This window comes from Pseudomonas sp. GCM10022186 (genome assembly GCF_042656385.1).
In the GTDB taxonomy this organism is placed as follows: domain Bacteria; phylum Pseudomonadota; class Gammaproteobacteria; order Pseudomonadales; family Pseudomonadaceae; genus Metapseudomonas.
The window spans coordinates 196,857-252,612 of sequence record NZ_JBHSOU010000063.1 but is presented as its reverse complement, the minus strand read 5'-3'; the positions used below and the strand labels follow the sequence as shown (position 1 = coordinate 252,612).

52 protein-coding genes and 1 pseudogene (2 of these 53 only partly in view) are annotated in these 55,756 nt (G+C 66.2%); 33 read left to right on the top strand and 20 right to left on the bottom strand.

All coding sequences use genetic code 11. The features are described from left to right. The 8 genes from prfB to ACFPU0_RS22215 form a co-directional block, all read left to right on the top strand. Positions 1 to 472 (top strand): peptide chain release factor 2 gene (gene prfB, locus ACFPU0_RS22250; RefSeq protein WP_377695460.1); it begins 624 nt to the left of the window's first position. Within the gene, positions 1 to 472 belong to an annotated coding region that runs on past the window's edge; the region does not span the whole gene. A gap of 134 nt (positions 473 to 606) precedes the next feature. After that, complete coding sequence (gene lysS / locus ACFPU0_RS22245) at positions 607 to 2,109, top strand: lysine--tRNA ligase (protein ID WP_377695459.1); 1,503 nt, start codon at positions 607 to 609, stop codon at positions 2,107 to 2,109. A 196-nt stretch (positions 2,110 to 2,305) separates the two neighbouring features. Then, positions 2,306 to 3,019: a TetR/AcrR family transcriptional regulator gene (locus tag ACFPU0_RS22240; RefSeq protein ID WP_377695458.1), complete on the top strand. Its 714-nt coding sequence runs from the start codon at positions 2,306 to 2,308 to the stop codon at positions 3,017 to 3,019. 59 nt (positions 3,020 to 3,078) lie between these two features. After that, on the top strand, positions 3,079 to 3,633 hold the full coding sequence (locus ACFPU0_RS22235) for a hypothetical protein (RefSeq protein ID WP_377695457.1): 555 nt from the start codon (positions 3,079 to 3,081) through the stop codon (positions 3,631 to 3,633). Between the two features lie 7 nt (positions 3,634 to 3,640). After that, positions 3,641 to 4,930, top strand: coding sequence for a flavohemoglobin expression-modulating QEGLA motif protein (locus ACFPU0_RS22230; protein WP_377695455.1), 1,290 nt, complete (start codon positions 3,641 to 3,643; stop codon positions 4,928 to 4,930). Between the two features lie 112 nt (positions 4,931 to 5,042). Continuing rightward, a complete protein-coding gene (locus tag ACFPU0_RS22225) occupies positions 5,043 to 5,924 on the top strand; it encodes an alpha/beta hydrolase (RefSeq protein WP_377695454.1) in 882 nt (293 codons plus the stop codon). Beyond that, the gene (locus ACFPU0_RS22220; RefSeq protein WP_377695453.1) at positions 5,921 to 6,244 is read left to right on the top strand and encodes a hypothetical protein; all 324 of its coding nucleotides are present in this window, start codon (positions 5,921 to 5,923) and stop codon (positions 6,242 to 6,244) included. The genes ACFPU0_RS22225 and ACFPU0_RS22220 overlap by 4 nt, the downstream gene beginning before the upstream one ends. A 30-nt stretch (positions 6,245 to 6,274) precedes the next feature. Beyond that, a complete protein-coding gene (locus ACFPU0_RS22215; protein WP_377695452.1) occupies positions 6,275 to 6,775 on the top strand; it encodes an O-acetyl-ADP-ribose deacetylase in 501 nt (166 codons plus the stop codon). A gap of 123 nt (positions 6,776 to 6,898) precedes the next feature. On the opposite strand, the gene ACFPU0_RS22210 is transcribed toward ACFPU0_RS22215, so the two are convergent. Continuing rightward, positions 6,899 to 9,079 (bottom strand): heavy metal translocating P-type ATPase, encoded by a 2,181-nt coding sequence (locus tag ACFPU0_RS22210; RefSeq protein WP_377695451.1) that lies wholly within the window; start codon positions 9,077 to 9,079, stop codon positions 6,899 to 6,901. 76 nt (positions 9,080 to 9,155) lie between these two features. On the opposite strand from ACFPU0_RS22210, the gene cadR reads away from it, so the two are divergent. Beyond that, complete coding sequence (gene cadR, locus ACFPU0_RS22205) at positions 9,156 to 9,623, top strand: Cd(II)/Pb(II)-responsive transcriptional regulator (RefSeq protein WP_377695450.1); 468 nt, start codon at positions 9,156 to 9,158, stop codon at positions 9,621 to 9,623. 18 nt (positions 9,624 to 9,641) lie between these two features. Here cadR and ACFPU0_RS22200 read toward each other — a convergent pair whose 3' ends face one another. Beyond that, positions 9,642 to 9,986: a pilin assembly protein gene (locus tag ACFPU0_RS22200; protein WP_377695449.1), complete on the bottom strand. Its 345-nt coding sequence runs from the start codon at positions 9,984 to 9,986 to the stop codon at positions 9,642 to 9,644. Positions 9,987 to 10,188: 202 nt separating this feature from the next. On the opposite strand from ACFPU0_RS22200, the gene ppc reads away from it, so the two are divergent. From ppc to ACFPU0_RS22160, 8 genes are all read left to right on the top strand, one after another. Beyond that, complete coding sequence (ppc, locus tag ACFPU0_RS22195; RefSeq protein ID WP_377695448.1) at positions 10,189 to 12,825, top strand: phosphoenolpyruvate carboxylase; 2,637 nt, start codon at positions 10,189 to 10,191, stop codon at positions 12,823 to 12,825. Between the two features lie 162 nt (positions 12,826 to 12,987). Beyond that, a complete protein-coding gene (gene adk / locus ACFPU0_RS22190) occupies positions 12,988 to 13,635 on the top strand; it encodes an adenylate kinase (protein ID WP_377695447.1) in 648 nt (215 codons plus the stop codon). Between the two features lie 86 nt (positions 13,636 to 13,721). After that, positions 13,722 to 14,402, top strand: a complete 681-nt coding sequence (gene tsaB, locus ACFPU0_RS22185; RefSeq protein WP_377695446.1) for a tRNA (adenosine(37)-N6)-threonylcarbamoyltransferase complex dimerization subunit type 1 TsaB — start codon at positions 13,722 to 13,724, stop codon at positions 14,400 to 14,402. Between the two features lie 103 nt (positions 14,403 to 14,505). Further along, positions 14,506 to 14,847 carry a hypothetical protein gene (locus ACFPU0_RS22180; RefSeq protein WP_377695445.1) on the top strand — a complete coding sequence of 114 codons (342 nt, stop codon included), beginning with the start codon at positions 14,506 to 14,508 and terminating at the stop codon, positions 14,845 to 14,847. Continuing rightward, entirely contained in the window at positions 14,847 to 15,701 is an 855-nt protein-coding gene (locus tag ACFPU0_RS22175; RefSeq protein WP_377695444.1) for a DUF72 domain-containing protein, read from the top strand. Before ACFPU0_RS22180 ends, ACFPU0_RS22175 begins: the two co-directional genes overlap by 1 nt. Positions 15,702 to 15,747: 46 nt before the next feature. Beyond that, on the top strand, positions 15,748 to 16,575 hold the full coding sequence (locus ACFPU0_RS22170; RefSeq protein ID WP_377695443.1) for an isocitrate lyase/PEP mutase family protein: 828 nt from the start codon (positions 15,748 to 15,750) through the stop codon (positions 16,573 to 16,575). Between the two features lie 8 nt (positions 16,576 to 16,583). Continuing rightward, on the top strand, positions 16,584 to 17,273 hold the full coding sequence (locus ACFPU0_RS22165; RefSeq protein ID WP_377695441.1) for an extensin family protein: 690 nt from the start codon (positions 16,584 to 16,586) through the stop codon (positions 17,271 to 17,273). A gap of 69 nt (positions 17,274 to 17,342) precedes the next feature. Then, a complete protein-coding gene (locus ACFPU0_RS22160; protein WP_377695440.1) occupies positions 17,343 to 18,122 on the top strand; it encodes a class I SAM-dependent methyltransferase in 780 nt (259 codons plus the stop codon). A gap of 74 nt (positions 18,123 to 18,196) precedes the next feature. On the opposite strand, the gene ACFPU0_RS22155 is transcribed toward ACFPU0_RS22160, so the two are convergent. Continuing rightward, positions 18,197 to 18,832 carry a TetR/AcrR family transcriptional regulator gene (locus ACFPU0_RS22155; RefSeq protein WP_377695439.1) on the bottom strand — a complete coding sequence of 212 codons (636 nt, stop codon included), beginning with the start codon at positions 18,830 to 18,832 and terminating at the stop codon, positions 18,197 to 18,199. A 92-nt stretch (positions 18,833 to 18,924) separates the two neighbouring features. Here ACFPU0_RS22155 and ACFPU0_RS22150 point away from each other — a divergent pair, with 92 nt between their 5' ends. The 3 genes from ACFPU0_RS22150 to ACFPU0_RS22140 all read left to right on the top strand — a co-directional run bounded on the left by ACFPU0_RS22150 (position 18,925) and on the right by ACFPU0_RS22140 (position 24,473). Next, positions 18,925 to 20,028: an efflux RND transporter periplasmic adaptor subunit gene (locus ACFPU0_RS22150; RefSeq protein WP_377695438.1), complete on the top strand. Its 1,104-nt coding sequence runs from the start codon at positions 18,925 to 18,927 to the stop codon at positions 20,026 to 20,028. A 6-nt stretch (positions 20,029 to 20,034) separates the two neighbouring features. Then, a complete protein-coding gene (locus ACFPU0_RS22145; RefSeq protein ID WP_377695437.1) occupies positions 20,035 to 23,151 on the top strand; it encodes an efflux RND transporter permease subunit in 3,117 nt (1,038 codons plus the stop codon). A 152-nt stretch (positions 23,152 to 23,303) separates the two neighbouring features. Beyond that, entirely contained in the window at positions 23,304 to 24,473 is a 1,170-nt protein-coding gene (locus tag ACFPU0_RS22140) for an aromatic ring-hydroxylating oxygenase subunit alpha (RefSeq protein WP_377695436.1), read from the top strand. 141 nt (positions 24,474 to 24,614) lie between these two features. Here the strand turns inward: ACFPU0_RS22140 and ACFPU0_RS22135 are convergent, their stop codons facing one another. The 5 genes and pseudogenes from ACFPU0_RS22135 to plsB all read right to left on the bottom strand — a co-directional run bounded on the left by ACFPU0_RS22135 (position 24,615) and on the right by plsB (position 29,813). Beyond that, complete coding sequence (locus ACFPU0_RS22135) at positions 24,615 to 25,292, bottom strand: DUF4197 domain-containing protein (RefSeq protein ID WP_377695435.1); 678 nt, start codon at positions 25,290 to 25,292, stop codon at positions 24,615 to 24,617. Positions 25,293 to 25,321: 29 nt separating this feature from the next. Continuing rightward, positions 25,322 to 25,489 (bottom strand): annotated as a pseudogene (locus tag ACFPU0_RS22130) (YbaY family lipoprotein); the annotation flags it as partial. 34 nt (positions 25,490 to 25,523) lie between these two features. Further along, positions 25,524 to 26,873 (bottom strand): hypothetical protein, encoded by a 1,350-nt coding sequence (locus ACFPU0_RS22125; RefSeq protein ID WP_377695434.1) that lies wholly within the window; start codon positions 26,871 to 26,873, stop codon positions 25,524 to 25,526. Next, positions 26,870 to 27,136 carry a hypothetical protein gene (locus ACFPU0_RS22120; protein WP_377695433.1) on the bottom strand — a complete coding sequence of 89 codons (267 nt, stop codon included), beginning with the start codon at positions 27,134 to 27,136 and terminating at the stop codon, positions 26,870 to 26,872. The genes ACFPU0_RS22125 and ACFPU0_RS22120 overlap by 4 nt, the downstream gene beginning before the upstream one ends. Before the next feature lie 178 nt (positions 27,137 to 27,314). After that, entirely contained in the window at positions 27,315 to 29,813 is a 2,499-nt protein-coding gene (plsB, locus tag ACFPU0_RS22115) for a glycerol-3-phosphate 1-O-acyltransferase PlsB (protein WP_377695432.1), read from the bottom strand. A gap of 230 nt (positions 29,814 to 30,043) precedes the next feature. On the opposite strand from plsB, the gene ACFPU0_RS22110 reads away from it, so the two are divergent. From ACFPU0_RS22110 to ACFPU0_RS22090, 5 genes are all read left to right on the top strand, one after another. After that, positions 30,044 to 30,967, top strand: coding sequence for an ABC transporter ATP-binding protein (locus tag ACFPU0_RS22110; protein WP_377695431.1), 924 nt, complete (start codon positions 30,044 to 30,046; stop codon positions 30,965 to 30,967). Further along, positions 30,964 to 31,698, top strand: a complete 735-nt coding sequence (locus ACFPU0_RS22105) for an ABC transporter permease subunit (protein ID WP_377695430.1) — start codon at positions 30,964 to 30,966, stop codon at positions 31,696 to 31,698. The genes ACFPU0_RS22110 and ACFPU0_RS22105 overlap by 4 nt, the downstream gene beginning before the upstream one ends. A 2-nt stretch (positions 31,699 to 31,700) precedes the next feature. Beyond that, on the top strand, positions 31,701 to 33,536 hold the full coding sequence (locus tag ACFPU0_RS22100) for a GldG family protein (protein WP_377695429.1): 1,836 nt from the start codon (positions 31,701 to 31,703) through the stop codon (positions 33,534 to 33,536). A gap of 10 nt (positions 33,537 to 33,546) precedes the next feature. Continuing rightward, positions 33,547 to 34,536 (top strand): DUF4340 domain-containing protein, encoded by a 990-nt coding sequence (locus tag ACFPU0_RS22095; RefSeq protein ID WP_377695428.1) that lies wholly within the window; start codon positions 33,547 to 33,549, stop codon positions 34,534 to 34,536. 329 nt (positions 34,537 to 34,865) lie between these two features. Beyond that, positions 34,866 to 35,075 (top strand): cold-shock protein, encoded by a 210-nt coding sequence (locus ACFPU0_RS22090; RefSeq protein WP_016494409.1) that lies wholly within the window; start codon positions 34,866 to 34,868, stop codon positions 35,073 to 35,075. Positions 35,076 to 35,164: 89 nt separating this feature from the next. Here the strand turns inward: ACFPU0_RS22090 and ACFPU0_RS22085 are convergent, their stop codons facing one another. From ACFPU0_RS22085 to ACFPU0_RS22065, 5 genes are all read right to left on the bottom strand, one after another. Next, positions 35,165 to 35,536 (bottom strand): hypothetical protein, encoded by a 372-nt coding sequence (locus tag ACFPU0_RS22085; RefSeq protein WP_377695427.1) that lies wholly within the window; start codon positions 35,534 to 35,536, stop codon positions 35,165 to 35,167. A gap of 12 nt (positions 35,537 to 35,548) precedes the next feature. Then, the gene (locus ACFPU0_RS22080; protein WP_377695426.1) at positions 35,549 to 36,355 is read right to left on the bottom strand and encodes a putative RNA methyltransferase; all 807 of its coding nucleotides are present in this window, start codon (positions 36,353 to 36,355) and stop codon (positions 35,549 to 35,551) included. Then, complete coding sequence (gene dapE / locus ACFPU0_RS22075; protein ID WP_377695425.1) at positions 36,352 to 37,494, bottom strand: succinyl-diaminopimelate desuccinylase; 1,143 nt, start codon at positions 37,492 to 37,494, stop codon at positions 36,352 to 36,354. The genes ACFPU0_RS22080 and dapE overlap by 4 nt, the downstream gene beginning before the upstream one ends. A gap of 102 nt (positions 37,495 to 37,596) precedes the next feature. Beyond that, on the bottom strand, positions 37,597 to 40,191 hold the full coding sequence (locus ACFPU0_RS22070) for a glycosyltransferase (RefSeq protein ID WP_377695424.1): 2,595 nt from the start codon (positions 40,189 to 40,191) through the stop codon (positions 37,597 to 37,599). Between the two features lie 208 nt (positions 40,192 to 40,399). After that, the gene (locus tag ACFPU0_RS22065; protein WP_377695423.1) at positions 40,400 to 41,551 is read right to left on the bottom strand and encodes an iron-containing alcohol dehydrogenase; all 1,152 of its coding nucleotides are present in this window, start codon (positions 41,549 to 41,551) and stop codon (positions 40,400 to 40,402) included. A gap of 152 nt (positions 41,552 to 41,703) precedes the next feature. On the opposite strand from ACFPU0_RS22065, the gene tcdA reads away from it, so the two are divergent. Then, the gene (gene tcdA / locus ACFPU0_RS22060) at positions 41,704 to 42,507 is read left to right on the top strand and encodes a tRNA cyclic N6-threonylcarbamoyladenosine(37) synthase TcdA (RefSeq protein ID WP_377695422.1); all 804 of its coding nucleotides are present in this window, start codon (positions 41,704 to 41,706) and stop codon (positions 42,505 to 42,507) included. Positions 42,508 to 42,697: 190 nt separating this feature from the next. Here the strand turns inward: tcdA and ACFPU0_RS22055 are convergent, their stop codons facing one another. The 7 genes from ACFPU0_RS22055 to map all read right to left on the bottom strand — a co-directional run bounded on the left by ACFPU0_RS22055 (position 42,698) and on the right by map (position 50,641). After that, the gene (locus ACFPU0_RS22055; RefSeq protein ID WP_377695421.1) at positions 42,698 to 43,105 is read right to left on the bottom strand and encodes a SufE family protein; all 408 of its coding nucleotides are present in this window, start codon (positions 43,103 to 43,105) and stop codon (positions 42,698 to 42,700) included. Then, positions 43,102 to 44,304, bottom strand: coding sequence for an aminotransferase class V-fold PLP-dependent enzyme (locus ACFPU0_RS22050; protein WP_377695420.1), 1,203 nt, complete (start codon positions 44,302 to 44,304; stop codon positions 43,102 to 43,104). The genes ACFPU0_RS22055 and ACFPU0_RS22050 overlap by 4 nt, the downstream gene beginning before the upstream one ends. A gap of 86 nt (positions 44,305 to 44,390) precedes the next feature. Next, positions 44,391 to 45,425, bottom strand: coding sequence for a 2,3,4,5-tetrahydropyridine-2,6-dicarboxylate N-succinyltransferase (gene dapD / locus ACFPU0_RS22045; protein WP_377695419.1), 1,035 nt, complete (start codon positions 45,423 to 45,425; stop codon positions 44,391 to 44,393). A 60-nt stretch (positions 45,426 to 45,485) separates the two neighbouring features. After that, complete coding sequence (locus ACFPU0_RS22040; RefSeq protein WP_377695418.1) at positions 45,486 to 45,833, bottom strand: ArsC family reductase; 348 nt, start codon at positions 45,831 to 45,833, stop codon at positions 45,486 to 45,488. A gap of 20 nt (positions 45,834 to 45,853) precedes the next feature. Then, the gene (dapC, locus tag ACFPU0_RS22035) at positions 45,854 to 47,050 is read right to left on the bottom strand and encodes a succinyldiaminopimelate transaminase (RefSeq protein WP_377695417.1); all 1,197 of its coding nucleotides are present in this window, start codon (positions 47,048 to 47,050) and stop codon (positions 45,854 to 45,856) included. A gap of 76 nt (positions 47,051 to 47,126) precedes the next feature. Next, the gene (locus ACFPU0_RS22030) at positions 47,127 to 49,829 is read right to left on the bottom strand and encodes a [protein-PII] uridylyltransferase (protein WP_377695415.1); all 2,703 of its coding nucleotides are present in this window, start codon (positions 49,827 to 49,829) and stop codon (positions 47,127 to 47,129) included. Between the two features lie 29 nt (positions 49,830 to 49,858). Continuing rightward, positions 49,859 to 50,641 carry a type I methionyl aminopeptidase gene (gene map, locus ACFPU0_RS22025; protein WP_377695414.1) on the bottom strand — a complete coding sequence of 261 codons (783 nt, stop codon included), beginning with the start codon at positions 50,639 to 50,641 and terminating at the stop codon, positions 49,859 to 49,861. A 268-nt stretch (positions 50,642 to 50,909) separates the two neighbouring features. On the opposite strand from map, the gene rpsB reads away from it, so the two are divergent. The 7 genes from rpsB to ispC all read left to right on the top strand — a co-directional run. Further along, positions 50,910 to 51,650 carry a 30S ribosomal protein S2 gene (gene rpsB / locus ACFPU0_RS22020; protein WP_280287062.1) on the top strand — a complete coding sequence of 247 codons (741 nt, stop codon included), beginning with the start codon at positions 50,910 to 50,912 and terminating at the stop codon, positions 51,648 to 51,650. A gap of 126 nt (positions 51,651 to 51,776) precedes the next feature. Then, positions 51,777 to 52,646 carry a translation elongation factor Ts gene (tsf, locus tag ACFPU0_RS22015; RefSeq protein WP_377695412.1) on the top strand — a complete coding sequence of 290 codons (870 nt, stop codon included), beginning with the start codon at positions 51,777 to 51,779 and terminating at the stop codon, positions 52,644 to 52,646. Between the two features lie 201 nt (positions 52,647 to 52,847). After that, positions 52,848 to 53,591 carry a UMP kinase gene (gene pyrH, locus ACFPU0_RS22010; protein WP_271408919.1) on the top strand — a complete coding sequence of 248 codons (744 nt, stop codon included), beginning with the start codon at positions 52,848 to 52,850 and terminating at the stop codon, positions 53,589 to 53,591. Continuing rightward, on the top strand, positions 53,588 to 54,145 hold the full coding sequence (frr, locus tag ACFPU0_RS22005) for a ribosome recycling factor (RefSeq protein WP_377695411.1): 558 nt from the start codon (positions 53,588 to 53,590) through the stop codon (positions 54,143 to 54,145). Before pyrH ends, frr begins: the two co-directional genes overlap by 4 nt. Positions 54,146 to 54,159: 14 nt before the next feature. Then, complete coding sequence (gene uppS, locus ACFPU0_RS22000) at positions 54,160 to 54,921, top strand: polyprenyl diphosphate synthase (protein WP_377695409.1); 762 nt, start codon at positions 54,160 to 54,162, stop codon at positions 54,919 to 54,921. Beyond that, positions 54,915 to 55,730: a phosphatidate cytidylyltransferase gene (locus ACFPU0_RS21995; RefSeq protein ID WP_377695408.1), complete on the top strand. Its 816-nt coding sequence runs from the start codon at positions 54,915 to 54,917 to the stop codon at positions 55,728 to 55,730. The genes uppS and ACFPU0_RS21995 overlap by 7 nt, the downstream gene beginning before the upstream one ends. Then, a protein-coding gene (gene ispC, locus ACFPU0_RS21990; protein WP_377695407.1) for a 1-deoxy-D-xylulose-5-phosphate reductoisomerase crosses the window boundary here: on the top strand, positions 55,727 to 55,756 show its 5' portion. The gene runs 1,161 nt beyond the window's last position; 30 of the gene's 1,191 nt are visible here — the first part of the coding sequence; its start codon is at positions 55,727 to 55,729; the stop codon falls past the right edge of the window. The genes ACFPU0_RS21995 and ispC overlap by 4 nt, the downstream gene beginning before the upstream one ends.

Here is a 55,756-nt window from a genome sequence, read left to right as displayed (position 1 = left end):
CGGCAACCGTCGCCACACCTCCTTCACCGCGGTATTCGCCTCGCCCGAGATCGACGACAACATCGAGATCGAGATCAACCCGGCGGACCTGCGCATCGACACCTACCGCTCCTCCGGCGCCGGTGGCCAGCACGTGAACACCACCGACTCCGCGGTGCGTATCACCCACGTGCCGACCAACACCGTGGTGGCGTGCCAGAACGAACGTTCCCAGCACGCCAACAAGGACACCGCCATGAAGATGCTGCGGGCCAAGTTGTACGAGCAGGAGATGCAGAAGCGCAATGCCGCGTCCCAGGCCCTGGAAGACTCCAAGTCCGACATCGGCTGGGGCCACCAGATCCGCTCCTACGTCCTCGACCAGTCGCGGATCAAGGACCTGCGCACCGGCGTCGAGCGCAGCGACTGCGACAAGGTGCTGGACGGCGACCTGGACGAATACCTCGAAGCCAGCCTGAAACAGGGGCTTTGACCCTGCTTCCCCCTCTCCCTCCGGGAGAGGGCCGGGGACGAGGGATTGCCCCTCCCCCCAGAACCGCCCCAAGGGGCTGGATTACCGAATCAGAAAGAGTGCCCACCGGCATTTGCGAGATGGAAAGAACTGCCATGAGCGACCAAGAACTCGACCTTCACGAACTGCAACAGGAAGAAAACAAGCTGATCGCCCAGCGCAAGGAAAAGCTTGCCGCCGTGCGTGAGCAGGGCAACGCCTTCCCGAATGACTTCCGCCGCGAGAACTACTGCGCGGACCTGCAGAAGCAGTACGTCGACAAGTCCAAGGAAGAGCTGGAAGCCGCGGCCATCCCGGTCAAGGTAGCCGGTCGCATCATGCTCAACCGTGGCGCCTTCATGGTGATCCAGGACATGACCGGGCGCATCCAGGTCTACGTCAACCGCAAGACCCTGTCCGCCGAGACCCTGGAGTCCGTCAAGCACTACGACCTGGGCGACATCATCTCCGCCGAGGGCACCCTGGCCCGTTCCGGCAAGGGCGACCTCTACGTCGAGATGACCCAGGTCCGCCTGCTGACCAAGTCCCTGCGCCCGCTGCCGGACAAGCACCACGGCCTGACCGACACCGAACAGCGCTACCGCCAGCGTTACGTCGACCTGATCGTCAACGAGGAAACCCGCAACACCTTCCGCGTGCGCACCCAGATCATCAGCCACATCCGCAAGTTCCTCGCCGAGCGCGACTTCCTCGAAGTGGAAACGCCGATGCTGCAGACCATCCCTGGCGGCGCCGCGGCCAAGCCCTTCCAGACCCACCACAATGCGCTGGACATGGCCATGTTCCTGCGCATCGCGCCGGAGCTGTACCTCAAGCGCCTGGTGGTCGGCGGCTTCGAGAAAGTCTTCGAGATCAACCGCAACTTCCGTAACGAAGGCGTTTCGACCCGGCACAACCCCGAGTTCACCATGCTCGAGTTCTACCAGGCCTACGCCGACTACGAAGACAACATGGACCTCACCGAGGAGCTGTTCCGCGAGCTGGCGCAGCTGGTCCTGGGTACCACCGACGTACCCTACGGCGACAAGCTGTTCCACTTCGGCGAGCCCTTCGCACGCCTGTCGGTGTTCGAGTCCATCCTCAAGTTCAACCCCGACATCTCCGAGGCCGACCTCAAGGACATCGACAAGGCCCGTGAGATCGCCAAGAAGGCCGGCGCCAAGGTGCTCGGCTTCGAGGGCCTGGGCAAGCTGCAGGTGATGATTTTCGAGGAACTGGTGGAGCACAAGCTGGAACAGCCGACCTTCATCACCAAGTACCCCTTCGAGGTTTCGCCGCTGGCGCGCCGCAACGACGAAGACCCGAGCGTCACCGATCGCTTCGAGCTGTTCATCGGCGGCCGCGAGATCGCCAACGCTTACTCCGAGCTGAACGACGCCGAAGACCAGGCCGAACGCTTCATGCAGCAGGTCAAGGACAAGGATGCCGGCGACGACGAGGCCATGCATTTCGACGCCGACTTCGTCCGCGCCCTGGAGTACGGCATGCCGCCCACCGCCGGCGAAGGCATCGGCATCGACCGCCTCGTGATGCTGCTCACCAATTCGCCGTCTATCCGTGACGTCATCCTGTTCCCGCACATGCGGCCCGAGGCTTGACGCCCGAGTGAGAAACAACCGCCTTCGGGCGGTTTTTTCTTGGCCGGCGCCCGGCGATTGAACCTTTGCCGGGCGTTACCACTCCAGGTAGACGCCTTTCAGGGACGAAGGCGTCTTTTCTCACCTGCTCCTGCATTGATTAGCCGGATAAATGGTCAACACTTTCACCTTGAGTGAGTTCGGAGGGTTTCCTGTCTTGAACCAGTCGTCCCGCAGTGACAGTGCCGCCCGCGTGGCCAGCGCGGTTGCCGAAAGCGTGAAGTACCAGGGCCGCAAGGCCAGCCGCCAGGGCAGCGAGCAGCGCCGCCAGGCGATCCTCGATGCCGCCATGCGCATCATCATCCGCGACGGCGTGCGCGCCGTGCGCCACCGTGCGGTGGCCGCGGAGGCCCAGGTGCCGCTGTCGGCCACCACCTATTACTTCAAGGACATCAACGACCTCATCACCGACACCTTCGCCCAGTTCGTCGAGCGCAGCTCGGCGGTGATGGCGGCCTTCTGGGCCAGCGTGGAGGATGATCTCCAGGCCATGGCCGCGGTGCTCGCCCGCGACGGCGATTCGCGCCGGGCGATGACCGACCAGATCGTCGAACTGGCCATCCAGTACGTGCGCAGCCAGCTGGAAGAGAACCGCGACCAATTGCTGGCGGAACACGCGTTCCGCCAGGAAGCGCTGCTCAACGCCGGCCTGCGTAACCTTGCCGACGCACATCGCCGGATACTCTCGCAGGGCGCGGAGCATTTCTTCCAGGTACTGGGCTCGGCCGAGCCTGCCGAAGACGCCAAGGTGTTGACGTCTGTCATTCTGCGGATGGAATATCAGGGCCTGCTCGACGGCGTGGAAAACCTCGACATCGACGAGATGCGAGCCGTCCTGAAACGCTACCTGTACCTGGTGATGGGACTGTAAGCGCGTAGATCCAACCCCGCCGGCACGGCGGGGTTTTTCGTTATCACAAGGAGAGCGAGATGAACGTCTGGCGTGCCGTGGTTGCCCTGTCCTTCCTGCTGTTGGGCGGCTGCCTGGTCACCTTCAAGGACCCGATCCCGGCCAGGGAGCCGGCGCCCATTCCCCTTCTGGGGGACTGGACCCGCAAGGACGAATGGGGCGAGCGGCAGTATCTGGAGATCAGCCGCGCCGGCTCCAACCTTTACAAGGCACGCAGCTTCGAGGGCAGCAAGGACAATCTGGAAGGCATGGAGGAGTTCGGCTTCACCGTCGCCCACCATGGCCGCCGCTGGTACCTGTCCGCCGGCGTGCCGAAGCGGCTCGGCAACAATTTCGCCATCGCCGGATTCGAGCTGACCACGGACAACGAACTGGTGGTCTACAACCTGGACATCGAGCGCATCGAACAGGAAGTGCAGGGCGGCAAGTTCCAGGGCAGCGTGGTGGACACGCCGGAAGGCGACGGTGTGCTCATCACCAGCCCGCTGGATGCCGTGTTCGCCTGGCTGGACGATCCGGCCAACTCCGACGTCTTCGTCGAAGTGGCGCGCTACCAGCGCGCCGCCGTGGAGTGAGCCGCCGATGACCCGCCGCAAGCTGCCCGACGACTACCAGAAGACCATCCGCGCGCTGTCCGACCGCATCGTCCAGGCGCAGACGCCGATTCGTGTGCTGGACGCGGTGAAGTGGGACGACAGCGTCCGCCAGGGCTTCCTCAAGCACAAGGGCAAGTCCATGCCTCCGGTGGACCGCGCCTACTACGAGAGCCGCCCGCTGGCCTTCGACTCGGTGGAAAAGAAGCTGGAGTTCCAGAACATCGAGCGCGACATCACCCGCCACCTGGGCCAGTTCAACCCGGTGGGGCAGATCATGCGGCGCATGTGCAAGGAGTACCGCATGGTGATCCGCATGCTCGAAGCGCGCGGCACCGCGGATTTCGGCCTGATCTCCCAGGAGCTCTACGGCGCCGCGTCCGACGCGTTCCACGCCGGCGACCCGACCCTGGCCGACCTCGGCCTGATGCTCTCCGACTTCCTGAACAACATCGCCCACCGCGGCGATCTCAAGGACGAGGCAAAGACCCTTACCGCCAAGGACGCGGTAGACCTGCTGCAGAGCCGGCTTGGCTCGGTGTTCGGCGATGACACCATCCGCGTGATCGAGTCCGACGGCATAGTCGCCGACGCCGCCGCCGGCGCCGACTACATCAAGATCCGCGCCGACGCCATGTTCAACGAGCGCGACGTGCGTGCCCTGGAGGTCCACGAGGGGCTGGTGCACGTGGGCACCACCCTGAATGGCCAGAACCAGCCGATCTGCACCTTCCTCGCCAAGGGCCCGCCGTCCTCCACCGTGACCCAGGAAGGCCTGGCGATCCTGATGGAGGTGATCGCCTTCGCCTCTTACCCGACCCGGCTGCGCAAGTTGACCAACCGCACCCGCGCCATCCACATGGCGGAGGAGGGCGCCGACTTCCTCGAGGTCTACCACTTCTACCGCGAGCAGGGTTACAGCATGGAGGAGAGTTACAGCAGCGCCAGCCGCGCCTTCCGTGGCTCGCTGCCGGGCGGGCTGCCCTTCACCAAGGACCTGTCCTACCTCAAGGGCTTCATCCTGATCTACAACTACATCCAGCTAGCCGTGCGCAAGGGCAAGCTGGAACAGATCCCCCTGCTGTTCTGTGGCAAGACCACCCTGGAAGACACCCGCACCCTGCGCCAGCTGGTGGACGAGGGCCTGGTGGTACCACCCAAGTACCTGCCACCGCAGTTCCGTGACCTCAACGCGCTGTCGGCCTGGATGTGCTTCTCCAACTTCCTCAACCACCTGAGCCTGGAACGCATCGAGGCGGATTACGCCAATATTCTCTGAAGGCTGAAGGCTGAAGGCTGAAGGCTGAAGGCTGAAGGTTCCCTGTGGGGGCGAATTCATTCGCTAACCGGCCCGAAGGGTCGGCCAACGGATCTCCGGGAAGGAATCCTCGATGCGCCACTGTCTGCTGATCTTCTTCGCACTGTTCCTGCAAGGTTGCAGCGCGCTGCTCTTCTACCCGGACCACCACCTGGCCATGACCCCGGAGCAGGTGAAGCTGGAGTACCGCGACATCGACCTGAGCGCGGCGGATGGCACGCGCCTGCACGCCTGGTGGCTGCCGGCCAAACCGGGCGTCGAGGTCAAGGGCACCGTGCTGCACCTGCACGGCAATGGCGGCAATGTCGCCAGCCACCTGGGAGGCAGCTGGTGGCTGCCCGCCCAGGGCTACCAGGTGCTGCTGCTGGACTATCGGGGCTACGGCCACTCCGAGGGTTCCCCCAGCCTGCCGGCGATCTACCAGGACATCGATGCCGCCTTCGCCTGGCTCGACCAGGCTCCGGACGTGCAAGGCAAGCCGCTGGTGCTGCTCGGCCAGAGCATCGGCGGCGCCCTGGCGGTGCACTACCTGGCCGGGCACCCCGGGCCCCGCCAGCGACTCAAGGCCCTGGTGCTGGACGGGGTGCCCGCCAGCTATCGCGATGTGGCGCAGTACAGCCTCGCCAATGCCTGGGTCACCTGGCCGCTGCAGGTGCCGCTGTCCTGGCTGGTGCCGGATGGTGACAGCGCCATCCGCTCCATCGGCGCGCTGAAAGGCCTGCCCATGCTGATCTACCACAGCATCGACGATCCGGTGGTGCCCTTTTCAAACGGGGTGCGCTTGTATCAAGCTGCGCCCCCGCCGCGGGTGTTCCAGCCGACCCGCGGTGGCCATGTGCAGACCTTCGCCGACCCCACCTGGCGGAAGGTGATGCTGCGCTACCTCGAAGACCCGACGGGCTATGTCGGGCTGCGCCGGCTGGCCGAAGTCCCGAATACAGAGAGTCCCCAATGAGCGAACGCAATCCCATCCCGCTGATCCTCACCGGCATCGGCAGCATCGTCGGCACCGTGATGGTGCTCTGGTACTACGGCTACCTGCACTTCGCGAAACCCGAGGACGCCCTGCTGCTGAACGAGTTCACCATGCTCAAGACCATGCCCGGCGAGGACTACAAGGTCTCCCTGGAGCCGGCCGCCCAGGTCGCCCAGTGCATCGACGGTGTGCTGGTGCTGTTCGACACCCAGCAGAAGGGTCTGACCGGCGTGCTGGTGAACGACAAGAAGAAAGCCGTGCGCTGCATGGGCCAGGAGACTCCGCAAGAGGTCAAATAAGGGGCTAGCCTCCCAGTGGAGGTGACCCACATGGACATTCGTATCTGGCAAGGCGACATCACCACCCTGGAGGTGGACGCCATCGTCAATGCCGCCAACTCTTCGCTGCTTGGCGGCGGGGGTGTGGACGGCGCCATCCACCGCGCCGCCGGCCCCGAACTCCTCGCCCACTGCCGCACCCTGGGCGGCTGCCCCACGGGCGAGGCGAAGATCACACCCGGCTTCCGCTTGCCGGCGCGCTTCGTGATCCACACCGTCGGGCCGGTCTGGCACGGCGGCACCCACCGCGAGCCCGAGCTGCTCGCCAGCTGCTACCGCAACAGCCTGGCCCTGGCCGAGGCGGAGGGGCTGGCGAGCATCGCCTTTCCGGCCATCAGCTGCGGGGTATATGGCTATCCGCTGGAAGAGGCGGCGAGGATCGCCGTGGCGGAGCTGAAGCGGCCACGGCCGGCGGGCAGCAGCCTGCGTGAGGCGCTGCTGGTGGCCTTCGGAGCGGATATGGTGAGGGTCTATCAGGACGTGCTGGGGTAGGCCGGTGCCGTTCGTAGGATGGGTCGGGCGGCGTTCCGCGAGCGGAGCGAAACCCATCATTGGATCGATGGGTTTCGCAGGCTCTACCCATCCTACGGTGAGGCCTCGTTGTAGGCGTCGCCATCAACGTGCCGTCCTCAACAATCGCAACCCATTGAACACCACCAGCAGACTGGCCCCCATGTCGGCGAATACCGCCATCCACAGGGTGCCCTGGCCCATCAGGGTCAGGGCCAGGAACACCGCCTTGATCCCCAGCGCCAGACTGATGTTCTGCATCAGCACGGAGTGGGTGCGGCGGGACAGGCGGATGAAGCGTGGCAGCTTGCGCAGATCGTCGTCCATCAGCGCCACGCCGGCGATCTCGATGGCGGTGTCGGTACCGGCCGCGCCCATGGCGAAGCCGATGTCGGCACGGGCCAGGGCCGGGGCGTCGTTGATGCCGTCGCCGACCATGCCCACCGTAACGCCGCCCGCCTGGCGCCGGCCGATCTCCGCCAGCTTGTCCTCCGGCAGCAGGTCGCCACGGGCGTCGTCCATGCCGACCTGGGCGGCGATGGCCTGCACCGTGTGAGGGTTGTCGCCGCTGAGCATCAGGGTCTTAACTCCCAGCTCGTGGAGTTGGCGGATCGCCTCGCGGCTGCTGTCGCGCACCGTATCGGCCACGGCGAACAGGGCCAGCACCGCGCTTTCGCCGCACAGGGCCACCACCGTCTTGCCCTGGGCCTCCAGGGCGTCCAGGCGGGCTTCCAGTTCCCTGGAGCAGATCCCGAGTTCCTCGATCAGCCGGTGGTTGCCCAGATGGTAGTTGCGGCCCTCGATCAGGCCGGTGACGCCGCGGCCGGGGAGGGCGGCCAGGCGATCCACGGCGTAGAGGGCGATGCCGTCGGCCTCGGCGGCACGGGCCACGGCCTGGGACACCGGATGGTCGGAGCGGGCGGCGAGGCTGGCGGCCAGGGCGCGGGGATCGCGATCGTCTTCCCGCAGCAGTTCGAAGTCGGTCTGCCGCGGGCGCCCCTCGGTGAGGGTGCCGGTCTTGTCCAGGGCCACCCAGGCCAGCTTGCGGCCCTGTTCGAGGAACACCCCGCCCTTGATCAGGATGCCGCCACGGGCCGCCGCCGCCAGGCCGCTGACGATGGTCACCGGGGTGGAAATCACCAGGGCGCAGGGACAGGCGATCACCAGCAGCACCAGGGCGCGGTACAGCCAGTCCAACCAGACGCCGTCCAGCAGCAGGGGCGGCAGCAGCGCGGTGAGTATGGCGATGAGGATCACCGCCGGCGTATAGATGCGGGAGAACTGGTCGACGAAGCGCTGGGTCGGGGCTCGCGAGCCCTGGGCGGCTTCCACCGCGTGGATGATGCGCGCCAGGGTGCTGTCGTCGGCGGCGCGGGTGGCGCGGTATTCCAGCTCGCCTTCGCCGTTGATGGTGCCGGCGAAAAGCGGGTCGCCCAGGTCCTTCTCCACCGGCAGGCTCTCGCCGGTGATGGGCGCCTGGTTGACGCTGGAGCGGCCGCTCAGCACTTCGCCGTCGAGGGCGATGCGCTCACCGGGACGCACCCGCAGGCGGGCACCGGGTTGCACTTCACGGGCCGGGCGCCCGCGCCACTGGCCGTCCTCGAACACAGTGGCCTGCTCGGGGGCCAGCTGCAGCAGGCCGCGTATGGCGTCCCGCGCCCGCTCCAGGGAGCGCGCCTCGATCAGTTCGGCGATGGCGAAGAGCACGCTGACCATGGCCGCTTCCGGCCATTGGCCGATCAGCAGGGCGCCGGTGACGGCGATGCTCATCAGCGCGTTGATGTTCAGGTTGCGGTTTTTCAGGGCGATCCAGCCCTTGCGGTAGGTGGGCAGGCCGGCGCCGAGGATGGCCAGGATCGCCAGGGCGGCCGCCAGCCACTCGGGGGCGAGTTCGAACCACTCGCAGACTTCCGCCGCCAGGGCCGCGAGACCGGCCAGGGCCAGCGGCCACCAGGGTTTCTTCACTTCGGCCGGCGCGCTGGCGCGGGCATCGTCGGCCAGGGGGACGGCCTGCATCCCCAGGCCTTCGATCAGGCGCTGCAGCGGCTCCAGGTCGTCGAAACGGTGGCGTACCCGCAAGAGGCGCTGCATCAGGTTGAATTCCAGCGCTTCGATGGCCGGGACCTTGCCCAGGGCATCGCGGATCAGGCGTTCCTCGGTGGGACAGTCCATGGCATCGATGCGCAGGCTGCTCCAGCGCAACTCGGCGGTGACGGCAACGCCCGTCAGGTCCGGTGCGGCGGAGCGGGGCGCGTGGTCATGGTCGTGGCAGCAATGGTCGCTCATGGGGTCAATTCCTGTTTGACTCAGCAATGGCCATTGCACACCCTGTAGCAACTACAGAGTCAAGCGGAGGCAGGCAATGAAGATCGGCGAACTGGCCACCCTTACCGGCTGCCCGGTGGAGACCATCCGTTATTACGAGCGCGAGGGCCTTCTCCCCGCGCCCTCCCGCAGCGCGGCCAACTATCGGCAGTACGATGTGGCCCATGTGGAGCAGCTGTCGTTCATCCGCCACTGCCGCTCCCTGGACATGACCCAGGAGGAAATCCGCGCCCTGCTGGCCCTGCGCGATCGCCCCGAGGCCGATTGCGGCACCGCCAACCTGTTGATCGAGGAGCACCTGCACCATGTGGAGGTTCGCATCGCCGAGCTGCAGTCCCTGCGCGACCAGCTCCAGGATCTGCGCGCACGCTGCAGCGGAGACGGCGCCAGCGAGGCCTGCGGCATCCTCCGCGAGCTGGAACAACCGGGGCCGCCGCCGGTGACCAGCGAGGAGTGCGCGCATGCCGGCCACCTGCACGTGCCCGGCGTGCATCGGCGGGGGTGAGACGGAACGCGGCTGCCCTTAGTGGTTGGTGCTGTCGCGCTGGTCGCTCAGCTGTTGCAGGTAACGGCGTGAAAGGGCCAGGAAGCGCGGCGTCGGCCCGATGTCCTCATAGAGCGGGTCGCCCTGCTCATCGGTGGCGACCACCTGGCTGCCCCTGACGTAGGGGAAGCTGGCCTCCAGCTCTTCCAGTGCGGCGCCCACCAGCTCTCCGATCAGTTCCTCGACGCTGCGCTTGGGGTACATCTCGGACAGGGCGGCAAGGCGGGCGGCGGACTCCAGGTCCAGGTGAATGCTGTACTCGCTGCGGGTCAGGCGACCCTTGGCGTTCTGCTCCCAATGGCGGACCAGTTCTCGGATCTTCATAGACACCTCATCCTCTTCCCACGTGGTTGTGGGTGGCCTTGAACTCCGGGCGATCTCTGCCGCCCGGGAGTCGTCATTCGTGATGGCGGCTAATCTTCAGACTAGCTTGCGAGTGCGTCTGGATACACCGTTCGTCGCGCCCTTGTATCTGTATGGCGCGCTGGGCAATCTGGAGGTCGGAAACCGTTACGGGGAAACGCAAATGGCCGAAATCGACGCGCGCCTGCGCGAGGATGTCCACCTGCTCGGGGAGCTGCTCGGCGACACCATCCGTGCCCAGCTGGGCGACGCTTTCCTCGACAAGATCGAGCGCATCCGCAAGGGCGCCAAGGCCGCGCGCAAGGGTTCCGCCCAGGGCGAGCGCCAGCTCATCGAGACCCTCGACGGCCTCACCGACGACGAACTGCTGCCGGTGGCCCGTGCCTTCAACCAGTTCCTCAACCTCGCCAACATCGCCGAGCAGTACCACCGTATCCGCCGTCGTGGCCCGGATGAGCCACGGCCTTTCGAGGACCGCGTCCTCGGGGACCTGCTGCAGCGCCTGCTGGCCGCCGGCCATGGCCCGGAGCAACTGGCCCGGCAGATGGGGCGCCTGGACATCGAGCTGGTGTTGACCGCCCACCCCACCGAAGTCGCGCGTCGCACCCTGATCCAGAAGTACGACGCCATGGCCGCCCAACTGGCCGCCCAGGACCATGGCGACCTCGGCGCGACCGAGCGCGAGCGGGTGCGTCAGCGCCTGTTGCGGTTGATCGCCGAAGCCTGGCACACCGAGGAAATCCGCCGCACTCGGCCGACTCCGGTGGACGAGGCAAAATGGGGATTCGCGGTGATCGAGCATTCCCTCTGGCACGCCCTGCCCAATGTGCTCAGGCATGTCGACCAGGTCCTGCACGCGGCGACCGGCCTGCGCCTGCCGCTGACCGCCGCGCCCCTGCGCTTCGCCTCCTGGATGGGCGGTGACCGTGACGGCAACCCCAATGTCACCGCCGCGGTCAGCCGCCAGGTGCTGCTGCTGGCCCGCTGGATGGCCGCCGACCTCTATCTGCGCGATGTCGATCAACTGGCCGCCGAGCTGTCCATGCAGCAGGCCAGCGACGAGTTGCGGGTGCGGGTGGGCGTCCATCCCGAGCCCTATCGCGCCGTGCTCAAGCAGCTGCGCGAACGCCTGCGCGCCACTCGTGCCTGGGCCGAGGCGGCCCTGGATGCCGAAGTGCCTCCCGGCCCCGGGGTGCTCCATGAAAACAGCCAGCTGCTGGAGCCTCTGGAGCTCTGTTACCACTCCCTGCACGCCTGCGGCATGGGCGTGATCGCCGATGGGGCGCTGCTCGACTGCCTGCGCCGCGCGGCTGCCTTCGGCCTGTTCCTGGTGCGCCTGGACATTCGCCAGGACGCCGCCCGCCACGCTGCAGCCCTGGGCGAGATCACCGACTACCTGGGCCTGGGCAACTACGCCGAGTGGGACGAAGACGACCGCCTGGCCTTCCTCCAGCGCGAACTGGACAACCGCCGCCCGCTGTTGCCGCCGATGTACCGGCCCTCGGCCGATACCGCCGAGGTGCTCGCCACCTGCCGGGTGGTGGCCAACGCGCCGGCGGCGTCCCTCGGTTCCTATGTGATTTCCATGGCCGGCTCACCCTCGGACGTGCTGGCGGTGCAACTCCTGCTCAAGGAAGCCGGGTTGCAACGGCCGATCCGTGTGGTGCCACTCTTTGAAACCCTGGCCGACCTGGACAACGCCGGCCCTGCCATCGACCGCCTGCTGGGGCTGCCGGGCTATCGCACCCGACTGCACGGGCCGCAGGAGGTGATGATCGGCTACTCGGACTCGGCCAAGGATGCCGGCACGGTTGCCGCGGCCTGGGCGCAGTACCGTGCCCAGGAGCAACTGGTGGAGATCTGCCGTGCGCACCAGGTCGAGCTGCTGCTGTTCCATGGCCGCGGTGGCACCGTCGGGCGCGGCGGCGGCCCGGCCCACGCGGCGATCCTGTCGCAACCGCCGGGTTCGGTGGCGGGGCGTTTCCGCACCACCGAGCAGGGCGAGATGATCCGCTTCAAGTTCGGCCTGCCCGGCATCGCCGAGCAGAACCTCAACACCTACCTGGCCGCCGTGCTGGAAGCCACCCTGCTGCCGCCGCCGGAGCCCGAGCCGGCGTGGCGCGCGGCCATGGACCGCCTGGCCGCCGACGGCGTGGCCGCCTACCGCGCAGTGGTGCGCGAGCATCCGCAGTTCGTCGAGTACTTCCGCCAGGCCACCCCGGAACAGGAACTGGGCCGGCTGCCCCTGGGCAGCCGCCCGGCCAAGCGCCGCGCGGGCGGGGTGGAAAGCCTGCGGGCGATCCCCTGGATCTTCGCCTGGACCCAGACCCGCCTGATGCTGCCGGCCTGGCTGGGCTGGGAGGCTGCCCTGGCCAATGCCCGGCAGCGCGGCGAAACGCCGCTGCTGGCGCGGATGCGCGAGCGCTGGCCGTTCTTCGCCACCCGCATCGACATGCTGGAAATGGTCCTGGCCAAGGCCGACGCCGATATCGCCGCGCTCTACGACGAGCGGCTGGTGCCGGAAGAGCTGAAATCCTTGGGTGCGCAGTTGCGCGACCTATTGTCGCAGGCATGTGCTTCGGTACTGGCCCTGACCGGCCAGTCCGAACTCCTGGCGCTGAGCCCGGAGACCCGCGAAGCCATCAGTGTGCGCAACACCTACCTGGACCCGCTGCACCTGCTTCAGACGGAGCTTCTGACCCGTTCCAGACGCTGCGAGCAGCATGCCGAAGGCCCGCTGGAACAGGCCCTGCTGGTGAGCGTGGCGGGCATCGCGGCCGGGCTGCGCAACACCGGTTGAGGGCGGTTTTCCTCCAACTTCCGGCGTCTTGTGCGCTATAGGGGCGCTGTGTATCTTGAACGTCCTTTTGGCCCGTCAGCGACGCCGAAAATCCTATTCCGAGATTGGCCCCACGAGGCGAATCCGACCGATCTGAAAACAAAATCTTCGAGGAGCACATCGATGCGCGTGATTCTGCTGGGGGCCCCTGGTGCCGGCAAAGGTACTCAAGCCGGCTTCATCACCAAGAAGTTCGGCATTCCGCAAATTTCCACCGGCGACATGCTGCGCGCAGCGGTCAAGGCCGGCACCGAGCTGGGCCTGAAGGCCAAGAGCGTGATGGATGCCGGTGGCCTGGTTTCCGACGAACTGATCATCAACCTGGTCAAGGAGCGCATCGCCCAGCCCGACTGCGCCAATGGTTTCCTCTTCGACGGTTTCCCGCGCACCATCCCTCAGGCTGAAGCCATGAAGGAAGCCGGCGTGACCATCGACCACGTGGTGGAAATCGCCGTGGACGACGAGGAAATCGTCAGCCGCATCGCCGGCCGCCGCGTGCACCCGGCTTCCGGCCGCGTCTACCACACCGAGCACAACCCGCCGAAGGTTGCCGGCAAGGACGACGAGACCGGCGAAGACCTGATCCAGCGCGACGACGACAAGGAAGAGACCGTGCGCAAGCGCCTGTCGGTCTACCACTCGCAGACCAAGCCGCTGGTGGACTTCTACCAGAAGCTCTCCGCCGCCGAAGGTACCCCGAAGTACAGCGCCATCGCCGGCGTCGGCTCGGTGGAAGAAATCACCGGCAAGGTGCTGGCCGCCCTCAGCTGAGTCGCAGCCCGTATCTGACCAACGGCCCGCTTGCGGGCCGTTGGCGTTTATAATGCCCGCCTTTTTTCTTGCGCCTGGACTACTCGATGACCACTCTGCTGGCCCTGGATACCGCCACCGAAGCCTGCTCCGTCGCCCTGCTGCATGACGGCAGGGTGCTCAGCCACTACGAGGTGATCCCGCGCCTGCACGCCCAGCGCCTGTTGCCGATGATCCAGACGCTGCTGGGGGAGGCCGGTGTGCCGCTGGCGGCGGTGGACGCCATCGCCTTCGGCCGCGGTCCGGGCGCCTTCACCGGCGTGCGTATCGCCATCGGTGTGGTCCAGGGCCTGGCCTTCGCCCTGGATCGCCCGGTACTGCCGGTATCCGACCTGGCGGTGCTGGCCCAGCGTGCCCACCGCGAACAGGGTGTCCACCAGGTGGCCTCCGCCATCGATGCACGCATGGACGAGGTCTACTGGGGCTGCTACCGGCTGGAAGCCGGCGAGATGCGCCTGGCCGGTGTGGAAGCCGTGCTGCCACCGGAGCGCGCGCAGTTGCCGCGCGACGCCAGTGGCGAATGGTATGGCGCCGGCACCGGCTGGGGCACCTTCGCCGCGCGGATTCCCGTCGTCGTCACTGGCCAGAGCCCGGGCCTGCTGCCCCATGCCGAGGACCTGCTGACCCTTGCCCGTTTCGCCTGGGCGCGGGGCGAAGGCCTGCCCGCCGATCAGGCGCAGCCGGTGTACCTGCGCGACAACGTCGCCACGCCCAAGGCACCACAGTAGAATTGCGCCGACCGCCCCATGCCCCGGATTGCCAAGGCGGGGCGGGGCGACTAGATTCCAGGGGCGATCATTTCGAAACGCCAGCATGGCCGAGCGGTAACCGATGCGCATCGATGGCTTCACCTCTTCCTACCCGCTGGAGCGCAGCCCTCGCCAGGGCAGCGCGGCTACGCCTTTTCGCGAGATCCAGCGCGAGGAAGAGGTCCGTCGTGAACAGCCAGCCACGCCGTCCTCGACCCAGGGTTACGAGCAGGCGGCCCAGGCCCGCCGCGTCCAGGCTGGCAACGCCCCGGGCGACAGCCTGCCAGTGCGCCCGCAGGACCTGATGCAGCAGCGCGCCATCAGCAATCGTGCCGCCCAGGCCATTGCCAGCTACAGCAGCACCGCCCGCTTCGCCGTCGAAACCGACGCCCCCGAAGTCCTCGGCCTCGACCTCTACGCCTGATGCTGCCCTATCACCTGGGCTGCCCGTCCTGGAACGAGCCGGCCTGGCGCGGCAGCTTCTACCCCGCCGACCTGCGTCCTGTGGACACCCTGGGCCATTACTGCCAGGTGTTCAACGCGGTGGAGGGCAACACCACCTTCTATGCGCGGCCATCAGCCGACACCCTGCAACGCTGGGCCCAGACCATGCCCGGGCAATTCCGCTTCTGCGCCAAGGTTCCGCGGGACATCAGCCACGAAGGCGACCTGCGCGACCAGTTCTCCGCCACCCAGGACTTCCTCCAACTGCTCGCACCCCTGGGGCCCCGCCTGGCGCCGCTCTGGCTGCAACTGCCAGCCGCGTTCGGGCCCTCCCGGCTGAGTGAGCTGGTGTCCTGGCTTGACGAGTTCAGCCACCAGAGCGTGGCGGTGGAGGTGCGTAGTCCGGCTTTCTTCGACAAGGGCGATGCCGAGCGGGCACTCAATCGCCTGCTTCATGGGCGCGGCGTCGAGCGTATCTGCCTGGACTCGCGGGCGCTGTTCAGCTGCCGTTCGCGGGACCCGGCGGTACTCCACGCGCAAGCGAAGAAGCCGCGGGTGCCGGTGCGGCCCACGGCTTTCAGCGCCAGTCCGCAGTTGCGCTTCATCGGCGGGCCTGACCTGGATGCCAACCAGCCCTTCCTCGAGCCCTGGCTGGACAAGGTGGCAGGCTGGATCGAGCAGGGCCTTTCACCCAACGTCTTCCTGCACACGCCGGACAACCACCTGGCCGCCGCCCAGGCCCTGCGCTTTCACGCCTGCCTGCGCGAACGCCTGCCGGGGCTGCCGGAACTGGCCGTACCGCAGCCGCCAGTCGAGCAGCTCGGCCTTCTCTGAGCCTTGGGCTAGGCTATCGTCTCCGTCCCGATTTCCGGAGCCTGCCATGACCACCCAAGCGCAACGCGGCGAAGCCTTCGCCGCCTTGCATCGCGCCCCCGGCCTGTTCGTCCTGCCCAACCCCTGGGATGCCGGCTCGGCGAAGATGCTCGCCCATCTGGGGTTCGCCGCCCTGGCCACCACCAGTGCCGGCCTGGCCTTCGCCCTGGGCCGGCGTGACGCGGAGGGCAATGTCAGCCGCGACGAGGCCCTCGCCAACGCCCGCGCCATAGTCGAAGCCACGCCCTTGCCGGTGGCTGCGGACCTGGAGAACGGCTATGGCGACCGCCCCGAGGATTGTGCGGCGACTATCCGTGCGGCAGCGGACGTCGGCCTGGTGGGCGGCTCCATCGAAGACGCCAGCGGTCGTGCGGAAGATCCCATCTATCCCCTGGAACTGGCGGTGGAGCGCATTCGCGCCGCGGTGGAAGCCGCGCGCGGACTCGGCTTCCCCTTCACCCTGGCGGCGCGGGCGGAGAACTACCTCCATGGCCGTCCCGACCTGGATGACACCCTGCGCCGCCTGGTGGCCTACGCCGAAGCGGGAGCCGATGTGCTCTATGCCCCTGGTCTGACCACCCGGGAGCAGATCCGCGAAGTGGTGCACGCCGTGGCGCCGCGGCCGGTGAACCTGCTGGTGGGTTCGCCGAGCCTGAAGCTGGGCCTGGATGAACTGGCCGAACTCGGGGTCAAGCGGGTCAGCGTCGGCTCCAACCTGGCGCGGGTGGCCTATGGGGCCTTCTTCCACGCGGCGGAGGAGTTGAAACAGGGCAACCTGGCGGCCATGGGACAGGCCATGCCTTTCGATCGCATCAACGACCTGTTCAGGTCCTGAGCACGGCGTTGCGGCGTTTCCTGCTTGGCCTGGCAGCGCTGAGCGCCCTGGTGGTGCCGCCCCTGGAAAGGAGCTGGAGGCTCGAGCTGCCGCCGCGCTGGAACCCCTGGGCACCGCTGGACGTGCGCGAGGCGCCGAATCTGCTGACCCGCTTCAAGCTGTCGCGCTTGCAGGCCGATCCCGAACTCTGCCGTCTGGCCCTGGGCAGTTCGCCGCTGAAGTACCAGGCGCTGCCGGACAGCGCGCCGGCCGCCGGCTGTCCTCTCTCGAACAGCGTGCGCATTCGCGCATCCGGGGTGGCCTTCAGCAGCAGCTTCGTCGCCACCTGCGAGCTGGCGGCGGCCCTGGCCCTGTTCGAGCGTCACGGGTTGCAGCCCGCGGCGCACAAGGTGTTCGGTCAGCCGGTGAGCCGCATCGAGCACCTGGGCAGTTTCGCCTGCCGCACCATTGGTGGCGGCCAGCGCCGTAGCCAGCACGCCTCGGCCAACGCCCTGGACATCGCCGGTTTCCGCCTGGCCGATGGCCGGCGCATCACGCTGGCGCGGGACTGGGACGGGAAGGGCGACGAAGCGCGTTTCCTGCGGGAGGTGCGCGATGCCGCCTGCGAGCATTTCACGGTCACCCTCGGGCCCGACTACAACGCCGCCCACCGTGACCATTTCCATCTCGACATGGGCCGCTGGCGGATGTGCCGCTGAGCCGGGCGCGAATTGGCGGCGCGGCTCTGGCAGAATGCGCGGGTTTTTTCCGGTCAGGCGTGTGTGTCCATGAGTGAAGAATCTGTCAGGGTGAGGGCCGAGGCCCTGGAGCCGGCATTCGCCGAGGCGCTGGAAAGCTGGGCTGCGCGCCTGGGGCTGGCATGCGAAGGCGAGGCTGATTTCGCCCTGCAGCTGGGCAGCGAAGGCCTGCAGTTGCTGCAGCTGGGCCCCGACTCGCCCGGGCCGGTGCGGGTGGATTTCGTCGAGGGCGCAGCCGCGCACCGGCGCAAGTTCGGCGGCGGCAGCGGGCAGATGATCGCCAAGGCGGTGGGCGTGCAGCCCGGCGTTCGCCCCCGGATTCTGGACGCCACCGCAGGCCTGGGGCGCGACGCATTCGTGTTGGCCACCCTGGGCTGCGAGATGACCCTGATCGAGCGCCAGCCCCTGATCGCCGCGCTGCTGGAGGACGGCCTGGCCCGTGCCGCCCGCGACCTGGAAACCGCCGCCATCGCCGGGCGCATGCACCTGCTGCAGGGCAATGCCATCGAGCTGATGCGCAGTTGGCAGGGCGAGGCCCCCGAGGTGATCTACCTCGACCCGATGTTCCCGCACCGCGACAAGAGCGCCCTGGTGAAGAAGGAGATGCGCCTGTTCCGTCCCCTGGTGGGCGACGACCAGGACGCCCCGGCACTGCTGGAGGCCGCCCTGGCCCTGGCCAGCCACCGGGTCGTGGTCAAGCGCCCGCGCAAGGCGCCGATCATCGAAGGCGCCAAGCCGGGTTATGCGCTGGAAGGCAAGTCCAGTCGCTATGACATCTATCCGAAGAGAAAGCTGGAAGCTAGAAGCTAGAAGCTAGAAGCTAGGAGCTAGAAGCTGGCGATCTCTGCTATTTCAGGCTTCCAGCTTCGGGCTTTCAGCTGCTTTCAAGGCCCATAGGCCCTGATGAACAGCTCCACCACCTCCCGTACATGCCGCTCGGCTTCCTCACCGCCCAGGGGCGGGGTGTAGCCGATCAGCAGGCGGAAATTGTGTCCGCCCTTGATCAGGCAGAAGAAGTGCTCGGCGGCGTTCAGCGGTTCCTCGATGCGCAGCTTGCCGGCCTGTTTCGCCTGGCTCAGCAGCCCGGTCATTTCCCGAAGCACCTGCAGGGGGCCGGCCTCGTAGAACATCCGCGCCAGCTTCGGATTCTGGCTGGCCGCCGCCACCATCACGCGGTGCAGTTCCACCGACTCGCGGCTGTTGATCAACTCATGGAAGCTGCGGCCGATGTTCAGCAGCACGCTCTCGATGCTGGCATCCGCCGGCAGCTCGAACAGCAGTTCCGGCAGTTGCTCCTCGCACTTGGCCTTCACCGCGGCGGAGAACAGCGTCTCCTTGTCGGTGAAGTGGCTGTACACGGTCAGTTTGGACACTCCGGCCTCGGCGGCGATGGCGTCCATGCTGCTGCCGTCGTAGCCGTTCCTCAGGAAGAGATTCTTGGCGGCTTCAAGAATCGCCTTTCGCTTCGCTGGATCTTTTGGGCGGCCCGGGCCGCTGGTCGGAAATGAATTGTCTGACATTTCTATCTAAATACTGGACTGGTGAGTTTGCTATTTTTACTATACCCAGCAGTATAAATATTCCAGCCGCTCTTCGCGAAAGGTCATTCATCATGTTCCGCCATGCCTTGTCCCTCGCCCTGCCCATTTCCCTGTCCCTTCTGATCTCTGCCTGCGGCAACGGTGAACCGGTGCAGCAGGCCGTGCGTCCGGCCATGGTGGTGCAGCCGGAGCCGGCGGCGGATGCGGTGGATACCTTCCCGGGCGAGGTGCGGGCGCGCCATGAACCCGAGCTGGCCTTCCGTATCGGCGGCAAGGTTTCCCGGCGGCTGGTGGAAATAGGCGCGCGGGTGAAGAAGGACCAGCCCCTGGCCGAGCTGGACCCGCAGGACATGCGCCTGCAACTGGAAGCCACCCGGGCCCAGGTCGCGGCCGCCGAGGCCAACCTCAAGCTGGTGCAGGCCGAGCGCGACCGCTACCGCACCCTGCTGGAGCGCCAGATGATCAGCCGCTCCCAGTACGACAACGTGGAAAACCAGTACCGCGCCGGCGAGGCGCGGGTGAAGCAGATCAAGGCCGAGTTCAATGTCGCCAGCAATCAGGCCGCCTACACCGTGCTGCGGGCGTCCCAGGACGGCGTGATCGCCAGCCGTCGTGCCGAGGTGGGCCAGGTGGTGGCCGCCGGCCAGACCGTCTTCACCCTGGCCGCCGACGGCGACCGTGAAGTACTGATCAGCTTGCCGGAGCACGTCATCGACCGCTTCAAGGTCGGCCAGGAGGTGGCGGTGGAGCTCTGGTCGCTGCCCGGCCAGCGCTTCCCGGCGCGTATCCGCGAGCTGGCGCCGGCCGCCGATCCGCAGTCGCGTACCTTCGCCGCGCGGGTCGCCTTCGCCGACGGCAAGGCGCCGGCGGAGCTGGGCCAGAGCGCCCGCGTGTATATCCGCAACAACGGCGCGGTGCCGCTTTCCGTGCCGCTCTCGGCACTGACCGCCGAGGCCGGCCAACCCTATGTCTGGGTGGTGGACCCCAGGGATTCGACCCTCCAGCGCCGCCTGGTGCGCGTCGGCCCCTATGGCGAGGACCGGGTACCGGTGCTCGAAGGCCTGAAGCCGGAGGACTGGGTGGTGGCCGCCGGTGTCCAGGTGTTACGCGAGGGGCAGCCGGTGCGGCCGGTGGACCGAGCCAACCGCTCGGTGAAACTGCTGGCCAAGGAGTAAGGCGCCGTGAACTTCAACCTCTCCGCCTGGGCGCTGCAGAACCGCCAGATCGTCCTCTACATCATGCTGCTGCTGGGGATTGTCGGGGCCATTTCCTATACCAAGCTGGGGCAGAGCGAAGACCCGCCCTTCACCTTCAAGGCCATGGTGATCCGCACCAACTGGCCGGGGGCGAGCGCCGAGGAGGTGGCCCGCCAGATCACCGAACGCATCGAGAAGAAACTGATGGAGACCGGCGAATACGACCGGATCGTCTCATTCTCGCGTCCCGGCGAGTCCCAGGTGACCTTCATCGCGCGTGATTCGATGCGTTCCGCCGAGATCCCCGAGCTCTGGTACCAGGTGCGCAAGAAGATCGGCGACATCCGCCATACCTTGCCGCAGGGCATCCAGGGGCCTTTCTTCAACGACGAATTCGGCACCACCTTCGGCAACATCTACGCCCTGACCGGCGAGGGGTTCGACTACGCGGTGCTCAAGGACTACGCCGACCGCATCCAGCTGCAGCTGCAGCGGGTCAAGGACGTGGGCAAGGTCGAGCTGCTCGGCCTGCAGGACGAGAAGATCTGGATCGAGCTGTCCAACACCAAGCTGGCTACCCTGGGGCTGCCCCTTGAGGCCGTGCAGCAGGCCCTGGAGGAACAGAACGCGGTAGCCACCGCCGGCTTCTTCGAAACGCCCAGCGACCGTGTGCAGCTGCGGGTATCCGGCCGTTTCGATTCGGTGAGGGAGATCCGCGACTTCCCCATTCGCGTGGGGGACCGCACCTTCCGCATTGGTGACGTGGCCGAGGTGCGCCGCGGCTTCAACGACCCGCCGGCGCCGCGCATGCGTTTCATGGGCGAGGATGCCATAGGCCTGGCGGTGTCCATGAAGGCCGGCGGCGACATCCTGGTCCTCGGCCAGGCGCTGGAGAGCGAATTCGCCCGCCTGCAGGAGAACCTGCCGGCCGGCATGCAGCTGCGCAAGGTGTCGGATCAGCCGGCGGCGGTGAAGACCGGGGTAGGGGAGTTCGTTCGCGTGCTCGCCGAAGCCCTGATCATCGTGCTGCTGGTGAGCTTCTTCTCCCTTGGCCTGCGCACCGGCCTGGTTGTGGCGCTGTCCATTCCGCTGGTGCTGGCGATGACCTTCGCGCTGATGTACTACCTCGGCATCGGCCTGCACAAGATTTCCCTCGGCGCCCTGGTGCTGGCCCTGGGCCTGCTGGTGGACGACGCGATCATCGCGGTGGAGATGATGGCCATCAAGATGGAGCAGGGCTACGACCGCCTCAAGGCGGCCAGCTTCGCCTGGAGCAGCACGGCCTTCCCCATGCTCACCGGTACCCTGATCACCGCCGCCGGCTTCCTGCCCATCGCCACCGCGCAATCCGGTACCGGCGAATACACCCGTTCGATCTTCCAGGTGGTGACCATCGCCCTGGTGGTGTCCTGGATCGCCGCGGTGATGTTCGTGCCCTACCTGGGCGACCGCCTGCTGCCGGACCTTGCCAGGCTCCACGCGCAGAAGCACGGCGGCAGCGGCAAGGGCCACGACCCCTATTCGACGCCCTTCTACCAGCGCGTCCGCCGCGTGGTTGAGTGGTGCGTGCGGCGGCGCAAGACGGTGATCCTGCTGACCCTGGCCGCCTTCATCGCCTCAATCGCGCTGTTCCGCTTCGTACCCCAGCAGTTCTTCCCGGCCTCCGGGCGCCTGGAACTGATGGTGGACCTCAAGCTCGGCGAGGGCTCGTCCCTGGCCAATACCGAGGCCGAGGTCAAGCGCCTGGAGCAGCTGCTGCGCGAGCATCCGGGGGTGGATAACTACGTGGCCTATGTCGGCACCGGTTCGCCGCGCTTCTACCTGCCGCTGGACCAGCAGCTGCCGGCGGCGAGCTTCGCCCAGTTCGTGGTGCTGGCCAAGTCCATCGAATCCCGCGAGGAAATCCGCAACTGGCTGATCCAGACCCTGAACGACGAGTTCCCCACCCTGCGCAGCCGCATCTCGCGCCTGGAGAACGGTCCGCCGGTGGGCTACCCGGTACAGTTCCGCGTCTCCGGCGAGCATATAGACGAAGTCCGCGCCCTGGCCCGCAAGGTGGCCGACAAGGTGCGCGAGAACCCCCATGTGGTGAACGTGCACCTGGACTGGGAAGAGCCGAGCAAGGTGGTGCGGCTGAACATCGACCAGGACCGCGCCCGCGCCATGGGCGTGAGCACCGCCGACCTGTCGCGCTTCCTGCAGAGTTCGCTGACCGGCGCGCCGGTGAGCCAGTTCCGCGAGGACAACGAGCTGATCGAGATCCTCCTGCGCGGCACCCTCCGCGAGCGCCAGGAGCTGGCCCTGCTGCCGAGCCTGGCGGTGCCCACGGACAATGGTCGCAGCGTGCCGCTGTCGCAGATCGCCACCCTGGAGTACGGCTTCGAGGAAGGCATCATCTGGCATCGCGACCGCCTGCCCACCGTCACCGTGCGCGCCGACATCTACGACAAGTCGTTGCCGGCCAGCCTGGTCAAGGAAATCTCGCCGAGCCTGGACCCGATCCGCGCCGAATTGCCGGATGGCTACCTGCTCGACGTGGGCGGCACCGTGGAAGACTCGGCCCGTGGGCAGAAGTCGGTGAACGCCGGCATGCCACTGTTCGTGGTGGTGGTGCTGACCTTGCTGATGCTGCAGCTCAGGAGCTTCTCGCGCTCGGCCATGGTGTTCCTCACCGCGCCCCTGGGGCTGATCGGCGTGACCCTTTTCCTGCTGGTGTTCCGCCAGCCCTTCGGCTTCGTCGCGATGCTCGGCACCATCGCCCTGGCGGGGATGATCATGCGCAACTCGGTGATCCTGGTGGACCAGATCGAGCAGGACATCGCCGCCGGCCTGGATCGCTGGCACGCCATCATCGAAGCCACGGTGCGGCGCTTCCGTCCCATAGTGCTTACCGCCCTGGCGGCGGTGCTGGCGATGATCCCACTGTCGCGCAGCGTGTTCTTCGGCCCCATGGCCGTGGCCATCATGGGCGGCCTGATAGTCGCCACCGCCCTGACCCTGCTGTTCCTGCCGGCGCTCTATGCGGCCTGGTTCCGGGTCAAACCGGCGGAGGCACAGCAGGACCAGCCGGTGCTGGCGCCCGACGCCCAACCCAGCCACTAATCACAAAGGCCCCTTCGTGGGCCTTTTTCATGGCCGTTCCGGTCGTTTCCGCCAATCACTAGGTCACTTCCCCCAGGCCCCTTGGCACTGTCCGCGTCCGGACGGAGACTGGCCGCACGCATCACCGACCGACAGAAAAAGAAGAGGTGACCATGCAGCACGCGACCCAGGTGGAATTGCTCAAGCGGACCCTGGCCCTGGTGGAACAGGGCATCACCGACTGCGTCGAAGCGCCCTCGGCCCTGCCAGTGGAGGCTTACCTGGACGAGCAGCGCTACCGCCGCGAACGGGACGAGGTGCTGCGTCGCGAGCCGCTGCTGGTGGCCCGTTCCGGCGAGATCGCCCCCGGCCACTTCATCACCCGCGACCTGTTGGCGCCACTGCTGCTGATGCGCGACGAGCAGGGCCGCCTTCGCGGCTTCCTGAACGTCTGCAAGCACCGTGGCACCCAATTGGTGAGCGACACCGCCGGGCGCAACCGGGTGTTCGTCTGCCCCTACCACGCCTGGGCCTACAACCCGGATGGCCAGCTACGCGGAATCCCCCATGGCTATGGTTTCGAAGGCATCGACCGGGCCTGCCTGAACCTCACCGAGGTGCCGGTGGCCGAGCGTTTCGGCGCAGTCTGGGCGCGCCATTCGCCGGGGCCGGCGCTGGACCTGGAGGCCTTCTTCGGCGAGCAGATCCTCGCCGACTTCGACAGCTTCGCCCTGGACGACCACGTGCTGTTCGATCCCCAGGACATCCGCCGGCCGGTGAACTGGAAGCTGACCATCGACACCTTCCTGGAGAACTACCACGTCGCCAAGGCGCACCAGGCCACCATCGACCACCTGTTCTGGCCCAACCTCGGGTTGTTCGAGCGCTTCGGCCGGCATGTACGCAACTACTACGCGAAGCGCAACCTGCGGGAAGTCCTCGACCAGCCCGAATGCGACTGGAACCTGCGCCGCCACGGCAATCTGCTGTATTTCCTCTGGCCCAATACCTTAGTGTTGGTGGAGCCGGACCATATCGATTTTTCCACCGTGTTCCCCGACGGCCCGCTGGCCACCCGAGTGCTCGGCCATACCCTGTTGCCCGAAGCGCCGGTCACGGAGAAGGCGCTGCGCTACTTCGAGAAGAACAACGCCATTCTCTATTCGGCCCTGGAGGAGGACTTCGCCATGGCCGCGAGGGTGCAGGCGGGCATCCAGGCCGGCGCCAGCGACCGGCTCTGGCATGGGCGTTTCGAGCAGGCCCTGAGGTGGTTTCACCAGGGGCTGGACGAGGCGCTGGGGGACCCCCGGGTATCCGTACTTACGGGGGACGCCGGACGGTAGCCCGGATGCAATCCGGGAAGTGTGGCGCGGCGATTCCCGGATTTCATCCGGGCTACAACTCGCGAAGAAGCCCGCTTCGAGAGCAAGCTCGCTCCTACAACGGCAACTGCAACCCGTTGGCGGTGCCTGTGACTGAGCGCCTCAAAGCGCCCCGAACACCTTCTTCGCCAGGCCGGTGGCGGCACCCGCCGGGTTCTGGCGGATGCTGGCTTCCTGCTCGGCGATCAGCTTGAACAGGCCGTCCAGGGCCTCTTCGGTCACGTAGCTCTCGATATTGGCGCTCTTGGCGTCCACCACGCCGAAGCTGGCGGCCTGGCCGGCGAAGCTGTTGTATTGCTGCGCCAGGCCGACCTTGTCGGTGGCCTGCTTGACGATGGGCAGGAACTTCGCGCGCAGCTGTTCACGGCTGGACTTGTTCAGGTACTGGGTGGCGGCGTCCTCCGGACCGGCGAGGATGCCCTTGGCGTCCTGCACCGTCATCTTTTTCACCGCATCCACCAGCAGTGCCTGGGCCTGGGGCACCGCGGATTCGGCCGCCGCGTTCATGGTCGCTTCGAGCTGTTCGACCTGGGCACCCATGCCCATCATCTTCATGGTCTTGGCTGCCTTGCCGAGCTTGCCCGGCAGTTCGATGCGTACTTGCGGGTTGTCGTTGAAGCCGCCGGGCTTGCCGAGCTGCTGCACGGCAACCTTGGCGCCCTGGGTCAGGGCGTCCTTCAGGCCACCGCTGGCATCCTGCTGGCTGAGGTCGGCGAGGGACAGGGCGAAGGCGCTGGCGGACAGGGCGAGGCCGGCAAAGAGGGCGGTGATTCGAAACATGGCGGCATCCTTGTTGCGGTGGGGTTCTTCTAGCGAACGGGGTCGACCTTGATACGCAGCGGTTGCGGGTCGGTGCCGTCGAGTTTAACCGAGTGTCGCTCGGTGCTGATGAACATCAGCCTGCCGTCCAGTTCGGTGCGCGCGCTCACCGAGCAGCTTCGGTTCGGCTGCACCTTGGCAGGGTAGTCGAGGCGGTAAAAGGCCGCGCCCCCGTATGGGGCGCGCGTGGGGTCAGCGCGCCGTGTCGTCCAGCGTGGTGCTGGAGATGGCGTTGAGGGTGTTGTTGAACTGCACCGTCTCGTTGAATGCCTTGACCAGGGCGCGGAAGCGATCCTTGGCGCCGATCAGCTGCTTGAGTTTTTCCGCCAGTTCCTCGTCCTTGCGGTTCAGCGCCGCGTCGCGCTCGTCCAGGGCCTCGGCGCGACGGGCCAGGGTCTCGGTCAACTCGTCGTTGCGCTGCTTCTCCAGGCGCAGGGTCTCGGCGAACTTGGCGGTGCTGCGGTCGCGGGCCTCGACGTTCTCGGCCAGGGCCTTGAGCGCGGCGCTGCGTTCGGCCAGGGCGCGGGCATTGTCCTCGGCATTGCGCTCGAGGTTGGAGACTTCGCGGGTCAGGCGGGCTTCCAGCAGGCGCAGCTGTTCTTCCTTGTCGGCCAGGAGCCGTTCCTTCTCGTGGAGCTGCAACTTGCGCTGGTCCAGGCTTTCCTGCTGTTTCACCGCTTCCAGTTTCTGCTGGGCCAGCCCCGTGGCCATGTCTGCCAGGGACTTGAGGGTGCTCTGCACGTCGTTCAGGACGTTGTCGGTAGCGCTGGCGAGGGAGGTGCTGAGGGAAGGTTGCGGCAGGCGCTGCTGCTCTTTCTCGGGGCCTTCCTGGGATTTCGGTCCTGGCTCTGCTGCGGCTGCCCGGGGCTCAGGCTGCGCTGCAGCGGTGAGATCGGCGCTCAGCTTCAAGATGTCTCCGGGTTCCAGCTGGGTTTCGCTTTCGGATGCCGTCGCGGGAGCTGCTTCATGGTTGCCGGCATCCGCTGCGACCGCCTCAGGGGCTTCTTCCGGGATATCCGGCGCGGCATCGGGCACCCTGGATTCCACGCTCGGCGACGACGGCAGGCTGAAGTCCGCGCCCAGGATCAGGCCACTGATGAAGGTGTGCGGCCCTTGCCAGGTTTCCGCCTGCTTCTCGGCGACGGTAACCGCCGGCGCTTCATGCGCACCGTTGGGCGACTCGACCGCTTGCCGCTGGGGAAGGTCGTCCGCCTCCTGCTCCCGGGTGGCCTCGCCGATTTCGGCGGCCATGGCTTTCAGGTCGGGAGGCGTGGGCTCACGGGTCTCCATAGCGGAAACCTGGTCGTCGCTCCGGGGGAGCGTTTCTTCCCTCGTTGCGGGGGCGTCCGCCGGCAATGGCAGGGTGGCGGGCAAGGGGGCGCCGGTATTGCTGCTTTCACGGGTGGCGATCAGCTTGTTCACCGAGGCCCTGTTGATCGACAGGCTATGGTGGTCGCTGGCCGAGGCAGGATTCTCGCCCTGGCCGGTGATCTCGCCCTTGAGATCGATGAAGTGGAAGTCCAGTTTTTCCGATCCGCTCACTGTTCGTCCCCCTTGGTGATCTGTTTCAGCACCTGCACCGCATACTGCCATGCCTGCCTCGACTCCAGCCGCTCGAGCCGGTAGCCGGCCTCATGGGGCACCGCGCTGGCGATGTACACCTTGGAGGTGCCCTGGCGACCCTCTTCGTTGAGGGTGTAGACGAGGATGTTGCGGTCGATCCGGGGGATGGCAAAGCTGCACAGGACGGCGGCGTTGACCGATTCCCGGGCTTCGTTCTCGACAGTGATGGTTCTCAACAGCATGGGTGGGTCTTCCGTGTTCGGGGCGGAAATGCGCTCGGATGACCGAGGCAGTGCAGCGCCGAATGGTACGGAGGGGACCGGGTCAAACCTGTCGGGAGTTGTCCGGTTGTTATGTGGGAACAGTCTTAAAAGGGGAGCGAGGAGGCGCCAGGCCCGCCGGGGCCTGGCGCTGGGTGGATCAGCCGGCTTCCACCGGGGCTTCCGGTTCGGGTTCGGCCTGGCGGTCGAATGCCACCTGACGGATGGACAGGCGGATCTCCGCGGGCAGCACGCGCTTGGCCGCGCCTTCGGCCAGCTCGCCGAGCAGTTCGTGGTAGCCGAGCTTGCCGGTTTCGTTCCGGCGCAGCACGCGCTGGTCCAGCAGGGTCTGGATGAAGTGGCGGAACAGGCTCTTGTCGAAGAACTCCGGGGCGTTCAGGCCATGAAGGATCGACAGGCGCTGGGCCATCACGGTGCAGAGGTCTTCCAGCTCTTCAGCGCTCAGCTGGTGCTGCCCGGCGTTGAGCAGCAGGGCGATGGCCATGTAGAAGCGCTGCAGGGTCTGGACTATGGCGCGGGCCAGCAGGGTGAGCAGGACGAACTGCCGCGAGCTGGGCGCCGGGCGCACGTAGACGTCGCCCTCCGTCTTCAGCAGGTCCTGCTCGACGAAGGCGGCCAGCCACTGGTCGACCACGCCCTCCAGTTCGCTGGCGTCCCAGCGGATGAACAGCTCGGCCTGCAGGTAAGGGTAGAGCGCGCGGGTGTAGCGCAGGATCTGCTCCCGGCTCATCCGCGAGCTGCTCTGGAAGAAGCAGGCCAACAGGGCCGGCAGGGCGAACACGTGGAGCACGTTGTTGCGGTAGTAGGTCATGAGGACGGCGTTCTGCTCGTCCAGGAAGAGGATCTTGCCCAGGGCGTCCTTCTGCTCGGCCAGCAGGTCCATGCTCTGCACGTACTGGATCAGTGCCTGGCCATCGCCCTCCGGCAGGGTGGCGTGGGGCGAGTAGGGCACGGCGCGGAGCAGGGCCAGGTAGAGGTCGAGCACGCGGGTCAGGGCACGCTCGTCCAGGGCCAGGCGGCTGGTGGAAAGCAGCGCCAGGGCCACCAGGTTGACCGGGTTGATCGCCGCCGCGTCGTTGAGGTGGCGGGCGATGCGTACGGCCAGCCGGTTGGTGGTGTCGTTGAGCCAGGCCGGGCGGAACTGCGGGCCCAGTTCCTCGGCGCGCCAGTCCGGCTGCTGCTGGTCGAGGAACTCGGCCAGCTTGATGGGTTCGCCGAAGTTCACCGCCACCCGGCCGAAGCGCAGCTTCAGGGCGCCGATGACCTTGAACAGGTCGAAGATGGACTCCTTCTTCTTGCTCGCCCCACGCAGTTCGCCCAGGTAGGTGCGGCCTTCCAGCACGCGCTCGTAGCCGATGTACACCGGCACGAAGACGATGGGCAGGCGCGAGGAGCGCAGGAAGCTGCGCAGGGTGATGGCGAGCATGCCGGTTTTCGGATGGAGCATGCGCCCGGTGCGTGAGCGGCCGCCCTCGACGAAGTACTCCACCGGGAAACCGCGGCTGAACAGGGTGTGCAGGTATTCGTTGAACACCGCCGTGTAGAGTGGATTGCCCTTGAAGGTGCGGCGCATGAAGAAGGCGCCGCCACGGCGCAGCAGGCCGCCGATCACCGGCATGTTGAGGTTGATGCCGGCGGCGATGTGCGGCGGCGTCAGGCCGTTGCGGAACAGCAGGTAGGACAGCAGCAGGTAGTCGATATGGCTGCGGTGGCAGGGCACGTAGATGACCTCGTGGCCATGGACGATCTCCTGCACGCCCTCGATATGGTTGACCTTGATGCCTTCATAGAGCTTGTTCCAGAACCAGGACAGCACCACTTCGAGGAAACGGATGGCGGTGTAGGCATAGTCCGAGGCGATCTCGTTGCCGTACTTCAGCGCCTGGGCCTCGGCCGTGGCCAGGCTGACCTTTTCGCGCTCGGCTTCCTCGGCTATGGCCTGGCGCACCAGCGGGCCGCGGACCAGCCCTTTCACCAGGTTGCGGCGGTGGGACAGGTCGGGGCCGATGACGGCGGTCTTCTGGTTGCGGAAGTGCACCCGCAGGATGCGGTTGACCATGCGCAGGGTGCGCTCCGGGCCCTTGTCCTGCTCCACCAGTTCGCGCAAGTGGATGGGGGCGGAGAACTGCACGCGGGTCTTGCGGCCGAGGATGAGGATGCTGACCAGCTTGCGCAGGCGTCCGGTCACCGCCCAGCTGTCGGCGAACAGCAGCTTCCAGGGACTGGTCTCGCGGTCCGGCGACTGGCCCCAGAACACCGTCACCGGGATGATCTGCGCGTCCTCCACGGCATGCTGCTGGAGGGCATTCAATACCCGCACCAGGGTGGGCGATGCGCCGCGTTTGTCCTGGCCGCCCAGCCAGCCGGGCTCCGGCGTCAGGTAGAAGAAGGCGGCTGGCTCCAGCAGCTCGCCCACCGCCACGGGAAGCACCGGGCGCGGCAGGGCCGCCTTGGTGCATTCCCGGTCAACCACCGCCAGGTCGCTGGCCGACGGTTGCTGCAGCACGTAGAACACCGGCTTGCTGCGGTCGAGCTTGAGGGTGAGGGCGGACTGGTTGATGGTTTCCGAACGTACCCACAGATAGAGCAGGCGGCGCAGGGTGCCGAAGGCAAGGCGGCGAAAGGGGGAGCGGGTCATGGTGCGGCAAGGCTGTGGAACGAGCGATTGCTCGGGGCGGCTAGTTTGCCGCATTCGCTTGTGGGTCGCAAAAAGGCTCTGGCTGTCGCATTTGCGCGATTGATCCTGCAACTTTTCGCACAAGTGGCCGTCTTGCATTGCCGTCGGCGGACTCCTTATAGTCCGCCAGCATTTCGCAAGGCCCCGGTGGCCAGCATGGCCAGGGGCTGTTCCCTTCGGAACTAGAGGCCATGATCGAGATAACCAATCTGACCAAGCGCTTTGCGCAGCACACAGCCGTGGACAACCTGTCCTTCCGTGTCGCACCCGGGGAGGTGCTGGGGTTCCTCGGCCCCAACGGCGCGGGCAAGTCCACCACCATGAAGATGCTGACCGGCTTCCTCGCGCCGACTTCCGGCAGCGCGAGCATCTTCGGTTTCGATATCCAGACCCAGACCCTCAAGGCCCAGCGGGAGATCGGCTATCTGCCGGAGGGCGCACCCTGCTACGGCGACATGACGGTTCGCGGCTTCCTCGAGTTCATTGCCGAGGTTCGTGGCTTGCGCGGCGCCGAGAAGAAACAGCGGGTGTCCCACGCGGTGGCGCAGCTGGAACTGGAACATGTCCTCGGCCAGTCCATCGAGACGCTTTCCAAGGGCTTCAAGCGCCGGGTCGGCCTGGCCCAGGCGATCCTTCACGATCCCCGCGTGCTGATCCTCGACGAGCCCACCGACGGCCTCGACCCGAACCAGAAGCACCAGGTGCGCCAGTTGATCCAGAGCCTGGCCCGCGACAAGATCGTGATCATCTCCACCCACATCCTCGAAGAGGTCACCGCGGTCTGCACCCGCGCCCTGGTGATCGCCTCCGGCAAGGTGGTGGCCGACGGAACGCCCTTCGAACTGGAAAGCCGCTCGCGCTATCACCAGGCGGTTACCCTGGTGGCGGACGAGCCGCTGGACATGCTGGCCCTGGCGGTGCTGCCGGGCGTTGCCGGCATCGAGGAGAACGGCATCCAGGGTGGCCTGACCATCCTCGCCAAGCCGGGTGCGGTGATCTTCCCGCAGGTGAACCAGCTGATCCATGCCCGTGGCTGGAAAGTGAAGGAGCTGGACGTGGAACGTGGCCGACTCGATGAAGTATTCCGCCGACTGACCCGGGGAGAAGCGGCATGAGGCAGTTGCCGGTGATTTTCAAACGCGAGCTGGCGAGCTACTTCGCCACGCCGCTGGCCTATGTGTTCATCGTGATCTTCCTGGTGCTGTCCGGGGTCTTCACCTTCTATCTGGGCGGCTTCTACGAAAGCGGCCAGGCCAGCCTGGCCCCCTTCTTCAACTTCCATCCCTGGCTCTACCTGTTCCTGGTGCCGGCCATCGCCATGCGCCTCTGGGCCGAGGAGCGCAAGTCCGGCTCCATCGAGCTGCTGATGACCCTGCCCATCACCCGCTTCGAGGCGGTCACCGGCAAGTTCCTCGCCGCCTGGGCCTTCTCCGGCCTGGCGCTGCTGCTGACCTTCCCCATGGTGATCACGGTCAACTACCTGGGCGAGCCGGATAACGGCGCCGTCATCACCGGCTACATCGGCAGCTGGCTGCTGGCAGGCGCTTTCCTGGCCATAGGTTCGTGCATGTCGGCGCTGGCCAAGAACCAGGTGATCGCCTTCATCCTCGCCGTCAGCGTGTGCTTCCTGTTCATTGTCAGCGGGTTCCCGCTGGTGCTGGACGCCTTCAGCGCCTGGGCCCCGCAATGGCTGCTGGACGCCGTGGCTTCGCTGAGCTTCCTGACCCGTTTCGATGCCATCAGCAAGGGTGTGATCGACCTGCGTGACCTGCTCTACTTCGTCACCCTGATCGCCGCCTGGCTGGCCGCCACCGCCGTGGTGGTCGATCTGAAGAAGGCCGACTGAAGATGAAAAGACTGATGTATTCCGGTGCCGGGCTGCTGCTCATCGCCCTGGCCTTCCTGGCGTTCAACATGCTCGCCGGACTGACCCTGACCAATGCCCGGGTCGACCTCACCGAGCAGAAGCTCTACACCATCTCCGACGGGACGAAGAAAATCCTCGGTGAGATCGACGAGCCCATCAACCTCTACTTCTTCTACTCCGACAAGACCGCCAAGGACCTGGTGGTGCTGCGCAACTACGCGCGGCGCGTGGAAGAGATGCTGAAGGCCTACGAGCGCGCCGCCAATGGCAAGCTCAAGCTGCAGATCATCGATCCCGAACCCTTCTCCGAGGAGGAGGACAAGGCTGCCGAGTTCGGCCTGCAGGCGATCCCGCTGGAGCAGGGCGGCGCCCAGGTCTACTTCGGCCTGGCCGGGACCAACAGCGTCGACGACACGCAGATCATCCCCTTCTTCCCGCTGGACCAGGAGGAGTTCCTCGAGTACGAGATCAGCCGCCTGGTGCAGAGCCTGGCCAAGTCCGAGCGGCCGGTGGTGGGCGTGCTCTCCGGGCTGCAGCTCAATGGCGGCTTCGACATGGCCAGCCGGCAGCCGACCCCGCCGTGGATGGTGATGGAGGAAATCCGCCAGCTGTTCCAGATCGAGAGCCTGAAGGGCGACATCGACCAGATCCCCGAGAACGTCTCGGTGCTGCTGCTGGTGCATCCGAAGAACCTGTCGCAGCAGACCCGGTACGCCATCGACCAGTTCGTCCTGCGCGGCGGCAAGCTGCTGGCCTTCGTCGATCCGTGGAGCGAGGCCGACAGCGGCATGGCAATGCCCGGCGAGCCGGGTGGCGACAAGTCCTCCGAACTGGACGAGCTGTTCAAGGCCTGGGGCCTGCAGCTGCTGCCGGGCAAGGTGCTGGGCGATGGCGCCAATGCCATGTCGGTGAGCATGGGCGCGGAAAAGCCGCCGGCGCGCCACGCGGCCTGGCTCAACCTGCCCGGGCACAGCCTCGACCAGGACGATGTCAGCACCGCCGGCCTGGAGAACATCACGGTGGCTACCGCGGGTATCCTCAAGCCGCTGGCAGGTGCCAGGACCCACTTCGTGCCGCTGATCCAGAGCTCCGAGTACGCCATGCCCTTCGACGTGCAGCGTTTCGGCATGCTCGCCGACCCCGAGGAGCTGATTCGCGAGCTCAAGCCCACCGGTGAGCGCTATGCGGTCGCCGCGCGCATCAGTGGCCCGGTGCAATCGGCCTTTCCCGATGGCATCGAGGGCCGCAAGGATGGTCTGAAGTCGGCGGAGAACATCAACGTGATAGCCGTCGCCGACACCGACATGCTGAGCGACCGCATGTGGGTGCAGGTGCAGGACTTCTTCGGCCAGCGTGTGCCGCAGCCCTGGGCCGACAACGCCGGTTTCGCCATCAACGCCCTGGACAACCTGGCCGGCTCCGATGCCCTGATCAGTGTCCGCTCCCGTGGCCGTTTCAGCCGCCCCTTCGAGGTGGTGGAGAAGCTCCAGCGCGACGCCGAGGTGAAGTTCCGCGAGCAGGAGCAGGAACTCCAGCAACGCCTGACCGATACCGAGCAGAAGCTGGCAGCGCTGCAGCAGGGCCAGGACCCGGCCAAGGCCCTGGAACTGACGCCGGAACAGCAGGCCGCGCTGCAGCAGTTCATCCAGGAGAAGCTGCGCATCCGCAAGGAACTGCGCGACGTGCGCTTCCAGCTCAATGCCAGCATCGAAGACCTGGGCCGCACCCTGAAATTCGTCAATATCGCCCTGGTGCCGCTGGTGCTGACACTGGGCGTACTGGCCCTGTGGCTCTGGCGCCGCCGGCGCCAGGCCTGAGGAGGCGACCATGGGACGCAAAGGTCTGATCATCCTTGCCTTGCTCGCACTCGGGCTGGGCGTGGCCTACTACATCCAGCAAGGCGATTCGCGGCCGCAACCCTCCGCAGTCGTCCGCGAGCCGCTGCTGCCCGGCCTGCAAGGCAGGCTGGCCAGCGTCACCGCCCTGGACGTACGGCGCCCCGGCCAGCCGGAGCTGCGCCTGGAACGCAAGGGCGAGCTCTGGGTGTTGCCGGCCAAGGCCGACTATCCCGCCGCCGGCCAGCCGGTGGCGACTCTGCTGCGTGCGCTGGCCGAGGCGCACAAGGTGGAGGCCAAGACCGCCAACCCGGAGCTGCACGGCCGTGTCGGCCTGGCCGACAAGGGCAATGACGAGGAGCAGGGCACACGCATCAAGCTGGAGCGCGGCGGCGAACCACCCCTGGAGCTGCTGGTGGGCAAGCCGGCCCAGCAGGGCAAGGGCCAACTGGTGCGCCTCTACGGGGACAACCAGGTCTGGCTGGTGGATCAGGCGCTGCCGCTGCCCGCCACCGAGTTGAACTGGCTGGATCGCCGGGTCGCCGAGATCCCCTTCGCCAGCGTTCGCCAGGTGGAGGTGGCCTACCCCAATGGCAGCCAGTTGACCGTCTACCGGGACTCGGCGGAGGAGCCCAACCTCAAGCTCAAGCAGCTGCCCAAGGGGCGCCGCTTGGCCTACGAGGCCGCCGCCAACGGCATGGCGACCCTGTTTGCGGCGCTGACCTTCGTCGACAATGCGCCCCTGGCCCAGGTGCAGTTCAAGGGCAGGCCGATGCTGAGCTTCAGCCTCTCCACCTTCGACGGCGGCGAGTTGCGCGGTGAGGTCTACGAGCAGGGTGGACAGCCCTGGCTGGTACTCAAGGGCAAGGACCGGCTCGCCGACGATCTGGTGCCGGGCAAGCTGGACTGGGCCTATCGGCTCGAGCCGTTCCAGTATCAGGCGCTGGCCAGGAAACTCGAGGATGTGCTGGCCGGGAAGTAGCGCAAGTTGTTGCAGGAAGGCGGGATATCGGACAAAGACCAGTCGATTCCCGCCTATCCTTATGCCCGATTTCGTACTTCCAAAGAACCAGAAAAGGGCGTCCAGCCCGCGTGGCGCGGCCATTGCGCACTGTCATAAAAAAGTGCTTTTCAGCACGAACGCTTGTCGTATACTCCGGTCGCGGTCATAAAAAGAACGCCATTCGAAATACCCGCTCCAAGCTTGCATCGGCCGGGGTTGGATATAACAAGAAGAACGTCTTTACCGCACCGTCGAAACCCCCGGAAAAAGGGGGCAAACAACAAAATTGCGAGTTGGAGAGAGCAGTAATGGCTGATCGTGAGGTCGGAACCGTCAAGTGGTTCAATGACGCCAAGGGCTATGGTTTCATTCAGCGCGAAAGCGGTCCTGATGTATTCGTTCACTACCGCGCTATCCGCGGCGAGGGGCACCGCTCTCTGCTGGAAGGCCAGAAAGTGGAGTTTTCCGTGATCCAGGGCCAGAAAGGCCTGCAGGCGGAAGACGTCGCCAAGGTCTGAGACTCAAAAACAAGAGGCCCGTCAGTGACGGGCCTTTTGCTTTCTGCGGTTCCCGCATCCGTGCGATCGCCGCGAGGGGCGCAGGCCCTTCAGTCCGTGCGCCAGATGATTTCCTGCTCGCCTTCCGCGTTCAGCTTGATCCAGCGGTCGGCGTCCTCTTCGCCCTGCGCTTCCTGCCAGCCACCCGGCGCGCAGCGGATTTCCACCCCGAGGGCTGCAAAGGCCGCGCGGGCACAACCCAGATCATCCTCCCAGGGCGTGGCGTCACTCTCCAGGTAGAGGCTGTGCCACTTGCCCACGGCCCTGGGCAGCCAGGTGACGGGAATGTCACCGGCCAGGCACTTGAGGGTCTGGCCCTTCTGCTGCCAGGGTGTGCAGGGACCCAGCGCCTCGTTGAGCCAGGCTGTGACCGCTTCCTGGTCGGCGTCCTTGAGGTAGATCTCGATATCGGGTTGGCGCATGGTCAGGGCTCTCTAGATTTTCTCGATCCAATCGTAGCGAATGGACACCGTCACTTCGAAGGCTTCGGCGACCACGGCCGCGCGACGCTCGGCGTTGGCGCGCCAGCCGTGCGGGGTCATGGCCAGGAGGTCGGCGCGGGCCTCGGCCTCGGCTAGCTGCAGGCGGTAGCTCAGGGTCTCGCTGTGGGCCAGGCGCATGCCGGCCGGGATCTGCGCCAGGTGCTTCTGGTCGTCGTAGTCGCGGACTTCGTCATAGAGCTTTTCGCGCAGTTCCAGCAGGTGTTCGCGGGTCGGCCCCATGCGCAGCAGGCCGCCGCCGGGTGTCAGCAGGCGCAGGGCTTCCTGCCAGTCCAGGGGGCTGAAGACGCTGGCCAGCAGATCGCAGCTGGCGTCGGCCAGGGGCACCCGCGCCATGCTCGCCACCAGCCAATGGAGCTGAGGGGCGCGGCGGCAGGCGCGCTTCACCGCCTCGCGGGAGATATCCAGGGCATAGCCATCGGTAGCCGGCAATGCCATGGCCAACTGGCCGGTGTAGTAGCCTTCGCCGCAGCCGATATCCAGCCAGCGCTCGGGGTCGCGCTCGGCGGCGAGGGCGGCCAGGCGCGCGGCGAGCGGGGCGTAATGTCCGCCGTCGAGGAAGCGCCGGCGGGCCTCGACCATGGTGGCGTTGTCGCCGGGGTCGCGGCTCTTCTTGTGCTGCACCGGCAGCAGGTTGTAATAGCCCTGGCGCGCGCGGTCGAAGCTGTGGTTGGCCGGGCAGACCAGGCCCAGGTCGCGGGCGCGGAGCGCGCCTTGGCAGAGGGGGCAGATGAGTTTCATTGGGCGAGCAGGCGGACCAGGGTCTGCTGGTAGATGTCGGTCAACAGGTCGAGGTCGCTGGCCAGAACGCGCTCGTTCACCTGGTGGATGGTGGCGTTCACCGGGCCGAGCTCGACCACCTGGGTGCCCATGGTGGCGATGAAGCGGCCGTCGGAGGTGCCACCGCTGGTGGACGGAGTGGTGTCGCGGCCGGTGATGGCCTTGATGCTCGCGGAAACGGCGTCCAGCAGCTCGCCCGGCTGGGTGAGGAAGGGCAGGCCCGACAGGGCCCATTCCAGGTGATAGTCCAGGCCGTGCTTGTCGAGGATGGCTTCGACCCGGCGCTGCAGGCCTTCCACCGTCGATTCGGTGGAGAAGCGGAAGTTGAATACCGCGACCAGTTCGCCCGGGATGACGTTGGTGGCGCCGGTGCCCGCGTTGAGGTTGGACACCTGGAAACTGGTGGGCGGGAAGAAGGCGTTGCCATTGTCCCAGTGCTCGGCGGCGAGTTCCGCCAGGGCCGGTGCGGCCAGGTGGATGGGGTTCCTGGCCAGGTGCGGATAGGCCACGTGGCCCTGTACGCCACGTACGGTGAGCTTGCAGCCGAGGGAGCCGCGGCGACCGTTCTTGACCACGTCGCCCACCAGGGAGGTGCTCGAGGGTTCGCCGACTATGCACCAGTCCAGGCGCTCGCCACGGGCGGCCAGGCGCTCGACCACGGCCTTGGTGCCGTGATGGGCCGGACCTTCTTCGTCACTGGTGATGAGGAAGGCGATGGCGCCCTTGTGCTGCGGGTGTTCGGCGACGAAGCGTTCCACCGCCACCACCATGGCCGCCAGGCTGCCTTTCATGTCCGCCGCGCCACGGCCACAGAGCATGCCCTGCTCGTCGATCAGGGCTTCGAATGGCTGGTGCTGCCAGGCCTGCACCGGGCCGGTGGGGACCACGTCGGTATGGCCGGCGAAGCAGAGCACCGGACCTTCGCCGCCGCGAATGGCCCAGAAATTCTCCACCTCCTCGATGCGCATGCGCTCGATGCGAAAGCCCGCGGCTTCCAGCCGGCGCATCATCAGGTCCTGGCAACCTTCATCCACCGGGGTGACCGAGGGACGACGGATGAGGTCGCAGGCGAGTTCGAGGGTGGGGGAGAGGGAAGACATGCAGGGCTCCGGAAGGCAGCGCGGAAACGCAAGGAATGAAAGGCCGATATCTTAAAACAAGAACGGCGGCCAATGGCCGCCGTTTGAGGGTTTCGCTCGCCGTCAGGCGGTGGCGACTTCCTCCTGCTCCGCTTCCTGGCCCTTGGGCAGGGAGGAGAGCAGGGCCATGATCAACGCCGCGAGGTAAGGCAGCGACTGCACCAGCAGCATGGCCACCCAGAACTTCACGTCCGGGCTGGGCATGCCCTGGACCACCGCGATGCCGATGGCCGCGCCCCACAGCAGAAGCATCACGAAGACTTCTTCGCGGGCCTCGGCCAGGGCCATCATCAGGCCGTGGTTGCTGCGCATCTTCGGCGTGCGGAAGAAGGGAATGCTCTTGGTGAAGAAGCCGTAGAGCACTGCCTTGGCGATGGTGTGCGAAAGCGCGAGCCCCGCCACCGCGGCGCAGAAGGCGTCCTTCAGGTTGACCCCCACCGCGCGCTGGTAGAGGAACACGATCTTGCCCACCTTGAAGAAGAACAGCGCCAGCGGCGGGATGGCGAAGATCAGCAGCGGCGGATCGACCCGCTGCGGCACGATGATCATCGCCGCCGACCAGAGCAGGGCGCCAATGGTGAAGAAGATGTTCAGGCCATCGGCGACCCAGGGTAGCCAGCCGGCGATGAAGTGGTAACGCTGGCCGCGCTTGAGCTTGGACTCCTTGCCCAGGAACAGGCTGCGGGCATGGCCCTTCATGATCTGGATGGCGCCATAGGCCCAGCGGAAGCGCTGCTTCTTGTAGTCGATGAAGGTGTCCGGCATCAGCCCGCGGCCAAAGCTCTCGTGGGCGTAGGCCGCTGCATAGCCGCTCTTGAACACGCGCAGACCCAGCTCGGCGTCTTCGCAGATGGTCCAGTCGGCCCACTTCAGCTCGTCCATCACGCTGCGGCGGATCATGGTCATGGTGCCGTGCTGGATGATGGCGTTGCGGTCGTTGCGGGTGACCATGCCGATATGGAAGAAGCCCTTGTACTCCGCGTAGCAGAGCTTCTTGAAGGTGTTCTCGTTGCCGTCGCGGTAATCCTGGGGCGACTGCACCACGGCGATTTCCGGATCGGCGAAGTGCGGAACCATGTATTTCAGCCAGTTGCGGTCGACGCAGTAGTCGGAGTCGATCACCGCCACCACTTCAGCGTCCGGCGCGGTGTAGGGCAGGATGTAGTTCAGCGCGCCACCCTTGAAGCCTTCCAGCGGGGCGACGTGGAAGAACTTGAAGCGCGGACCCAGCTGTTCGCAGTATTCGCGCACCGGTTCCCAGACGGCCGGGTCCTTGGTGTTGTTGTCGATGATCAGGACCTCGTAGTCCGGATAATCGAGGTTGGCCAAGGCGTCGAGGGTCTGTTTGACCATCTCCGGCGGCTCGTTGTAACAGGGCACGTGAACCGACACCTTGGGCCGGTACGCCGCGTCGGCCAGCACGGGCAGGAAGGGGCGGCGGCGATTGCGCACCCAGACCGCTTCGGCCAGTTCATGGGCCTCGGTGAGCAGCACGATGAACACGCCGAGGGCACCTACACCGAGGAGCAGGCCGACGGTCAGGCTGAACCAGGTGCTGTACTGCTGGCTGTAGTCGTAGGCGATCCACACCAGCACCGAGCCGCCGGCGAAGGCGACGAAGGTCAGGAAGGTGCGGCCGCGCTGGCGCAGGGCGCTACCGTCGATCAGCATCAGGGCCAGGGCGAGCAGGGCCATGACCACCGAGGCCACGGCGAGCATGCGCCACTGGGGAATGGCGATCACCGGGCCTTCGAAGGCGAACTTGGGCTGGCGTTCGAGGTTGTAGACGCCCCAGTAGGCCCCCACCGAACCCTCGTCACTGGCCTTCCACGGCTGGTCGAAGGCTTCGATCACGAAATAGTTGTAGCCCTTGGCGTTGAGGGCGTTGACCAGGGTGCGCAGGTAGATGGCCTGGTCCGCCTGGGAGGCGTCGGCGCCGCCGCGCATGCGGCCGTTGCTCGGCCAGCCCACCTCGGAGAGCAGCAGGGGCTTCTTCGGGAAGGCCTTCTTCAGATCCTTGGCGCGCTCCAGGACGAACTCGGTGGAGTCCTCCATCGGCACGAATTCCCAGTAGGGCAGCACGTGGGCGGCCACCAGGTCGACGTGCTTGGCCAGTTCCGGGTATTTCAGCCAGATGTGCCACTGTTCGGAGGTGGTCACCGGTACCTTCACCGCGGCCCGGACGCGGTCCAGGTAGACCATCAGGTCCTTGCGGCTGATTTCACGGCGGAACAGGGCTTCGTTGCCCACCACCACGCGAACCACGCTGCGCGAGGCATTGGCGATCTCGATGGCCTTGGCGATCTCGCGCTCGTTGCGCTCTTCGTCCGGGCTGATCCACACGCCCAGGGTTACCCGCAGGCCGAACTCCTCGGCCAGGCGCGGGATGTCGGCCAGGGTGCCGTCCACCGAGTAGGTGCGGATGCTGTCGGTCTGCTTGCTCAGCAGCTCGAGGTCCTGGCGCATCTGCTCGTCGGTGGGATAGCGGTTCTGCTGGGGGTTCTGGTCCGCGCGGAACGGCGAGAAGGAATAACCGGAGATCTGTTCCGGCCAGTCCGGCGCGGTGACCGGGCGGTTGTAAAGCGCCCAGATACCGGTGAACAACGCGGCGACTGCCACGAAGACCACCAGGTTGAGTCCAAATTTACGCGATGGCATAGAGGTCAAGGGTTCCGAAGCATGGAACTAGGGTAGGGCCAGCGGCATGCTGGTCGGCGCGAATCCTACCCCGGCGCCCAACAGCTGTATAGATTGCAACCAGCAGGGACGGCTGGATGGCCATTCCCGCCAGATTGTTTGTTTGCCAGAGACGGCAGAAGTTCTGCCTCTGTGGCAAAAAGCCGCTTCGGATCGACCCGGGGCGGCCTCAGAGTGCCCGTAACAGAATGCGTTCGCTCACCTCCAGGTCCATGTCGCGGCGTTCGCTCAGGGCGGTCATGCCGTGACGCTCCAGCTGGGCCAGCACCTGGGGAATCACGTCCGCGTCCAGACCGTGTTCGGACAGGCGGGTGGGCACGCCCATGCGCTTGAAGAAGTTGCGGGTGGCCTGGATGGCTGCGTCGATGCGCTGCTCTTCGTCCCCGTCCTTCAGGCCCCAGACGCGCGCGGCGTATTGCAGCAGCTTCTCGCGCTTGACCTGGCGCCGCTCGGCCAGCAGCGCCGGCAGCACCACGGCCAGGGTCTGGGCGTGGTCGATGTGGTAGAGGGCGGTCAGTTCGTGGCCGATCATGTGGGTCGACCAGTCCTGGGGCACGCCGCAGCCGAGCAGGCCGTTCAGCGCCTGGGTGGCGCACCACATGAGGTTGGCGCGCACCGCGTAGTCCTCGGGGTCGGCCAGCGCTTTCGGGCCTTCTTCTATCAGGGTCAGCAGCAGGCCTTCGGCGTAGCGGTCCTGCAGCGGCGCATCGGCCGGGTAGGTCAGGTATTGCTCGATGGTGTGGACGAAGGCGTCCACCACGCCGTTGCCGATCTGCCTGGGCGGCAGGCTGAAGGTGGTGCTCGGGTCGAGGATGGCGAAGCGCGGATAGAGCAGGGCACTGGAGAAGGGCAACTTCTCCTGGCGGGCGACATGGGTGACGACGCCATGGGGATTGCTCTCGGAACCGGTGGCGGCCAGGGTCAGTACGCAGCCCAGCGGGAGAGCGGCGGTGATGCGCGTGCCGCTGAGCAGGTCCAGGGGGGCGCCGTCGTAGCAGGCGGCTGCGGCGATGAACTTGCTGCCATCTATCACCGAACCGCCGCCAACGGCGAGGATAAAGTCGCATTGCTCGGTCTTGGCGACCTGGGCGGCCTTGACCAGGGTGTCGAACTGCGGATTGGCCTCGATACCGCCGAAGCGGGTCAGCTGATGGTCCGCCAGGGCTTCTTCCACCTGCTGCCAGACGCCATTCTGGAAGATGCTGCCGCCGCCATGGGTCACCAACACCCGGCTGCCCGTGGGAATATCCCGTGCCAGCTTGCTGATCTGGCCCTCGCCGAAATGGATGCGGGTGGGGTTGTAGAAGGTGAAATTGCGCATGACCGGCTCCCTTGTCGTTATCGGCCGACTATAGCCTCGGCGAACCGCGCCCGGATCTATGGGCCACCATTCAGCGGCGATGGACTTGGGCCGGGGGATAGCGCTTCCTATAATGCGCGCCCGCCCGAAGGTTGGCGATGGGAGTGAGTGGCATGAGTACAGACGAACGTTTCGGCGGCATCGCCCGGCTTTACGGCCTGGACGGACTGGCGCGGTTGCAGGCGGCCCATGTGGCGGTGGTCGGCATCGGCGGAGTCGGCTCCTGGGCGGCCGAGGCCCTGGCGCGCTCCGGCGTGGGCGAGATTTCCCTGTTCGACCTGGACGATGTCTGCATCACCAATACCAACCGCCAGGTGCATGCCATTGAGGGCGCCGTGGGCAAGGCCAAGGTGGCGGTGATGGCCGAGCGCATCCGCGCCATCAACCCGGCCTGCGTGGTCCACGCCGTGGCCGATTTCGTCACCCGCGAGACCATGGCCGAGTACATCACCCCCGAGCTGGATGCCGTGATCGACTGCATCGACAGCGTGGCGGCCAAGGCGGCGCTGATCGCCTGGTGCAAGCGACGCAAGATCCAGATCGTCACCACCGGTGGCGCCGGCGGCCAGGTGGACCCGGCGCAGATCCAGGTGGCCGACCTGAACAAGACCTTCAACGACCCGCTGGCGGCCAAGGTGCGCTCGACGCTTCGCCGCGACTACAACTTCTCCCGCACGCCGGGACGCACCTACAGCGTGCCCTGCGTGTTTTCCACCGAGCAGTTGCGCTATCCCAAGCCGGACGGTTCGGTGTGCCAGCAGAAGAGCTTCGTCGGCGAGGGGGTGAAACTGGACTGCGCCGGCGGCTTCGGCGCGGTGATGATGGTCACCGCCACCTTCGGCATGGTGGCGGCGGCGCGCATCGTGGACAAGCTGGTGGCCGGGGCGCGGCGGCCGTCGGAGCGGGTGCCCGCCTAGGGCCGGATGCTCTTGTAGGGTGGGTCACGCTTCATCGACCCACCAGCGGTGACGGGCCGGGCTCCGCAGGTGGATGTGAAAAGCGACATCCACCCTACGCCTGGGGCGAGATCGTCGGTTGGGCCGGGCGGCGTTCCGCTGAGGGACGAAGCCCAACGCCGACATAGCCGATGAATTGGCACCTACAGGGTCAATCGCCCGTCATCTCGCGCATTTTCTTCAATACGGCATTCAGGCCATTGCTGCGTGACGGCGACAACTGCCGTCCCAGGCCCAGCTGGTTGAACCAGTCGGCCAGGTCGATTCCGGCCAGTTCTTCGCCAGCCAGGCCGTCGACCCGCGCCAGCAGCACGGCCAGCAGGCCGCGGATCAGCCGGGCGTCGCTGGCGGCGCGGAAATGCCAGTGCTCGCCCTGGCGTGCACCCACCAGCCAGACCTGGCTTTCGCAGCCGTGCACCCGGTTGGCATCGCTGCGTTCGGCGTCATCCAGGGCTTCCAGCCGTTCACCCCACTGCATCAGCAGGCGCGCGCGCTGTTCCCAACCGCCGGCGGCAGCGAAGGCGTCCAGGGCGTCCTGCGCCTTGCTCGGCAGGCTCATCGCAAGAGCTCCAGGGCCTTGTCCAGGGCGCCGAAGAAGCGTTGCAGATCGTCGCCGTCGTTATAGAGGCCCAGGGATACGCGGATGGCGCCCTGCAGGCCGAGGGTCTGCATCAGCGGCATGGCACAGTGATGACCGGCGCGCACGGCGATGCCCTGCTCGGTGAGCAGGTGGGCGAGGTCAGCGTTATGCACACCCTCGACCGTGAAGCTGGCCAGGGCCAGTTCGGGTTCGCCGAGCAGGCGCACGCCGTCCCTCGCGGCCAGCCCGGCCAGAAGCTTGACGTGGAGCGCGGCCTCGTGGCCGGCCACGGCGGCGGCGTCCAGGCCAGCGAGGTAATCCAGCGCCGCGCCCAGGCCGATCACCGAGGCGATGGCCGGGGTGCCGGCCTCGAAGCCCAGGGGGGCACCATGGAAATCGGCCGTCTGGTAGGCGGCGCTATGCACCATCTCGCCGCCGAATTGCCAGTGTCGGAGTCGTGCCAGGGCCTCGGCCCGGCCATAGAGCACGCCGATGCCGTCCGGGCCGTAGAGCTTGTGGCTGGAGAAGGCGTAGAAGTCGCAGTCCATGGCCCGCACGTCATGGCGGCCATGCACCACGCCCTGGGCGCCGTCCACCACCGTCAGGGCGCCCTGGGCTCGGGCCAGGGGCAGCAGCTCGGTGAGGGGCTGCCAGCGGCCGAGGACGTTGGACAACTGACTCAGTGCCATGAGGCGGGTGCGTGGGCCGATCAGCCGGCGTGCCTGTTCCAGGTCGATCAGGCCGCGGTCGTCCAGCGGCAGCACCACCAGCTTGAGCTGCTTGCGCAGGGCCAGCTGTTGCCAGGGCAGCAGGTTGGCGTGGTGTTCCAGGGCGCTGATGACGATTTCGTCACCGGCCTGGAACAGGTGCTCCAGGCCATAGGCCAGCAGGTTGATGGCCTCGGTGGTGCCGCGGGTGAAGAGGATTTCCGCCGGGCTGGCGGCATTCAACCAGTGCGCCGCCTGGGTACGGGTGCCTTCGAAGGCGCGGGTGGCGCGCTCGCCGGGCAGATGTTGGGCACGATGGACGTTGGCCGCGCCGCTGGCATAGTAGCCGAGCAGGGCGTCCAGCACCGCCTGGGGCTTCTGCGAAGTGGCAGCGCTGTCCAGGTAGGTCTGCCCCTCGGCGGCGAGGGCCGAAAGGGCGGGGAAGTCGGAACGCCAGGGAGAAGAAAGCATAGCTCTGAGCCTGAAGCTGGACGCTGGAAGTGAAAAGCCGGAGGTGGACGCTTCCAGCCTCCGGCTCCCAGCTTTCAGCTTTCAGCTTAGTTGTGCGCGTGCAGGGCTTCGTTCAGCTCGATCGCGGTCTTGTTGGTCTTGCACTCCACCGCGCCGTTCTGCGAATTGCGGCGAAACAGCAGGTCCGGCTGGCCGGCCAGGTCGCGTGCCTTGACCACTTTCACCAGCTGGTTCTTATCGTCCAGCAGGGCCACCTTGGTGCCCGCGGTGATGTAGAGGCCGGCTTCGACTATGTTGCGGTCGCCCAGCGGGATGCCGATGCCGGCGTTGGCGCCGATCAGGCAGCCTTCGCCCACGGAGATGACGATATTGCCGCCACCGGACAGGGTGCCCATGGTGGAGCAGCCGCCGCCCAGGTCCGAGCCCTTGCTGACGAAGACGCCCGCGGAGACGCGACCTTCGATCATGCCCGGGCCTTCGGTGCCGGCGTTGAAGTTGATGAAGCCTTCGTGCATCACGGTGGTGCCTTCACCCACGTAGGCGCCCAGGCGGACGCGGGCGGTATCGGCGATGCGCACGCCGGCCGGCACCACGTAGTCGGTCATTTTCGGGAACTTGTCCACGGAGAAGACTTCCAGCAATTCACCCTTGAGGCGGGCTTCCAGCTGGCGCTCGGGCAGTTCGCCCAGGTCGATGGCACCCTGGCTGGTCCAGGCCACGTTCGGCAGCAGCGGGAAGATGCCGGTCAGGTTCAGGCCGTGGGGCTTGGCCAGGCGGTGGGACAGCAGGTGCAGCTTGAGGTAGGCCTCGGGGGTGGAGGTCAGCGCGGCGTCTTCGGCCAGCAGGGTGACCACCAGGGGCTTCTGGCTCTCGGCCAGGCGGGTCAGCAGGGCGGCCTGGGTGGCGTCGATGTCCTTGAGCGCGGTGGCCAGCTGGGCGGCCTGGGCGTTGCTGAGGGCGATGGCCTGGTTGCCGGCGCTGTAGCCGACGACGGGCGCGACTGCGGCTACCAGTTGCTCGGAGGGCTTGAGCAGGGGCTGGGCGTAGAAGACTTCCAGCCAGTTGCCCTGGCGGTTCTGGGTGCCGACGCCGAAGGCGATGCTGAAGAGAGCGTTGGACATGGGGATTCCTCTTGCTGAAGGGGGGTGGTCAGGCGCCGCGCGCCTGGTCGTTGATCGGGATTAGCTGAACGCCGCCGCGTAGAGGTCCGGCTTGAAGCCGACCAGGGTGCGGTCGCCCAGGTCCAGCACCGGACGCTTGATCATCGAGGGCTGGGCCAGCATCAGGGCGATGGCCTTGTCCTGGTCCAGGTCGGCCTTCTGCGCGTCGTCCAGCTTGCGGAAGGTGGTGCCGGCGCGGTTCAGGACGGTTTCCCAGCCGTGCTCGGCGCACCATTTCTCCAGGCTGGCGCGGTCGATGGCCGAGGCCTTGTAGTCATGGAAGCTGTAGCTCACGCCCTGCTCTTCGAGCCAGGTGCGGGCCTTCTTCATGGTGTCGCAGGCCTTGATGCCGTAAAGGGTGATGCTCATCTTCGCGTGTCCTTTGAAACTCAGAGTCCCTTGATGAAGTCGCGGATGCGTTCGCCGGCTTCGACGCATTCGGCCAGCGGTGCCACCAGGGCCATGCGCACGCGGCCGGCGCCGGGGTTGAAGCCGTCGACGGCGCGCGACAGGTAGGAGCCGGGGACCACGGTGACGTGCTCGCGGGCGAACAGTTCACGGGTGAAGGTCTCGTCGTCCACCGGGGTCTTCGGCCAGAGGTAGAAACCGCCATCGGGGCGCTGCACGTCCAGTACCGGACCAAGGATATCCAGAAGGGCGTCGAACTTCTCGCGGTACAGGGCGCGGTTGGCGCGCACGTGCACCTCGTCGTTCCAGGCGGCGACACTGGCCAGCTGGGTCTGCACCGGCATGGCGCAGCCATGGTAGGTGCGGTACAGCAGGAAGCCCTTGAGGATGTCGGCGTCACCGGCGACGAAGCCGGAGCGCAGGCCCGGCAGGTTGGAGCGCTTGGACAGGCTGTGGAACACCACGCAGCGCTTGAAATCGGACCGGCCCAGTTCGGCGCAGGCGGTGAGCAGGCCGGCCGGCGGGTTCTGCTCGTCGAAGTAGAGTTCGCTGTAGCACTCGTCGGCGGCGATCACAAAGTCGTGCTCGTCGGCCAGGGCGATCAGCTTCTTCAGGGTATCCAGCGGGATAAGGGCGCCGGTGGGGTTGCCCGGAGAGCAGAGGAAGAGGATCTGGCAACGCTGCCAGACCTCGGCCGGCACGGCGTCGAAGTCGGGGTTGAAGCCGTTCTCCGCCAGGCACGGCAGGTAGTGGGGCTGGGCGCCGGCCAGCAGGGCCGCGCCTTCGTAGATCTGATAGAAGGGGTTGGGGCTGACCACCAGGCCGTTGTCGGCGCGGTTGACCACCGCCTGGGTGAAGGCGAACAGGGCCTCGCGGGTGCCGTTCACCGGCAGCACGTGGCGGGCGGCGTCGAGCCAGCCGGCCGGTACCTTGAAGCGGCGCTCGCACCACTGCGCGATGGCTTCGCGCAGGGCCGGGAGGCCCAGGGTGGTGGGGTAGACCGCCAACTGCCCGAGACTGGCCGACAGGGCCTCGGCGACGAAGGCCGGGGAGCGGTGCTTGGGTTCGCCAATGGACAGGGCGATGGCCTTTTTCGCCGCCGGCGGCTGGGCGCCGGCCAGCAGGACGCGGAGTTTCTCGAAGGGGTAGGGCTGCAGGTGGTTCAGGGCTTCGTTCATGGCTGTAGGGCGTCAACAGGGAGGTCGTGGGTGGAACGGTGCAATCCGGCCTGCGGCCTTACTGCACCCTACGGGTTCAGATGCGTATCCGTGTCGGGTCCGGGGCCTGTCCGTTGGCCTGGGACAGCTGGGAGACTATGGCTTCCTGCAGGCGTTGGCAGAGCTCGGGGTCGGAAAGCGGCTGGTTGTTGGCGTCGGTGACGAAGAACACGTCTTCCACGCGTTCGCCCAGGGTGGCGATCTTGGCGTTCTGCAGCGACAGGTCGAACTCCAGGAAGATGCGTCCGATGCGCGCCAGCAGGCCGGGGCGGTCGGGGGCGGTCAGCTCGAGAATGGTCACCGGGCGCTGGGCATCGTTGGAGATGGTCACCTGCGGCGGGAAGGCGAAGTGCTTGAGCTGGCGCGGGACGCGGCGCTGGATGATGGCCGGGTACTCGTCCGGGTTCTTCAGGGCGTCGATCAGGCCTTCGCGGATCTCGCGGATGCGTGCCGGGTTCTCGCCGATCCGCCCGCCGTCGGCGTCGAGCACGATGTAGGTGTCGAGGGTGAACTGGCTGGTGGAGGTGATGATCCGCGCATCGTGGATGTTCAGGTTGAGCTGGCTCATGGCGGCCACGGTCACGGCGAAGAAATCGTGCTGGTCCGGCGCGTAGATGAAGATCTGGGTGGCGCCTTCGAATTCGCGCTGGGCGGTTTCCTTGATCAGCACCAGCGGGTCGTTGCCGGCCGGGTGCTGGAGGATGGCCTCGGTGTGCCAGGCCACGTCGCTGGCGGTGTGGCGCAGGAAGTAGTCGTCGCCCAGTTGCGACCAGAGTTGCTCTGCCTCGTCCTGGTCGATGCCGTTGCGCACCAGGATATCGATGGCGGCGGACTGGGTCTGGCGGATCTGCTCCTCGCGGTCCAGCGGGTTTTCCAGGCCGCGGCGCAGGGCGCGCTTGGTCTCGGTGTAGAGCTGGCGCAGCAGGCTGGCACGCCAGGAGTTCCACAGGCTCGGGTTGGTGGCATTGATGTCGGCCACGGTGAGCACATAGAGATAGTCCAGGCGGGTCTGGTCGCCCACCAGGCGGGCGAAGTCATAGATCACCTGCGGGTCCGAGAGGTCCTTGCGCTGGGCGGTGGTGGACATCACCAAATGGTGCTGCACCAGCCAGGCCACCAGGCGCGAGTCCCACACCGGCAACTGGTGCCGGGCGCAGAAGGCCTCGGCATCCACCGCGCCCAGTTCGGAATGGTCGCCACCGCGGCCCTTGCCGATGTCGTGGTAGAGGCCGGCGATGTAGATCAGCTCCGGCTTGGGCAGCTTGTCGATGAGCTTGCTGGCAAGGGGGAATTTCTCCGCCAGTTCCGGCCACTTCAGCTTGCGCAGGTGCTTGATCAGGTTGAGGGTGTGGGCGTCCACCGTATAGATGTGGAACAGGTCGTGCTGCATCTGCCCGATGATCTGGCCGAACTCCGGCAGGTAGAGGCCGAGGATGCCGTAGCGATTCATCCGCCGCAGGTTGCGGTGGATGCCCTGGCTCGACTTGAACAGTTCGATGAACAGGCTGGTATTGCGGATATCCTTGCGGAAGTCGTCGTCGATCAGGTGGCGGCTGTCCCGCAGCAGGCGGATGGTATCGGCGCGCACGCCCTTGATATCCGGGTGCTGGGCCATCAGCACGAAGATTTCCAGCATGGCGAAGGGAGTGCGCTTGAAGACGTTGGGATGGGTCACCTCGATGTAGCCGTCGCGCAACTGGAAGCGGCTGTTCAGCGGCTGCGCCTGGCCGGTTTCGCCGGCGCGCAGGATGACCTCCTCGAAATGCTGGTTGATCAGGTCGCTGAGCTCGGAAACCCCCATCACCACCCGGTAGTACTTCTGCATGAAGCGCTCGATGCCGAGCTTGCCGTCACCGTCCTCGAAACCGAGGAGGGCGGCGATCTTGCGCTGATGGTCGAACAGCAGGCGGTCTTCGGCGCGGCCGGCGAGCATGTGCAGGGCGTAGCGAACCTTCCAGAGGAACTCCTGGCTGGAGGCCAACATGCTGCACTCGCTTTCCACCAGGAAGCCCTGCTGGACCAGGCCATGCAGGTTGAGGCTGCCGAACTGGCGGCGGGCGACCCAGAGGATGGTCTGGATATCGCGCAGGCCGCCGGGGGAGCCCTTCACATTGGGCTCCAGGTTGTATTCGGTGTCGTTGTACTTGGCGTGGCGGGCCTTCTGCTCCTGGCGCTTGGCGAGGAAGAAGTGCTTGCTCGGCCACATCTGTTCCGGGCTGGTGACCTCCAGCATGCGCTGGCGCAGGTGCTCGGGGCCGGCGATGGTGCGGCTTTCCATCAGGTTGGTGACCACCGTCAGGTCGGCGCGGGCCTCCTCGGCGCATTCGGCCACCGAGCGCACGCTCTGGCCGACTTCCAGGCCGATGTCCCAGAGCAGGGTAAGAAAGCCCTCGATGGGCTCGCGGAAGACTTCGTGGTCGGCGTTGTCCAGCAGGATCAGCAGGTCGATATCGGAGTAGGGGTGCAGTTCGCCACGTCCGTAACCGCCCACCGCCAGCAGGGCGATGTCGGCGTCCTCGCTCCAGTCGAAGCGCTCCCAGGCCGCCCGCAGGACCTGGTCGACGAACCAGGCGCGGTCTTCCACCAGGCGACGGATGTCGCGACCGTTGGCGAAACGGTTGTCGAGCACGTCGCGGGCCTGGCGAATGGCCTTCTTGAAGGCAGCGATGGGGCTGGACTTCAAGGCCAGTTCCGCCTGGAACTGCCCGCGGTCGAACAACTCGGGATCCACCTGCGGCATGGGGCGCCTTTCCTTATATGGGTCTGTGATCAGGACGAGGTGCGCGGCAGGGTGTCGTCGCTGCGCAGGGTAAGGATCTCGTAGCCGTCGGCAGTCACCAGGATGGTGTGCTCCCATTGCGCGGAGAGCTTGCGGTCCTTGGTGATGGCGGTCCAGCCGTCGCCGAGCAGGCGGGTTTCCGGGCGGCCCTGGTTGATCATCGGCTCGATGGTGAAGGTCATGCCTTCCTTGAGTTCCATGCCGGTGCCGGCGCGGCCGTAGTGCAGGACCTGGGGCTCTTCGTGGAACACGGCGCCGATGCCATGGCCGCAGTATTCGCGGACCACCGAATAGCCCAGCTTCTCCGCGTGCTTCTGGATCACTTCGCCGATGTCCCCCAGGCGCGCGCCCGGGCGGACCAGCTGGATGCCCTTGTACATGCACTCCTGGGTCACGCGGCAGAGCTTCTCGGCCCATTCCGGCGCCTTGCCCACCATGAACATCTTGCTGGTGTCGCCGTGGTAGCCGTCCTTGATCACGGTGATGTCGATGTTGAGGATGTCGCCATCCTTGAGCGGCTTCTCGTTGGGGATGCCGTGACACACCACGTGGTTGATCGAGGTGCAGATGGACTTGGGGAAACCCTTGTAATTGAGTGGCGCGGGGATGGCCTGCTGCACGTTGACGATGTAGTCGTGGCAGATGCGGTCCAGTTCCTCCGTGGTCACGCCGGGTTTGACATGCTCGCCGATCATCTCCAGCACTTCGGCGGCCAGGCGGCCGGCAACGCGCATTTTCTCGATTTCCGCGGGCGTCTTGATGGTGACGGTCATGGGGGCTCTCAGGCGTATCTGAATAAAGGAGGCAATGGTAACAGCTGGAGGGCGGAAGCTTGAAGCTGGAAGCAGGCGCGGGACGCCGCGCTTCAGGCTTCCAGCTTATAGCTTCAAGCTGTTTTTTGTGCTATAAAACGCGCCGCTTTACGGACGTGGTGTCCGCAAGGCTCAAACCCACACACGTATCGACACGATATCCTGGGTGCCCGCAAGGGTTGGATATTGGGATGCGTGGAGGCCTAACCCGACTTATCGAGGAATAGAAATGTCCCAAGTCAACATGCGCGATATGCTGAAGGCCGGTGTGCACTTCGGCCACCAGACCCGTTACTGGAACCCGAAAATGGGCAAGTACATTTTCGGCGCGCGCAACAAGATCCACATCATCAACCTGGAAAAGACCCTGCCGATGTTCAACGACGCCCTGAGCTTCGTTGAGAAACTGGCTGCAGGCAAGAACAAGGTCCTGTTCGTAGGCACCAAGCGTTCCGCTGGCAAGATCGTTCGCGAAGAAGCTGCTCGTTGCGGCTCCCCGTACGTCGATCACCGCTGGCTGGGCGGCATGCTGACCAACTACAAGACCATCCGTCAGTCCATCAAGCGCCTGCGCGAGCTGGAAACCCAGTCCCAGGACGGCACTTTCGCCAAGCTGACCAAGAAAGAAGCCCTGATGCGCACCCGCGACCTCGAGAAGCTCGAGCGCAGCCTGGGCGGCATCAAGGACATGGGCGGCCTGCCGGACGCTCTGTTCGTGATCGACGTCGACCACGAGCGCATCGCCATCAGCGAAGCCAACAAGCTGGGCATCCCGGTCATCGGCGTTGTCGATACCAACAGCAGCCCCGAAGGCGTTGACTACGTCATCCCGGGCAACGACGACGCCATCCGCGCCGTTCAGCTGTACCTGGCCAGCGTTGCTGATGCTGTAATCCGCGGCCGTCAGAATGCCGTTGGTGGCCCTGACGAGTTCGTCGAAGAAGCTGCTTCCGAGGCCGCAGAAGGCTGAGTTACAGCCATCTAGCGTTACCCGGTGCGCAAGAAGGGGGCTAGGCCCCCTTTTTGCCACCTCCGAATCGTGAATGCCCGGAATGCCGGGCTGAATGGTTGAAAACCTATTCAAGAGGATTGCGACATGGCAGAGATTACTGCAGCCCTGGTTAAAGAACTGCGCGAGCGTACCGGCCTCGGCATGATGGATTGCAAGAAGGCCCTGACCGCCGCCGATGGCGACATCGAGAAGGCCATCGACGACATGCGTGCCGCTGGTGCCATCAAGGCTGCCAAGAAGGCCGGCAACATCGCCGCCGAAGGTGCCATCGCTGTCAAGGTTGCCGCCGACAACAAGGCCGCCGTCATCATCGAAGTCAACTCCCAGACCGACTTCCTGGCCCTGCAGGACGACTTCAAAGGCTTCGTGGCCGCTTCCCTGGAGCAGGCTTTCAACGAGAAGCTGACCGATGCCGCTCCGCTGGTCGAGTCCCGCGAAGAAGCCCGTCTGGCCCTGGTCGCCAAGACCGGTGAAAACGTCAACATCCGCCGCCTGACCCGCGTGGAAGGCGACGTGGTTGGCGCCTACCTGCACGGCCACCGCATCGGTGTGGTTGTCTGCCTGAACGGCGGCAACGCCGAACTGGCCAAGGACATCGCCATGCACGTGGCTGCCAGCAACCCGCAGTTCCTGAACGCTTCCCAGGTTTCCGAAGAAGCCATCGCCAAGGAAAAGGAAATCTTCCTGGCCCTGAACGCCGACAAGATCGCCGGCAAGCCGGAAAACATCGTCGAGAACATGGTCAAGGGCCGTATCGCCAAGTTCCTCGCCGAAGCCAGCCTGGTCGAGCAAGCGTTCGTCAAGGATCCGGAAGTCAAGGTCGGTGACCTGGCCAAGAAAGCCGGTGCCGAGATCGTTTCCTTCGTTCGTTACGAAGTAGGCGAAGGCATCGAGAAGGCCGAAGTGGACTTCGCTGCCGAAGTAGCTGCCCAAGTCGCCGCTACCAAGCAGTAAGACGGCCTCGGCTGTCGCCCCGCAAGAGGCTGCCCGCTCACGCGCGCGGCCTCTTCGTCAAACTGGGGAACCGATTCGGGGCGGTTTCCGCGGCAGGCCCGGCAGCCGGGCACCAACTGCCGTTTGCGCAGTCTCAGGACTCGCCAGTACATCGGGCTGCAAGGCCCACGAATTCGAATAGCGCCGCAGGAGAGATACGCAATGGCTCAGCAGGTGAGTGGCCGCCAACCTCGCTACAAACGCATTCTGCTCAAACTCAGCGGTGAGGCCCTGATGGGCTCCGAGGAGTTCGGCATCGATCCGAAGGTCCTCGATCGCATGGCGCTGGAAATCGGCCAACTGGTCGGGATCGGCGTCCAGGTCGGCCTGGTGATCGGCGGTGGCAACCTGTTCCGCGGTGCGGCACTGAGCGCCGCCGGCATGGATCGGGTGACCGGCGACCACATGGGTATGCTGGCCACCGTGATGAACGCCCTGGCCATGCGCGACGCGCTGGAGCGCTCCAACATCCCCGCCATCGTGATGTCGGCCATTTCCATGGTCGGCGTGACCGATCACTACGACCGCCGCAAGGCCATGCGCCACCTGAGCTCGGGCGAAGTGGTGATCTTCTCCGCCGGTACCGGCAACCCCTTCTTCACCACCGACTCGGCCGCCTGCCTGCGCGCCATCGAGGTGGATGCGGATGTGGTACTGAAAGCCACCAAGGTCGACGGCGTGTACACTGCCGACCCGTTCAAGGATCCGAACGCCGAGAAGTTCGAGCACCTGACCTATGACGAGGTGCTGGATCGCAAGCTTGGCGTCATGGATCTCACGGCCATTTGTCTGTGCCGTGACCAGAAGATGCCGTTGCGGGTCTTCAATATGAATAAACCGGGTGCCTTGCTGAACATCGTGGTCGGCGGCGCCGAAGGGACTCTGATCGAGGAGGGTGAACAGTGATCAACGAGATCAAGCAAGAAGCGCAGGAGCGCATGAAGAAAACCCTGGAATCGCTGGATCATGCTTTCGCCAAGATCCGCACCGGGCGTGCGCATCCGAGCATCCTGGACAGCGTGATGGTGTCCTACTACGGCGCCGACACTCCGCTGCGCCAGGTCGCCAACGTCATCGCCGAGGACTCCCGTACCCTGGCCCTGACCGTGTTCGACAAGAGCATGATCCAGGCTGTGGAAAAGGCCATCATGACCTCCGACCTGGGCCTGAACCCGGCTACCGCCGGCACCACCATCCGTGTGCCGATGCCCGCCCTGACCGAGGAAACCCGCAAGGGCTTCACCAAGCAGGCGCGTGCCGAGGCCGAAAACGCCCGTGTCGCCGTGCGCAACATCCGTCGCGATGCCCTGGCTCAGTTGAAGGACCTGGTCAAGGAGAAGGAAATCAGCGAAGACGAGGAGCGTCGTGCCGCTGATGACGTCCAGAAGCTGACCGACAAGTTCGTTGGTGAAGTCGACAAGGCTCTGGAAACCAAAGAAAAAGACCTGATGGCGGTCTGACCTCAGGTATCGTCATGGAAAAGTCCCAGCAAGGCGTCAACCCTGCGGTGCCACGGCATGTGGCGATCATCATGGACGGTAACAACCGTTGGGCGAAGAAACGCCTGCTGCCTGGCGTCGCCGGCCACAAGGCCGGCGTGGACGCGGTCAGGGCGGTGATAGAGGTGTGCGCCGACGCCGGTGTCGAGGTGCTCACCCTGTTCGCCTTCTCCAGCGAGAACTGGCAGCGCCCGGCCGATGAGGTCAGTGCGCTGATGGAGCTCTTTCTGGCAGCGCTGCGCCGCGAGGTCCGGCGTCTGCACCAGAACGACATTCGCCTGCGCATCATCGGCGACCGTTCCCGTTTCCACCCGGAGTTGCAGGCCGCGATGCGCGAGGCCGAGCAACTGACCGTCGGCCACAAGAAATTCATCCTCCAGGTCGCCGCCAACTACGGTGGCCAGTGGGACATCACCCAGGCCGCCCAGCGCCTGGCGCGCGAGGTGCAGGCCGGTCACCTGCAGGCCGAAGACATCACCCCGCAATTGCTGCAGGGCTGTCTGGTCACCGGCGACCTGCCGTTGCCCGACCTGTGCATCCGCACCGGCGGCGAGCACCGCATCAGCAACTTCCTCCTGTGGCAGCTGGCTTATGCCGAGCTGTACTTCTCCGATCTCTTCTGGCCTGACTTCAAGCATGAAGCCATGCGCAAGGCGCTGGCCGACTTCGCCAAGCGCCAGCGCCGCTTCGGCAAGACCAGCGAGCAGCTAGAAGCCGAGGCCCGAGCCAAATGCTGAAACAACGCGTCATCACCGCGCTGGTGTTGCTGCCCATCGCCCTTGCGGGCTTTTTCCTGCTGGACGGTGGCGCCTTCGCCCTGTTCATCGGTGCCGTGGTGAGCCTCGGCGGCTGGGAGTGGGCTCGCCTGGCGGGTCTTTCCGGGCAGCCGAAGCGTATCGCCTACGGGCTGCTGGTGGCGGCGCTGATCTACGGGCTCTACCTCGTGCCCACGCTGGCGCCGCTGGTGCTGGTCCTGGGAGTGCTCTGGTGGGGGGCGGCGACCGTCCTGGTGCTCGGCTACCCCGAGACCAGCCGCTATTGGGGCGGCATGCCCGGCAAGCTGGTGATCGGCCTGCTCATCCTGCTGCCGGCCTGGCAGGGCCTGGTGCTGTTCAAGCAATGGCCGCTGGCCAACTGGCTGATCCTGGCCGTGATGGTGCTGGTCTGGGCGGCCGATATCGGTGCCTATTTCTCCGGCAAGGCCTTCGGCAAGCGCAAACTGGCGCCGCAGGTCAGTCCCGGCAAGAGCTGGGAGGGCCTGGTGGGCGGCCTGCTGGCGAGCCTGCTGATCACCCTGGGCGTCGGGCTGTACCGCGGCTGGGTAGGTAGTGAACTCTTCCTGGCGCTGGCGGGAGCGGCCCTGGTGGTGTTGGTCTCGGTGGTGGGTGACCTGACCGAGAGCATGTTCAAGCGCCAGTCCGGCATCAAGGACAGCAGCAACCTGCTGCCCGGCCATGGTGGCGTACTCGACCGTATCGATAGCCTGACCGCTGCGATCCCGCTGTTCGCGGCGCTGCTCTGGGCTGCCGGCTGGGGTGTCCTGTGAGCCGACCGCAACGAATTACCGTGCTC

Coding starts and splice junctions, on each gene's coding strand:
- ACFPU0_RS22090 (WP_016494409.1), top strand. CDS start 34,866: ATGGCTGATCGTGAGGTCGGAACCGTCAAGTGGTTCAATGACGCCAAG.
- ACFPU0_RS22100 (WP_377695429.1), top strand. CDS start 31,701: ATGAAAAGACTGATGTATTCCGGTGCCGGGCTGCTGCTCATCGCCCTG.
- plsB (WP_377695432.1), bottom strand. CDS start 29,813: ATGACCCGCTCCCCCTTTCGCCGCCTTGCCTTCGGCACCCTGCGCCGC.
- ACFPU0_RS22235 (WP_377695457.1), top strand. CDS start 3,079: ATGAACGTCTGGCGTGCCGTGGTTGCCCTGTCCTTCCTGCTGTTGGGC.
- ACFPU0_RS22135 (WP_377695435.1), bottom strand. CDS start 25,292: ATGTTTCGAATCACCGCCCTCTTTGCCGGCCTCGCCCTGTCCGCCAGC.
- ACFPU0_RS22030 (WP_377695415.1), bottom strand. CDS start 49,829: ATGCCGCAGGTGGATCCCGAGTTGTTCGACCGCGGGCAGTTCCAGGCG.
- ACFPU0_RS22160 (WP_377695440.1), top strand. CDS start 17,343: ATGAGTGAAGAATCTGTCAGGGTGAGGGCCGAGGCCCTGGAGCCGGCA.
- ACFPU0_RS22070 (WP_377695424.1), bottom strand. CDS start 40,191: ATGCCATCGCGTAAATTTGGACTCAACCTGGTGGTCTTCGTGGCAGTC.
- dapD (WP_377695419.1), bottom strand. CDS start 45,425: ATGTCCAACGCTCTCTTCAGCATCGCCTTCGGCGTCGGCACCCAGAAC.
- ppc (WP_377695448.1), top strand. CDS start 10,189: ATGGCCGAAATCGACGCGCGCCTGCGCGAGGATGTCCACCTGCTCGGG.
- map (WP_377695414.1), bottom strand. CDS start 50,641: ATGACCGTCACCATCAAGACGCCCGCGGAAATCGAGAAAATGCGCGTT.
- dapE (WP_377695425.1), bottom strand. CDS start 37,494: ATGTCTTCCCTCTCCCCCACCCTCGAACTCGCCTGCGACCTCATCCGT.
- ACFPU0_RS22085 (WP_377695427.1), bottom strand. CDS start 35,536: ATGCGCCAACCCGATATCGAGATCTACCTCAAGGACGCCGACCAGGAA.
- ACFPU0_RS22170 (WP_377695443.1), top strand. CDS start 15,748: ATGACCACCCAAGCGCAACGCGGCGAAGCCTTCGCCGCCTTGCATCGC.
- ACFPU0_RS22220 (WP_377695453.1), top strand. CDS start 5,921: ATGAGCGAACGCAATCCCATCCCGCTGATCCTCACCGGCATCGGCAGC.
- ACFPU0_RS22080 (WP_377695426.1), bottom strand. CDS start 36,355: ATGAAACTCATCTGCCCCCTCTGCCAAGGCGCGCTCCGCGCCCGCGAC.
- ACFPU0_RS22040 (WP_377695418.1), bottom strand. CDS start 45,833: ATGAGCATCACCCTTTACGGCATCAAGGCCTGCGACACCATGAAGAAG.
- ACFPU0_RS22065 (WP_377695423.1), bottom strand. CDS start 41,551: ATGCGCAATTTCACCTTCTACAACCCCACCCGCATCCATTTCGGCGAG.
- ACFPU0_RS22225 (WP_377695454.1), top strand. CDS start 5,043: ATGCGCCACTGTCTGCTGATCTTCTTCGCACTGTTCCTGCAAGGTTGC.
- cadR (WP_377695450.1), top strand. CDS start 9,156: ATGAAGATCGGCGAACTGGCCACCCTTACCGGCTGCCCGGTGGAGACC.
- ACFPU0_RS22140 (WP_377695436.1), top strand. CDS start 23,304: ATGCAGCACGCGACCCAGGTGGAATTGCTCAAGCGGACCCTGGCCCTG.
- ACFPU0_RS22215 (WP_377695452.1), top strand. CDS start 6,275: ATGGACATTCGTATCTGGCAAGGCGACATCACCACCCTGGAGGTGGAC.
- ACFPU0_RS22200 (WP_377695449.1), bottom strand. CDS start 9,986: ATGAAGATCCGAGAACTGGTCCGCCATTGGGAGCAGAACGCCAAGGGT.
- ACFPU0_RS22230 (WP_377695455.1), top strand. CDS start 3,641: ATGACCCGCCGCAAGCTGCCCGACGACTACCAGAAGACCATCCGCGCG.
- ACFPU0_RS22210 (WP_377695451.1), bottom strand. CDS start 9,079: ATGAGCGACCATTGCTGCCACGACCATGACCACGCGCCCCGCTCCGCC.
- ACFPU0_RS22110 (WP_377695431.1), top strand. CDS start 30,044: ATGATCGAGATAACCAATCTGACCAAGCGCTTTGCGCAGCACACAGCC.
- ACFPU0_RS22095 (WP_377695428.1), top strand. CDS start 33,547: ATGGGACGCAAAGGTCTGATCATCCTTGCCTTGCTCGCACTCGGGCTG.
- ACFPU0_RS22175 (WP_377695444.1), top strand. CDS start 14,847: ATGCTGCCCTATCACCTGGGCTGCCCGTCCTGGAACGAGCCGGCCTGG.
- tsaB (WP_377695446.1), top strand. CDS start 13,722: ATGACCACTCTGCTGGCCCTGGATACCGCCACCGAAGCCTGCTCCGTC.
- uppS (WP_377695409.1), top strand. CDS start 54,160: ATGGAAAAGTCCCAGCAAGGCGTCAACCCTGCGGTGCCACGGCATGTG.
- lysS (WP_377695459.1), top strand. CDS start 607: ATGAGCGACCAAGAACTCGACCTTCACGAACTGCAACAGGAAGAAAAC.
- ACFPU0_RS22120 (WP_377695433.1), bottom strand. CDS start 27,136: ATGCTGTTGAGAACCATCACTGTCGAGAACGAAGCCCGGGAATCGGTC.
- ACFPU0_RS22180 (WP_377695445.1), top strand. CDS start 14,506: ATGCGCATCGATGGCTTCACCTCTTCCTACCCGCTGGAGCGCAGCCCT.
- ACFPU0_RS22050 (WP_377695420.1), bottom strand. CDS start 44,304: ATGCTTTCTTCTCCCTGGCGTTCCGACTTCCCCGCCCTTTCGGCCCTC.
- ACFPU0_RS22155 (WP_377695439.1), bottom strand. CDS start 18,832: ATGTCAGACAATTCATTTCCGACCAGCGGCCCGGGCCGCCCAAAAGAT.
- ACFPU0_RS22055 (WP_377695421.1), bottom strand. CDS start 43,105: ATGAGCCTGCCGAGCAAGGCGCAGGACGCCCTGGACGCCTTCGCTGCC.
- adk (WP_377695447.1), top strand. CDS start 12,988: ATGCGCGTGATTCTGCTGGGGGCCCCTGGTGCCGGCAAAGGTACTCAA.
- pyrH (WP_271408919.1), top strand. CDS start 52,848: ATGGCTCAGCAGGTGAGTGGCCGCCAACCTCGCTACAAACGCATTCTG.
- ACFPU0_RS22105 (WP_377695430.1), top strand. CDS start 30,964: ATGAGGCAGTTGCCGGTGATTTTCAAACGCGAGCTGGCGAGCTACTTC.
- tsf (WP_377695412.1), top strand. CDS start 51,777: ATGGCAGAGATTACTGCAGCCCTGGTTAAAGAACTGCGCGAGCGTACC.
- rpsB (WP_280287062.1), top strand. CDS start 50,910: ATGTCCCAAGTCAACATGCGCGATATGCTGAAGGCCGGTGTGCACTTC.
- ACFPU0_RS21995 (WP_377695408.1), top strand. CDS start 54,915: ATGCTGAAACAACGCGTCATCACCGCGCTGGTGTTGCTGCCCATCGCC.
- tcdA (WP_377695422.1), top strand. CDS start 41,704: ATGAGTACAGACGAACGTTTCGGCGGCATCGCCCGGCTTTACGGCCTG.
- ACFPU0_RS22150 (WP_377695438.1), top strand. CDS start 18,925: ATGTTCCGCCATGCCTTGTCCCTCGCCCTGCCCATTTCCCTGTCCCTT.
- dapC (WP_377695417.1), bottom strand. CDS start 47,050: ATGAACGAAGCCCTGAACCACCTGCAGCCCTACCCCTTCGAGAAACTC.